54 protein-coding genes and 1 pseudogene (2 of these 55 cut by a window edge) are annotated in these 55,693 nt (G+C 71.4%); 26 read left to right on the top strand and 29 right to left on the bottom strand.

Annotated elements, in window-relative coordinates; genetic code table 11:
• Together msrA and ACZ4Z5_RS22220 are read left to right on the top strand one after the other, a co-directional pair.
• Window positions 1-45: the 3' portion of a peptide-methionine (S)-S-oxide reductase MsrA gene (gene msrA / locus ACZ4Z5_RS22225; protein WP_468265320.1), read on the top strand. It extends 621 nt beyond the left edge of the window; 45 of the gene's 666 nt are visible here — the last part of the coding sequence; its start codon lies off the left edge, out of view; the stop codon is at window positions 43-45.
• A gap of 196 nt (window positions 46-241) precedes the next feature.
• On the top strand, window positions 242-832 hold the full coding sequence (locus ACZ4Z5_RS22220; RefSeq protein WP_468265318.1) for a DUF4291 domain-containing protein: 591 nt from the start codon (window positions 242-244) through the stop codon (window positions 830-832).
• A gap of 173 nt (window positions 833-1,005) precedes the next feature.
• Here ACZ4Z5_RS22220 and ACZ4Z5_RS22215 read toward each other — a convergent pair whose 3' ends face one another.
• Window positions 1,006-2,277 (bottom strand): L,D-transpeptidase, encoded by a 1,272-nt coding sequence (locus ACZ4Z5_RS22215; RefSeq protein WP_468265316.1) that lies wholly within the window; start codon window positions 2,275-2,277, stop codon window positions 1,006-1,008.
• Window positions 2,278-2,521: 244 nt separating this feature from the next.
• The gene (locus ACZ4Z5_RS22210) at window positions 2,522-2,884 is read right to left on the bottom strand and encodes a hypothetical protein (protein ID WP_468265314.1); all 363 of its coding nucleotides are present in this window, start codon (window positions 2,882-2,884) and stop codon (window positions 2,522-2,524) included.
• 108 nt (window positions 2,885-2,992) lie between these two features.
• On the opposite strand from ACZ4Z5_RS22210, the gene ACZ4Z5_RS22205 reads away from it, so the two are divergent.
• The gene (locus tag ACZ4Z5_RS22205) at window positions 2,993-3,340 is read left to right on the top strand and encodes a hypothetical protein (RefSeq protein WP_468265312.1); all 348 of its coding nucleotides are present in this window, start codon (window positions 2,993-2,995) and stop codon (window positions 3,338-3,340) included.
• An 89-nt stretch (window positions 3,341-3,429) separates the two neighbouring features.
• On the opposite strand, the gene hutH is transcribed toward ACZ4Z5_RS22205, so the two are convergent.
• The 5 genes from hutH to ACZ4Z5_RS22180 all read right to left on the bottom strand — a co-directional run bounded on the left by hutH (window position 3,430) and on the right by ACZ4Z5_RS22180 (window position 9,560).
• Window positions 3,430-4,968, bottom strand: a complete 1,539-nt coding sequence (gene hutH / locus ACZ4Z5_RS22200; protein ID WP_468265399.1) for a histidine ammonia-lyase — start codon at window positions 4,966-4,968, stop codon at window positions 3,430-3,432.
• 177 nt (window positions 4,969-5,145) lie between these two features.
• Complete coding sequence (locus ACZ4Z5_RS22195) at window positions 5,146-6,282, bottom strand: GGDEF domain-containing protein (RefSeq protein ID WP_468265397.1); 1,137 nt, start codon at window positions 6,280-6,282, stop codon at window positions 5,146-5,148.
• Between the two features lie 67 nt (window positions 6,283-6,349).
• Window positions 6,350-7,153 (bottom strand): enoyl-CoA hydratase/isomerase family protein, encoded by an 804-nt coding sequence (locus ACZ4Z5_RS22190; protein WP_468265395.1) that lies wholly within the window; start codon window positions 7,151-7,153, stop codon window positions 6,350-6,352.
• A gap of 295 nt (window positions 7,154-7,448) precedes the next feature.
• A complete protein-coding gene (locus tag ACZ4Z5_RS22185) occupies window positions 7,449-8,588 on the bottom strand; it encodes an adenylate/guanylate cyclase domain-containing protein (RefSeq protein ID WP_468265310.1) in 1,140 nt (379 codons plus the stop codon).
• Between the two features lie 102 nt (window positions 8,589-8,690).
• Window positions 8,691-9,560: a biotin--[acetyl-CoA-carboxylase] ligase gene (locus ACZ4Z5_RS22180; protein ID WP_468265308.1), complete on the bottom strand. Its 870-nt coding sequence runs from the start codon at window positions 9,558-9,560 to the stop codon at window positions 8,691-8,693.
• A gap of 109 nt (window positions 9,561-9,669) precedes the next feature.
• On the opposite strand from ACZ4Z5_RS22180, the gene ACZ4Z5_RS22175 reads away from it, so the two are divergent.
• From ACZ4Z5_RS22175 to ACZ4Z5_RS22160, 4 genes are all read left to right on the top strand, one after another.
• A complete protein-coding gene (locus tag ACZ4Z5_RS22175) occupies window positions 9,670-11,259 on the top strand; it encodes an acyl-CoA carboxylase subunit beta (RefSeq protein ID WP_468265306.1) in 1,590 nt (529 codons plus the stop codon).
• An 88-nt stretch (window positions 11,260-11,347) separates the two neighbouring features.
• Window positions 11,348-11,554 carry an acyl-CoA carboxylase epsilon subunit gene (locus ACZ4Z5_RS22170; protein WP_468265304.1) on the top strand — a complete coding sequence of 69 codons (207 nt, stop codon included), beginning with the start codon at window positions 11,348-11,350 and terminating at the stop codon, window positions 11,552-11,554.
• A gap of 209 nt (window positions 11,555-11,763) precedes the next feature.
• On the top strand, window positions 11,764-11,892 hold the full coding sequence (gene mmpB, locus ACZ4Z5_RS22165; protein ID WP_468265302.1) for a morphogenic membrane protein MmpB: 129 nt from the start codon (window positions 11,764-11,766) through the stop codon (window positions 11,890-11,892).
• A 34-nt stretch (window positions 11,893-11,926) separates the two neighbouring features.
• Window positions 11,927-12,532 carry a Maf family protein gene (locus ACZ4Z5_RS22160; protein ID WP_468265300.1) on the top strand — a complete coding sequence of 202 codons (606 nt, stop codon included), beginning with the start codon at window positions 11,927-11,929 and terminating at the stop codon, window positions 12,530-12,532.
• A 337-nt stretch (window positions 12,533-12,869) separates the two neighbouring features.
• On the opposite strand, the gene ACZ4Z5_RS22155 is transcribed toward ACZ4Z5_RS22160, so the two are convergent.
• Window positions 12,870-13,301: a hypothetical protein gene (locus tag ACZ4Z5_RS22155; protein WP_468265298.1), complete on the bottom strand. Its 432-nt coding sequence runs from the start codon at window positions 13,299-13,301 to the stop codon at window positions 12,870-12,872.
• A 361-nt stretch (window positions 13,302-13,662) separates the two neighbouring features.
• On the opposite strand from ACZ4Z5_RS22155, the gene ACZ4Z5_RS22150 reads away from it, so the two are divergent.
• Window positions 13,663-15,426, top strand: coding sequence for an acetyl/propionyl/methylcrotonyl-CoA carboxylase subunit alpha (locus ACZ4Z5_RS22150; RefSeq protein ID WP_468265296.1), 1,764 nt, complete (start codon window positions 13,663-13,665; stop codon window positions 15,424-15,426).
• Between the two features lie 256 nt (window positions 15,427-15,682).
• Here the strand turns inward: ACZ4Z5_RS22150 and ACZ4Z5_RS22145 are convergent, their stop codons facing one another.
• Both ACZ4Z5_RS22145 and ACZ4Z5_RS22140 read right to left on the bottom strand, forming a co-directional pair.
• Window positions 15,683-16,627 (bottom strand): DeoR/GlpR family DNA-binding transcription regulator, encoded by a 945-nt coding sequence (locus ACZ4Z5_RS22145; protein ID WP_468265294.1) that lies wholly within the window; start codon window positions 16,625-16,627, stop codon window positions 15,683-15,685.
• Window positions 16,628-16,951: 324 nt separating this feature from the next.
• On the bottom strand, window positions 16,952-18,391 hold the full coding sequence (locus ACZ4Z5_RS22140; protein WP_468265292.1) for an NAD(P)H-quinone dehydrogenase: 1,440 nt from the start codon (window positions 18,389-18,391) through the stop codon (window positions 16,952-16,954).
• Between the two features lie 188 nt (window positions 18,392-18,579).
• Here ACZ4Z5_RS22140 and ACZ4Z5_RS22135 point away from each other — a divergent pair, with 188 nt between their 5' ends.
• The 3 genes from ACZ4Z5_RS22135 (at window position 18,580) to ACZ4Z5_RS22125 (ending at window position 22,296) form a co-directional block, all read left to right on the top strand.
• Window positions 18,580-19,017 (top strand): gamma-glutamylcyclotransferase family protein, encoded by a 438-nt coding sequence (locus ACZ4Z5_RS22135; protein ID WP_468265290.1) that lies wholly within the window; start codon window positions 18,580-18,582, stop codon window positions 19,015-19,017.
• Between the two features lie 120 nt (window positions 19,018-19,137).
• The gene (locus ACZ4Z5_RS22130; RefSeq protein ID WP_468265288.1) at window positions 19,138-19,962 is read left to right on the top strand and encodes a purine-nucleoside phosphorylase; all 825 of its coding nucleotides are present in this window, start codon (window positions 19,138-19,140) and stop codon (window positions 19,960-19,962) included.
• Window positions 19,963-20,646: 684 nt separating this feature from the next.
• Window positions 20,647-22,296, top strand: a complete 1,650-nt coding sequence (locus ACZ4Z5_RS22125) for a phospho-sugar mutase (protein ID WP_468265286.1) — start codon at window positions 20,647-20,649, stop codon at window positions 22,294-22,296.
• A gap of 305 nt (window positions 22,297-22,601) precedes the next feature.
• Here the strand turns inward: ACZ4Z5_RS22125 and ACZ4Z5_RS22120 are convergent, their stop codons facing one another.
• Entirely contained in the window at window positions 22,602-23,240 is a 639-nt protein-coding gene (locus tag ACZ4Z5_RS22120; RefSeq protein WP_468265284.1) for a PH domain-containing protein, read from the bottom strand.
• A 15-nt stretch (window positions 23,241-23,255) separates the two neighbouring features.
• Window positions 23,256-23,381: pseudogene (locus ACZ4Z5_RS22115) on the bottom strand (class F sortase); the annotation flags it as partial.
• A gap of 419 nt (window positions 23,382-23,800) precedes the next feature.
• Between ACZ4Z5_RS22115 and deoC the strand changes: the two are divergent.
• The 3 genes from deoC to ACZ4Z5_RS22100 are packed head-to-tail and all read left to right on the top strand — an operon-like array spanning window position 23,801 to window position 27,082.
• The gene (gene deoC / locus ACZ4Z5_RS22110; RefSeq protein ID WP_468265282.1) at window positions 23,801-24,763 is read left to right on the top strand and encodes a deoxyribose-phosphate aldolase; all 963 of its coding nucleotides are present in this window, start codon (window positions 23,801-23,803) and stop codon (window positions 24,761-24,763) included.
• The gene (locus ACZ4Z5_RS22105) at window positions 24,763-26,199 is read left to right on the top strand and encodes an aldehyde dehydrogenase family protein (protein ID WP_468265393.1); all 1,437 of its coding nucleotides are present in this window, start codon (window positions 24,763-24,765) and stop codon (window positions 26,197-26,199) included. Before deoC ends, ACZ4Z5_RS22105 begins: the two co-directional genes overlap by 1 nt.
• Window positions 26,192-27,082, top strand: coding sequence for an aldehyde dehydrogenase family protein (locus ACZ4Z5_RS22100; protein WP_468265280.1), 891 nt, complete (start codon window positions 26,192-26,194; stop codon window positions 27,080-27,082). Before ACZ4Z5_RS22105 ends, ACZ4Z5_RS22100 begins: the two co-directional genes overlap by 8 nt.
• A gap of 220 nt (window positions 27,083-27,302) precedes the next feature.
• On the opposite strand, the gene ACZ4Z5_RS22095 is transcribed toward ACZ4Z5_RS22100, so the two are convergent.
• The gene (locus ACZ4Z5_RS22095) at window positions 27,303-27,707 is read right to left on the bottom strand and encodes a hypothetical protein (protein ID WP_468265278.1); all 405 of its coding nucleotides are present in this window, start codon (window positions 27,705-27,707) and stop codon (window positions 27,303-27,305) included.
• A gap of 63 nt (window positions 27,708-27,770) precedes the next feature.
• Between ACZ4Z5_RS22095 and ACZ4Z5_RS22090 the strand changes: the two genes are divergently transcribed.
• Entirely contained in the window at window positions 27,771-28,478 is a 708-nt protein-coding gene (locus ACZ4Z5_RS22090; protein ID WP_468265276.1) for a uridine kinase family protein, read from the top strand.
• A gap of 192 nt (window positions 28,479-28,670) precedes the next feature.
• Here the strand turns inward: ACZ4Z5_RS22090 and ACZ4Z5_RS22085 are convergent, their stop codons facing one another.
• Window positions 28,671-29,405, bottom strand: a complete 735-nt coding sequence (locus ACZ4Z5_RS22085) for a SigE family RNA polymerase sigma factor (RefSeq protein ID WP_468265274.1) — start codon at window positions 29,403-29,405, stop codon at window positions 28,671-28,673.
• A 178-nt stretch (window positions 29,406-29,583) separates the two neighbouring features.
• Between ACZ4Z5_RS22085 and afsQ1 the strand changes: the two genes are divergently transcribed.
• From afsQ1 to ACZ4Z5_RS22060, 5 genes are all read left to right on the top strand, one after another.
• Window positions 29,584-30,261: a two-component system response regulator AfsQ1 gene (afsQ1, locus tag ACZ4Z5_RS22080; RefSeq protein ID WP_468265272.1), complete on the top strand. Its 678-nt coding sequence runs from the start codon at window positions 29,584-29,586 to the stop codon at window positions 30,259-30,261.
• A 20-nt stretch (window positions 30,262-30,281) separates the two neighbouring features.
• Entirely contained in the window at window positions 30,282-31,784 is a 1,503-nt protein-coding gene (locus ACZ4Z5_RS22075) for an ATP-binding protein (RefSeq protein WP_468265270.1), read from the top strand.
• A complete protein-coding gene (locus ACZ4Z5_RS22070) occupies window positions 31,781-32,464 on the top strand; it encodes a hypothetical protein (protein ID WP_468265268.1) in 684 nt (227 codons plus the stop codon). Before ACZ4Z5_RS22075 ends, ACZ4Z5_RS22070 begins: the two co-directional genes overlap by 4 nt.
• A 173-nt stretch (window positions 32,465-32,637) precedes the next feature.
• Window positions 32,638-33,222: a VanZ family protein gene (locus tag ACZ4Z5_RS22065; protein WP_468265391.1), complete on the top strand. Its 585-nt coding sequence runs from the start codon at window positions 32,638-32,640 to the stop codon at window positions 33,220-33,222.
• A gap of 66 nt (window positions 33,223-33,288) precedes the next feature.
• Window positions 33,289-33,489 (top strand): PspC domain-containing protein, encoded by a 201-nt coding sequence (locus ACZ4Z5_RS22060; RefSeq protein ID WP_468265266.1) that lies wholly within the window; start codon window positions 33,289-33,291, stop codon window positions 33,487-33,489.
• Between the two features lie 116 nt (window positions 33,490-33,605).
• Here the strand turns inward: ACZ4Z5_RS22060 and ACZ4Z5_RS22055 are convergent, their stop codons facing one another.
• The 3 genes from ACZ4Z5_RS22055 to ACZ4Z5_RS22045 all read right to left on the bottom strand — a co-directional run bounded on the left by ACZ4Z5_RS22055 (window position 33,606) and on the right by ACZ4Z5_RS22045 (window position 36,180).
• Window positions 33,606-34,295, bottom strand: a complete 690-nt coding sequence (locus tag ACZ4Z5_RS22055) for a hypothetical protein (protein WP_468265264.1) — start codon at window positions 34,293-34,295, stop codon at window positions 33,606-33,608.
• A 275-nt stretch (window positions 34,296-34,570) separates the two neighbouring features.
• Window positions 34,571-34,903: an ATP-binding protein gene (locus ACZ4Z5_RS22050; RefSeq protein ID WP_468265262.1), complete on the bottom strand. Its 333-nt coding sequence runs from the start codon at window positions 34,901-34,903 to the stop codon at window positions 34,571-34,573.
• A gap of 128 nt (window positions 34,904-35,031) precedes the next feature.
• Window positions 35,032-36,180, bottom strand: a complete 1,149-nt coding sequence (locus tag ACZ4Z5_RS22045; RefSeq protein WP_468265260.1) for an adenosine deaminase — start codon at window positions 36,178-36,180, stop codon at window positions 35,032-35,034.
• 279 nt (window positions 36,181-36,459) lie between these two features.
• On the opposite strand from ACZ4Z5_RS22045, the gene ACZ4Z5_RS22040 reads away from it, so the two are divergent.
• On the top strand, window positions 36,460-37,140 hold the full coding sequence (locus ACZ4Z5_RS22040) for an alpha/beta fold hydrolase (protein ID WP_468265258.1): 681 nt from the start codon (window positions 36,460-36,462) through the stop codon (window positions 37,138-37,140).
• Window positions 37,141-37,294: 154 nt separating this feature from the next.
• Here ACZ4Z5_RS22040 and ACZ4Z5_RS22035 read toward each other — a convergent pair whose 3' ends face one another.
• Window positions 37,295-38,260: a LysR family transcriptional regulator gene (locus ACZ4Z5_RS22035; RefSeq protein WP_468265389.1), complete on the bottom strand. Its 966-nt coding sequence runs from the start codon at window positions 38,258-38,260 to the stop codon at window positions 37,295-37,297.
• A 62-nt stretch (window positions 38,261-38,322) separates the two neighbouring features.
• Here ACZ4Z5_RS22035 and ACZ4Z5_RS22030 point away from each other — a divergent pair, with 62 nt between their 5' ends.
• From ACZ4Z5_RS22030 to ACZ4Z5_RS22020, 3 genes are all read left to right on the top strand, one after another.
• Window positions 38,323-39,633 carry an MFS transporter gene (locus ACZ4Z5_RS22030; protein ID WP_468265256.1) on the top strand — a complete coding sequence of 437 codons (1,311 nt, stop codon included), beginning with the start codon at window positions 38,323-38,325 and terminating at the stop codon, window positions 39,631-39,633.
• Between the two features lie 154 nt (window positions 39,634-39,787).
• Window positions 39,788-40,483, top strand: coding sequence for a L,D-transpeptidase family protein (locus tag ACZ4Z5_RS22025; RefSeq protein ID WP_468265254.1), 696 nt, complete (start codon window positions 39,788-39,790; stop codon window positions 40,481-40,483).
• 137 nt (window positions 40,484-40,620) lie between these two features.
• The gene (locus tag ACZ4Z5_RS22020) at window positions 40,621-41,616 is read left to right on the top strand and encodes a sigma-70 family RNA polymerase sigma factor (protein WP_468265252.1); all 996 of its coding nucleotides are present in this window, start codon (window positions 40,621-40,623) and stop codon (window positions 41,614-41,616) included.
• Here the strand turns inward: ACZ4Z5_RS22020 and ACZ4Z5_RS22015 are convergent.
• The 9 genes from ACZ4Z5_RS22015 to ACZ4Z5_RS21975 form a co-directional block, all read right to left on the bottom strand.
• Window positions 41,512-41,856, bottom strand: a complete 345-nt coding sequence (locus ACZ4Z5_RS22015; RefSeq protein WP_468265250.1) for an STAS domain-containing protein — start codon at window positions 41,854-41,856, stop codon at window positions 41,512-41,514. The genes ACZ4Z5_RS22020 and ACZ4Z5_RS22015 overlap by 105 nt on opposite strands.
• Window positions 41,857-42,041: 185 nt before the next feature.
• Window positions 42,042-43,319: a thymidine phosphorylase gene (locus ACZ4Z5_RS22010; RefSeq protein ID WP_468265248.1), complete on the bottom strand. Its 1,278-nt coding sequence runs from the start codon at window positions 43,317-43,319 to the stop codon at window positions 42,042-42,044.
• Between the two features lie 137 nt (window positions 43,320-43,456).
• Window positions 43,457-43,858, bottom strand: coding sequence for a cytidine deaminase (locus ACZ4Z5_RS22005; protein ID WP_468265246.1), 402 nt, complete (start codon window positions 43,856-43,858; stop codon window positions 43,457-43,459).
• Window positions 43,855-45,126 carry an ABC transporter permease gene (locus ACZ4Z5_RS22000; protein ID WP_468265244.1) on the bottom strand — a complete coding sequence of 424 codons (1,272 nt, stop codon included), beginning with the start codon at window positions 45,124-45,126 and terminating at the stop codon, window positions 43,855-43,857. The genes ACZ4Z5_RS22005 and ACZ4Z5_RS22000 overlap by 4 nt, the downstream gene beginning before the upstream one ends.
• Window positions 45,123-46,235, bottom strand: coding sequence for an ABC transporter permease (locus ACZ4Z5_RS21995; RefSeq protein ID WP_468265242.1), 1,113 nt, complete (start codon window positions 46,233-46,235; stop codon window positions 45,123-45,125). Before ACZ4Z5_RS21995 ends, ACZ4Z5_RS22000 begins: the two co-directional genes overlap by 4 nt.
• Window positions 46,232-47,818 (bottom strand): ABC transporter ATP-binding protein, encoded by a 1,587-nt coding sequence (locus ACZ4Z5_RS21990; RefSeq protein ID WP_468265387.1) that lies wholly within the window; start codon window positions 47,816-47,818, stop codon window positions 46,232-46,234. The genes ACZ4Z5_RS21995 and ACZ4Z5_RS21990 overlap by 4 nt, the downstream gene beginning before the upstream one ends.
• A 216-nt stretch (window positions 47,819-48,034) precedes the next feature.
• Complete coding sequence (locus tag ACZ4Z5_RS21985; protein ID WP_468265240.1) at window positions 48,035-49,087, bottom strand: BMP family lipoprotein; 1,053 nt, start codon at window positions 49,085-49,087, stop codon at window positions 48,035-48,037.
• Window positions 49,088-49,227: 140 nt separating this feature from the next.
• Entirely contained in the window at window positions 49,228-50,451 is a 1,224-nt protein-coding gene (locus ACZ4Z5_RS21980; protein WP_468265385.1) for an amidohydrolase, read from the bottom strand.
• 129 nt (window positions 50,452-50,580) lie between these two features.
• Window positions 50,581-51,225 carry a TetR/AcrR family transcriptional regulator C-terminal domain-containing protein gene (locus ACZ4Z5_RS21975; protein WP_468265238.1) on the bottom strand — a complete coding sequence of 215 codons (645 nt, stop codon included), beginning with the start codon at window positions 51,223-51,225 and terminating at the stop codon, window positions 50,581-50,583.
• A gap of 62 nt (window positions 51,226-51,287) precedes the next feature.
• On the opposite strand from ACZ4Z5_RS21975, the gene ACZ4Z5_RS21970 reads away from it, so the two are divergent.
• Window positions 51,288-52,739, top strand: coding sequence for an FAD-dependent oxidoreductase (locus ACZ4Z5_RS21970; protein WP_468265236.1), 1,452 nt, complete (start codon window positions 51,288-51,290; stop codon window positions 52,737-52,739).
• 290 nt (window positions 52,740-53,029) lie between these two features.
• Here ACZ4Z5_RS21970 and leuE read toward each other — a convergent pair whose 3' ends face one another.
• Both leuE and ACZ4Z5_RS21960 read right to left on the bottom strand, forming a co-directional pair.
• Window positions 53,030-53,686, bottom strand: coding sequence for a leucine efflux protein LeuE (gene leuE, locus ACZ4Z5_RS21965; protein WP_468265234.1), 657 nt, complete (start codon window positions 53,684-53,686; stop codon window positions 53,030-53,032).
• A 90-nt stretch (window positions 53,687-53,776) separates the two neighbouring features.
• On the bottom strand, window positions 53,777-55,357 hold the full coding sequence (locus ACZ4Z5_RS21960) for an acyl-CoA mutase large subunit family protein (protein ID WP_468265233.1): 1,581 nt from the start codon (window positions 55,355-55,357) through the stop codon (window positions 53,777-53,779).
• Between the two features lie 202 nt (window positions 55,358-55,559).
• Between ACZ4Z5_RS21960 and ACZ4Z5_RS21955 the strand changes: the two genes are divergently transcribed.
• Window positions 55,560-55,693 carry the start of a L,D-transpeptidase family protein gene (locus tag ACZ4Z5_RS21955; RefSeq protein ID WP_468265383.1) on the top strand. The gene runs 889 nt beyond the window's last position, so only the first 134 of its 1,023 coding nucleotides appear in the window; it begins with the start codon at window positions 55,560-55,562; its stop codon lies beyond the right edge, outside the window.

Raw genomic sequence — 55,693 nt, 5'->3', positions numbered from 1 at the left:
GGCGTAGCCTGCCCGATCGGCATCGCCGAGGCGCCCGGCGAGTGAGCGCCCCGCTCGCCGACCCCGCACATGAGCGGCTGACCCGGCTCTGGCAGGGCCCACGGGCCTGCGGGGCCGGTGCTGCGAGCTCGACGCCGCGGCGGTCGGCCGGCGGCTGAGCCCGTGCCGCCCCCGCACGGCCCGGGGTGCGCCCGCGCAAATCGTTGGCGCGGGGCGCCGTCCGTGACGCAGGCTGGCGTCCATGGACGTACCACGACATCAGATCCGCGCGCAGCAGACCGGCACGACGGTCACCGTGTATCAGGCCTACGCGCCCGAGCTGGGGGTTCCGGCCGCGCGGGACGGGCGGTTCCCCTCGGCGTGGAAGCGGGACCGGATGACGTGGATCAAGCCGTCGTTCCTGTGGATGATGTACCGCTGCGGGTGGGGCACCAAGGAAGGGCAGCAGACGGTCCTCGCCGTGGAGATCAGCCGGGACGGGTTCGAGTGGGCGCTGCGGAACTCCGTGCTCTCGCACCACGTTCCGGAGCTGCACGGTGACCGGGGCGCGTGGCAGCGGGAGTTGCGGCGGGCGCCGGCTCGGGTGCAGTGGGATCCCGAGCGGGATCTGCATCTGCGGGCGCTGCCGCACCGGTCGTTGCAGCTCGGGCTGGCCGGGGAGGCTGCACGCCGGTACGCCGACGAGTGGACGGTCGGGATCACCGATGTGACGGGGACCGCGCGGGAGATCCACGCGCTGGTGCGGGCCGGTGAACCGGAGGCCGCTCGGGCGCTGCTGCCGGTGGAGACGCCGTACGCGGTGGGGGCCGACCTGCCGGCACACGTGCGCTGAGCCGGGGCCCGGGTCGTCGCCCCCGTCCCGCGGGTGCGGCAGCGGGGTGCGCCCGGGGGCTCACTGCACCGGGTTACGCCCGTCCGGGGATCGCGGCACGGTGGGTGCGCCGAAGGCGGCGCACCCCGCAGGTGTGCGCCGCCTTCGGCGGGAGTGGGGGCGTCGCCGGGACGTCAGGAGCCGGCGCCGGCCGTCCACTCCGCCCAGGACATGTTCCATCCGTTGAGACCGTTGTCCGGCGTGATGGTCCTGTCCGGGGAGTTCCTGACCTCGACGACGTCGCCGACGAGGGAGTTGTCGAAGAACCAGGCGGCCGGCTGCTTGGGGTCGCCGGCGCCCTTGACGTCGTTGAGGCCGATGCAGCCGTGGCTGGTGTTGACGCTGCCGAAGATGCTGTCGGAGCCCCAGTAGTTGCCGTGGATGAAGGTGCCCGAGGTGGACAGCCGCATCGCGTGGGGCACGTCCTTGATGTCGTACTCGCCCTTGCCGTCGTCGTCGGTGAAGCCGACCGTTGCGCCGTTCATCCGGGTCTCCTTGAACTTCTCGGAGATCACCATGGTGCCGTTGTAGGTCGGGTTCTCCGGCGAGCCCGCGGAGATCGGGATGGTCTTGACGGTCTTCCCGTCGCGGGTGACGGTCATCGTCTTGGCCTTGGCGTCGACGACGCTGACCTGGTTGCGGCCGATCCGGAACGTGACGGTCTTGTCCTGGACGCCGCTGACGCCGGGGGCGCCCTCGACGCCGTCCAGGGCGAGCTTCATGGTGACGGTCGAGCCGGGCTGCCAGTACTGCTGGGGACGGAAGTCCAGGCGGGTGTTGCCGAACCAGTGGCCGGCGACCTGCTGGCCGCTGCTCGACGTCACGGTGATCGCGGACCGGACGGCGTTCTTGTCGACGATCGCCTTGTCGAAGTTGATGGACACGGGCATGCCGACGCCGACCGTGCTGCCGTCCTCGGGCGTGAAGTTGCCTATGAAGCTGTTCGTGGGCGAGACGGTGCTGAACGTGGCGTTCTCGTGCGCCTCGCGGCCCTGGGCGTCCGTGGCCGCCACCGCGATCTTGTACGTGGTGGACCGCTTGAGCGGGGCGTTCGGCTTCCAGCTCAGCCCGTCGGCTGCGAGGGTGCCGGGGACCGGCGCGCCGGCCTCGGTGGTCATGGCAACCCGGGTGAGCTTTCCGCCACTGACGGTGACCTTGGTGTCGTTGATGCCGGCGTTGGTGGCGCCGTTCTTCGGCTTGATGGCTATTCGGGCGTCCGAGGTGTCCCTTGCGGCCGCCTCGTCGATCTGTGCCTGTGACGTGGGGGTGCTTGCGGCAGCGCCGTCGTCCGTGCCCGTGGCTTCACTGTCGGTGCAGGCCGACATCACCAGAACACCGCCGAACACGGCGGACGCGACCACGAGGGCCCTGCGCCGCTTGCTGTCCGTCATCACTCGTTTCTCCATCGTCGCCGAATCCCCGGAAGCACCGGGCGGAAACCGTCCGTCGCCGTCGTCTTGCCGACGTACTCACAACACCAGCATCCGCTTGCGGAGTTCCGATTCGGGGCGTATGTGGGCAACGCCACTTCGGCAGCGGTTCCGGACGGCGGTTTCGGACGGTGGCTTCGGACGAGGGTTCCCGGATGGTTGCCGGACGGCTTCCGGGGGACTTCCGTGGGACTTCCGGACGACGGTTTCCGTACGTGCGCTAGTCCCTTCCGCCCAGGTCCTCATCGTCTTCTTCGTCCTCGTCGAGGTCCCATTCGTCCGCTTCGGCGTCGTACTCGACCGGCTCGCTACTCCAGGACGCCTGGGCCAGTTCCACCCCGGGGACGTCATTCACCAGGGCGAAGGGGTCGACGAGGTACGCAAGGGCCTCGGCCTCGTCCTCGCGCACCGCCGACGAGGCGTGGGCGCGCTCCTCGTCGGGCATGAACTCGTCCTCGGCGATCCGGCCCAGGGCCGCGCCGGTCAGGGCCTCCGTATCGGCGATCTCCAAGACGAGATCGACACGGAGCCGGACGTAGTGTGACGGCGCGTTCACTGAGGACGAGGTGTCTGAAGTGGTCATGCGTGGGAGCGTAGAGCCCACTGCGCCCTCGACTTTTCTGCGACCCGCACCTTTCACTAGCATCGGCAACACAGCCAATTCGGTGCTTCCCAAGGGGGATTCGATTCCGTGTCCGCTGCCCGCCGACCGCTGCTGACCGCGACCGCCGCGGGAACGCTGCTGTGCGCTCTGTGGTTCGTCCCCTCGGCGAACGCCACGGCTGAGCCGGAGGGTTCCGTCGCCGCGACCACGGCCGGACAGGGGCCCGTGGGCTCCCAGGGCCGGCAGTCGGCCGGGCAGGGGCAGCAGTCGGCCGCCTCCACGGGCGGGCAGGGCGCCGAGGGCGGCGGGCGGGACCTCCAGCTCGCCGACACCGGCAGCTTCGACACCACGCCGTACCTGATAGGCGGCACGGCGTTCCTCGGCATCGGTGCCGGTTTCGTGGCGTACTCGCTGCGGCACCGCAGCGCGTACTGATCCGCCGGGCACCGCGGGTTCGGGAAGGCAACGGGAAGGGGCTGCCCCGAGGGGCAGCCCCTTCCCGCCGTTCAGGACCCCTCCGATGCTCAGGCGAGCGGGCCGGTGAGCGGCTCCACCACGTGGACGAGCGAGCCGTCCCGGACGAACGCCTCCGCGGCGGCCAGGTCCGGTGCCAGGAAGCGGTCCTCGCCAGGGCCCTCGACGCCCGCCGCGCGCACGGCTTCGATGACCTTCTGCGTGGCCGGGGCCGGTGTCAGGTGCTTGCGCAGCTCGATCGCGCGGGTCGCCGCGTACAGCTCCACGGCGATGATCCGGGTGAGGTTGTCGACGACGGTCCGCAGCTTGCGGGCGGCCGACCAGCCCATGGAAACGTGGTCCTCCTGCATGGCGGAGGACGGGATGGAGTCCGCGGAGGCCGGGACCGCGAGCCGCTTCAGCTCGCCGACCAGGGCGGCCTGGGTGTACTGGGCGATCATCAGCCCGGAGTCGACGCCCGCGTCGTCGGCGAGGAACGGCGGCAGGCCGTGGGACCGGTTCTTGTCCAGCAGACGGTCCGTGCGCCGCTCGGCGATCGAGCCGAGGTCCGCCGCGGCGATCGCGAGGAAGTCGAGGACGTAGGCGACCGGGGCGCCGTGGAAGTTGCCGTTCGACTCCACGCGCCCGTCGGGCAGCACGACCGGGTTGTCGACGGCCGCGGCGAGCTCGCGCTCGGCGACCAGCCGGGCGTGCGCGATGGTGTCCCGGCCGGCCCCGGCGACCTGCGGGGCGCAGCGCACCGAGTACGCGTCCTGCACGCGCGGCGCGTCGTCCTGGTGGTGTCCGGTGAGCCCGGACCCGGCGAGCACCCGCAGCATGTTGTCCGCGGAGGCGGCCTGGCCGGGATGCGGGCGGATGGCGTGCAGCTCGGGCGCCAGCACCTTGTCGGTGCCGAGCAGGGCCTCCAGGCTCAGGGCCGCGGTGATGTCGGCGGAGGTGTAGAGCCGCTGGAGGTCCGCGAGGGCCATGATCAGCATGCCGAGCATGCCGTCGGTGCCGTTGAGGAGGGCCAGGCCCTCCTTCTCGCGGAGCTCGACGGGCTTGATGCCGTGCGCGGCGAGCAGCTCGCCGGCGGGCATGACGGTCCCGTCGGGGCCCTCGGCATTCCCCTCGCCCATCAGCGTCAGCGCGCAGTGGCTGAGCGGCGCGAGGTCGCCGGAGCAGCCGAGCGAGCCGTACTCGTGGACGACCGGGGTGATGCCGGCGTTCAGGACGTCCGCCATCGTCTGGGCGACGTGCGGGCGTACGCCGGTGTGTCCGGAGGCCACGGTCTTCAGCCGCAGGAACATGAGGGCGCGCACGACCTCGCGCTCGACGCGCGGGCCCATGCCCGCGGCGTGCGACCGCACGATGTTGCGCTGCAACTGTGCGCGCAGGTCTTGGTTGATGTGCCGGGTGGCCAGCGCGCCGAACCCGGTCGACACCCCGTAGACCGGCTCCGGCCTGGCGGCGAGGGCGTCGACGATCTCTCGGGCGGAGGCCAGCGCGCGCAGCGCCTCCTCGGTGAGCTCGACCTTCGCATTGCCCCGCGCCACGGCGATGACGTCCTCGAAGGTGGTCCCGGACGTGCCCAGCGCGACAGTGTGCATATTCATATTCAGCAGCGTACGGACTGAATCGTGAGCTGTCACGGGGTGACGCTGAACGGTTTCCGCAGCGGATCCACACCGGGAAGTCACGGGGCGGCGCCCCCGTACGGGAACCCCACGCAGCGCCTCGGCCGACGAGGAGCCCCCGCACGAACGGCGTCCCGCGAGGGCAGCGGCCTACGGGCGTCCCCGGAAGCGGCGACGGTCCCGGGACGGGGCCTGGGAGTCCGCCAGGGGCAGCACCGCGTTGTCGCGCCCCGCGACCACCGGCTTGGGCGCCTGCGCCGCCTTCGCGCGGTACTGCGCGGCGTCGGCGAGACGGAACAGCCGACGCGCCGAGCGCAGCACCCCGATGGGGTCACCGGTGGACGCGACCCCGCAGGCGACGCCGTCGCCTAGTTCGAGTTCCTCCGCCCTGCGGCACAACTCGCCCGCGACCTCCACCACGTCGTCCGCGGACGGGCCGACGGCCAGCAGGCAGAACTCGTCACCTCCCAGGCGTGCCGCGAGCGTGCCGGGCAGCATCGCCCCGCACAGGGACAGCACCGAGCCGAACCGCTCCAGCAGCCGGTCGCCGACCGCGTGGCCGAGGGTGTCGTTGACCTGCTTGAGTCCGTTGAGGTCGCAGACGACGAGGCTGACGACGACCCCTTCGGAGCGGTACCGCTCGATCGCGGCGTCGAGGCCCATGTCGACCGCGCGGCGGTTCGCCAGACCTGTCAGCGGATCGGTGAAGGCGAGCCGGCGCACCTCCTCCAGGCGCTCGGTCTGGACCACCCCGGCAGCGACGACCGACGCCAGGACGGTGGCGAAGTCGGCGTCCGCACGGTCGAACACCGGCGCGCCGAGCGGCCGGGCGACGTACAGCTCCCCCCAGGCCCGTCCGTGGAGGACGATCGGCGCGACGACGCAGCAGCCCCGCCCGCGCCGGCGCAGCGCGTCGGCCCTCTGGTGGGAGTAGCCCTGCCGTTCCCGGCCGGCCCGGGCCGGTCCGTCCGCGGTCTCGACCCAGGCGTCCGGCTCGCCGCCGCCCGCCCAGCGTTCGTGCAGGAACTCGGTGATCTCCGGGAACCGGTGCACGGGATACGTCTCGTCCTCGGGGAACTCCTCCTCGCCCGCGGCACGTTCGCCGACGTTGACGAGGACGCGCAGCCGGCCGAGGTCCCGCTCCCAGACCGAGAGCGCGGCGAAACTGCCGCCCAGCGCCTCGCAGGCGCGCAGCGCGGCGATCCGCCAGGACTCGCGCGGATTCTGAGCCGCGGCCATCGACTGCGCCAGTGTCACCACGGCCCGCAGCCGCACGTCCTCACCCATCGCACTCACCCATCGCTCCAGCTTAGGGCGATTTGCCAGGGTTCGATCACTCAGAGCTGCCGGAAGGTCACTCGCCGGGCCACTGGGGCTTCCGCTTCTCGTTGAAGGCGGCGACGCCTTCCGCCCGGTCACCGGAGAAGGCGACGGACCGCCACGCGGCGTCCTCGACCTCCAGCCCGGCGCGCAGGTCGAGGCCGTGCCCGAGCCGCAGTGCGCGCTTGGCGGCCCGCAGACCGACGGGCGAGTTCGCGGCCATCCGGGCTGCGAGCGCCAGTGCCTCGGTGCGGTCCTCGCCCTCCGCGACCAGCTGGTCGACCAGACCCAGCTCGTGTGCCTCGGCCGCCTCCAGCCGCCGCGCGGTGAAGATCAGCTCGGCGGCACGCGCCGCACCGACGCGCCGCGGGAGGAGCTGCGTACCGCCGCCGCCGGGGATGACGCCCACGGAGACCTCGGGCAGCCCGACGACGGCCGTCCGGTCGGCGACGATCACGTCGCAGGAGAGGGCCAGTTCGAAGCCGCCGCCGAGCGCGAAGCCGTGCACGGCCGCGATGGTGGGCATCGGCAGTTCCAGGACCCCGGTGTACGCGGCCCGCGCGGTCGGCCGCTGGCGCACCAGCTCGGCGTCGCTGAAGGAGTTGCGCTCCTTGAGGTCGGCGCCGACGCAGAAGGCCCGCTCGTGGCTGGACGTCACGACCGTGACCCGGGCGTCCCGGTCCGCGGCCAGCGCGTCGCAGGCGGCGGCGATGGACCGGGCCATCTCCGTGGACACGGCGTTCATGGCTTTGGGCCGGTCGAGCACCAGCTCGGCGACGTACCCGCCGTCCCCGTGCCTCCGTACGGCGACGAACTCCCCGAACCGCTCCTCGGTCACAAGCGACACAGGCCCTCCCGGACAGACGTTAACGATGGTTCACCGGGAATCCTAGGGGGTGTCCGGCGGGTCAGGGCCGGAAAGCCCCGGTCGTCCGGTGCCGTGGACGGCAAGGCGGAGGATGAGTGTCCCCCACCGAAGGCAGGGGGAGGGGGACGGTCCAGGCGGAGCATCGGCGACCGACGACAACGCCGCACGCCGCGGTGCCGGGCCGTGCCGGGTCGGGCCGTGCCTGGTCGGGCCGTGCCGGCGGTTCAGGCGGCGACCCCGCCGTGATCCGCCGGACACCCCCTGGCTAGGTGGCCCGCCTGCCGAGCTGCCAGGGCTCGACGATGCCCAGTCCGCGGACCGGCCGCTGCCACATCGGCTGGAGGCCGAAGCGGTACGCAGGCGGTTCCTCGCCCTCCTTCTCCGCGGCGGCGGCCTCCTCCGCGGCCTCGGTCTCGGAGGTGGGGGCCACACCGGTGCGGATCAGGTCCTGGGCGAAGGCGCCGTCGACGAGCGCGGCGTTCCGGGGCGCTATCGAGGTGAGCCTGCTGGCCAGGTTCACCGTCGTGCCGAACACATCGCCCATCCGGGTCGTGACGGTGCCGAACGACATGCCCACCCGCAGCGCGGGCATGGTCTGGTCGACCGACACGGTCTCGATGAGCCGCAGCGCGATCTCCGCCGCGGTGCCGGCGTCGTCCGCGACGAAGAGCACCTCGTCGCCGAGGGTCTTGATGAGGCGCCCGCCGTGCGCGGCGACCAGATCCGCCGCCGTGGTCTCGAAGGACTCGACGAGTTCGCCGAGTTCCTCCTCCTCAAGGCGCCGGGTCAGCCGGGTGAAGCCGACGAGGTCGGCGAAGCCGACGGCGAGCCGGCGGTCCACCATCTCCTCGTCGTCCCCGGCCTGGACGACCCGGCCGGTGGCGGCGGCGAGCTGCCGCCGCCACACGTACACCAGGAACTCCTCCAGCTCCGGGAGCAGCAGCTCGACGAGCGGATAGGTGACTTCGGTACGGGTCATCCCGGGCTCGGGCGGCTCGGTCAGGCCCTCCAGGAAGGAGTCGATCTGCCATTCGGCGAGCCGCGCGGTGGTCTGCCCGGTGGACCGGGCGACCTGCACCGCCATCGGTTCGCTGAGCAGTCCGGCCTCCACCAGACCGGCGAGCCGACGCAGCGCCAGCACATCGGCCTCGGTCAGGGCCTTGGCCTGGCCGATGTCCGCGAAGCCCATCGCGCGCCAGAAGCGGGAGGCCAGTTCCATGGACACGCCCGCGGTACGAGCCGCCTGGAAGGGGGTGTAACGGCGGTCCGCCCCCAGGATCAGCTGTTCGAGCCGGATGGCGAGGGGGTCCTTGGTGGGCTCCGCCGTGTGGTCCACGACGTGGTGCGGAGTGGGGTAAGGGGAATCCTGCGCATCCTCACCCGAGGTGCTGCCGTCGACGGTCACCTACCGCCTCCTGCCCATTCCCGCGCAACGCCGATCGATCGCCTCAACCATACGGCAGGTGTGCCGTAGCTCACGTCCGTAGCGGGATCCGAATCCCGTGCCTCAGCGACCGCCGGGGTCCGCGGGGCGCAGGTGCACGATGTCACCGGCCGAGATCTCGTGCCGTGAGCCGTCTGCGGCGGCGAGGACCAGCCGTCCGTCGGTGTCGACGGCGACGGCCTCGCCGGTGAGCGACCCGCCGCCCGGCAGTTCGGCCCGTACGGTCCGGCCGAGCGTGGAGCAGCCCGCGGCGTACGTCTCCAGGAGTCCGCTGGCGACGACGTCGCCGCCCGCGGTGCGCCAGGCGCCGTACCACTGCTCGAAGGACCGCAGCACGGACCGCAGCAGCGGGTCCCGGTCCGCGGCCGGGGCGCCCGCGAGGGCGAGCGACCCAGCGACGGGTACGGGCAGTTCGTCCGCGCGCAGCGAGACATTGAGGCCGATGCCGACGACCACCGCGTCGTCGCCGGTCCGCTCGGCGAGGATGCCGCCTGCCTTGCGTTCCTCCCCGCCGACGGTGACGAGCAGGTCGTTGGGCCACTTGAGGGCGGTGTCGACGCCGGCCGTGCGGGAGACGGCGGTGGCGACGGCCACTCCGGCGAGCAGGGTCAGCCAGCCCCACCGGGCGACCGGCACGTCCGTCCCGGGCCGGAGGAGCATGGAGAAGAACAGTCCGGACCGGGCGGGCGCGGTCCACTGCCGGTCGAGCCTGCCACGTCCCGCGGTCTGCTCCTCGGCGACCAGCACCGCGCCCTCCGGGAGGGTCGCGGCGCGGCCGGCCAGGTCCGTATTGGTGGAACCGGTCTCGGCGACGACGTCGAGGGAGGTCCACAGGCCGTCCGGCCGCACCAGGGCTCGGCGCAGCGCGAAGGCGTTCAGCGGCGGCCGTTCGAGGTCGGACCAGGGACTGCCGGGGGCGTTCGGAGGCGTCATGCAAGCCAGGTTAGGTGTGGCAAACGCCGCACTGCCGATCCGTATCCGCGCCGATACCCTACGAGTCAGTAGCCAGCCGAACCGTGACCAGGCAGGGAGCCGCATCCCTATGGCCGAGCCAGACGCCATGGAAAACGACATCCACACGACCGCGGGAAAGATCGCGGATCTGCAGCGCCGAATCGACGAGGCCACCCATGCGGGCTCCCAGCGTGCGGTGGAGAAGCAGCATGCGAAGGGCAAGCTGACGGCTCGTGAGCGGATCGCCCTGCTCCTCGACGAGGACTCCTTCGTCGAGCTGGACGAGCTCGCCCGACACCGGTCGACCGCCTTCGGCCTGGAGAAGAACCGGCCCTACGGCGACGGCGTCGTGACCGGCTACGGCACGGTCGACGGCCGCCCGGTCGCGGTGTTCTCCCAGGACTTCACCGTCTTCGGCGGCGCCCTGGGCGAGGTCTTCGGCCAGAAGATCGTGAAGGTGATGGACTTCGCGCTGAAGACCGGCTGCCCGGTCGTCGGCATCAACGACTCGGGCGGCGCCCGGATCCAGGAGGGCGTCATGGCCCTCGGCATGTACGGCGAGATCTTCCGCCGCAACACCCACGCGTCCGGCGTGATCCCGCAGATCTCGCTGATCGTCGGTCCGTGCGCGGGCGGCGCGGTGTACTCCCCCGCGATCACCGACTTCACGGTCATGGTCGACCAGACCTCGCACATGTTCATCACCGGTCCCGACGTCATCAAGACCGTCACTGGTGAGGACGTCGGCTTCGAGGAGCTGGGCGGTGCCCGGACCCACAACTCGACGTCGGGCGTGGCCCACCACATGGCGGGCGACGAGAAGGACGCCATCGAGTACGTGAAGTCTCTCCTCGCGTACCTCCCGTCGAACAACCTCTCCGAGCCGCCGGCCTTCCCGGAGGAGGCGGACCTGGGGCTTTCCGACGAGGACAGCGAGCTGGACACGATCATCCCGGACTCGGCGAACCAGCCGTACGACATGCACACGGTGATCGAGCACGTGCTGGACGACGGCGAGTTCCTGGAGACGCAGTCGCTGTTCGCCCCGAACATCCTCACCGGTTTCGGCCGGGTCGAGGGCTACCCGGTCGGTGTAGTCGCCAACCAGCCGATGCAGTTCGCCGGCTGTCTCGACATCAACGCCTCGGAGAAGGCGGCGCGGTTCGTCCGGACGTGCGACGCGTTCAACATCCCGGTGCTGACGTTCGTCGACGTCCCAGGCTTCCTGCCCGGCATCGACCAGGAGTACAACGGCATCATCCGCCGCGGCGCCAAGCTGATCTACGCCTACGCCGAGGCGACCGTCCCGCTGATCACGGTCATCACCCGCAAGGCGTTCGGCGGCGCGTACGACGTCATGGGGTCGAAGCACCTGGGCGCCGACCTGAACCTGGCGTGGCCGACCTCGCAGATCGCGGTGATGGGTGCGCAGGGAGCGGTCAACATCCTGCACCGCCGCACCATTGCGGCGGCGGACGACGTCGAGGCGACCCGTGCCCAGCTGATCCAGGAGTACGAGGACACCCTGCTGAACCCGTACACGGCGGCCGAGCGCGGCTACATCGACGCGGTGATCATGCCGTCCGAGACACGGGCGCAGATCGTCAAGGGTCTGCGTGCACTGCGCACGAAGCGGGAAAGCCTGCCTCCGAAGAAGCACGGCAACATCCCGCTGTAGTCCCCCGCAGTCCCCTGAAGTTCCCCCTGCAGTCGCCCTTGCAGTTCGCCCTGCAGTTCACCCTGTAGTTCCGCCGCTGGGAGTCGTGATGATCAAGGTTGTCCGGGGCAACCCGACACCGGAGGAGCTTGCCGCCGCCCTGGCGGTCGTCCGGGCGCGCGCCGCGGCGACGGCTTCGCTGTCGTCCGGCGCGCCGCAGCCGCCCGAGGACTGGGCGGATCCCAGCCGGATCGCCCGCCGTCCGGTGCCGCGGCCCGGGCCGCGGGCGTGGGCGCGGACGTTCTGGCCCGCGTAGCACCGCGCGCCACCGCGACCGGCCCGGTGCCGTGGCCGGGGAAGTGCCCTCAGGGGCGGCAGGAACCCCGTTCCCGCCGCCCCTGCGGCATGCTCCGTCAACGCGCCCGCCGAGACGTCCCCCACGGGGGTTTCTGGTCCGTTCGAGCCGGTCGGACTGAGTACGCGTACTCAGGCGCCGGCGGCAGGTCTCACCGCAGTATCGGAAGCATGCTGTGGTCCGACCCCGAGAACGAGCCCCCCGAGGAGCTGCGCGACGCTCAGACGATGATGCGCCGGGCGGGTCTGATCCTGGCGCTCGCCATGTTCGTGGTGATGCTCGTCGTCGGAATGCGCTGACCACGGCCGCCTGCCGCGCCCTACGATGGCCCGCATGACCACTGAGCGCCGCCGTCTCGTCCTCGCGTCCGCCTCCCCCGCCCGCCTCAACCTGCTCCGCAGCGCCGGACTGGCTCCCGAGGCGATCGTCAGCGGGGTCGACGAGGAAGCGGTCTCCGCGCCCGCGCCCGCCGAACTCGCCCTAGCGCTCGCCGAGGCGAAGGCGTCCGTCGTGGCCGCCCGGCCGGACGTGCACGGCGCCCTGGTGATCGGCTGCGACTCCGTCCTCGACCTGGACGGCCAGGCGCTCGGCAAGCCCGCGGACGCGGAGGAGGCCACAGCACGCTGGAAGGCGATGCGCGGCCGTGCGGGCACCCTCCAGACGGGCCACTGCGTCTACGACACGATCAGCGGCCGCTACGCCTCGGGGGTCGCCTCCACGGTCGTCTTCTTCGGCGAGCCGACCGACGAGGAGATCGCCGCGTACGTCGCCTCCGGCGAACCGCTCGACGTGGCGGGCGCCTTCACCCTGGACGGCCGCTCGGCTCCGTTCGTGGACGGGATCGAGGGCGACCACGGCAATGTGATCGGTCTGTCCCTGCCGCTGCTGCGGAAGCTGCTCGGCGAACTGGGGGTCCGGATCACCGATCTGTGGGTGTGAGGGGTTCGAGCAGGGGCGCGCGCCCGGGCCGGGACGTGACCGAGACCGGGACGTGATCAAGGCCGGGGACGTGACCGATGGCCGGAACACCCGAGTCGGCCCGAACGCAGGTCCGGGCCCGACCGCTGGGCCCGACCGGAACGCAGGTCGGGGCACGACCGCAGAGCCTGGTCCTGACCACGAGCCCGACCCGCTGAGCCCGACCGCTGGGCCCGACCAGGGCACACAGGACGGATCACGCAGGACGGCGGGGCACGCAGGACACCCCGGACGCAGGGTCTCGGTTGCGAGCGGGGGGCCGCGGGAGCCCGCCGCTTCCGGCCCGGGACCCGGCGGGTCAGGCGGCTGCCGGGGCCCGGTCCGCGGGCTCGGCGGTGTCCCGCGGCCCGTAGGAGAGCAGCGTCATGACGAGCAGCGCCAGCACCGCCATCATGAAGACGAACGCGGTCCAGCCGACCGGCCCGACCGTCAGCGCGCCGAGCACCCCGTGCACGATCGCGCAGCTGATCAGCAGCACCCGGCCGAACCGGCCAGGCGCCCGGTCCCTCACGGAGACGAGCAGCAGCAGGACCGCACAGCCGGCCAGGAAGAGCCCGAAGACGGCCCCGAGCCCCCAGGTGGCCTTGGACATCACATCGGGGTCCGATCCGGCCATGGACATCGACTGGCTGTCCACCACCCGGCCCAGGATCCAGTGGACGAACGCGATACCGAGCGCCTCCAGGAGCAGCACGATCGCGGACACGGCAGCCACCACCCTGCGCGCCACGGCGCACACCTACCTTCGCCTGTCACCGCACGTACGTCCGACATCGCGGAGGCTACTGCCGGGTAAACAGCTGGACAAGGGGTCCGGCACGACCGGATCCGGCACGCGCCGACATTCGCCCATTCGTAGGGACTCCACAAAGAAACACCGGACGCCGCTGGCCGCCCGGACAGAGACCTTGACCACATGAGAGGACTAACCTGCGCAGGGGGAAGCCTGTCGTCCCTTGGGGCGACTAGGGGTTTCACGACGCGAGCGGGCCTCGAATAACACTCCGTGTGGGCAAGCTCACTATTGGGGACGGGTCGAAACGACGTGTCGGCTGTCCCTAAACTCAGCTTGTTTCAAGGAGGGAGCCATCGTGCGCAAGGTGCTCATCGCCAACCGAGGCGAAATCGCTGTCCGCGTCGCCCGTGCCTGCCGGGATGCCGGAATCGCGAGCGTAGCCGTCTACGCCGATCCGGACCGGGACGCGCTGCACGTCCGCGCCGCCGACGAGGCGTTCGCCCTGGGCGGTGACACCCCGGCAGCCAGTTATCTCGACATCTCCAAGGTGCTCCAGGCCGCGGCCGACTCGGGCGCCGACGCCATCCACCCGGGCTACGGCTTCCTCTCTGAGAACGCCGACTTCGCGCAGGCGGTCATCGACGCCGGCCTGACCTGGATCGGCCCGCCGCCGCAGGCGATCCGCGACCTGGGCGACAAGGTGGCGGCCCGTCACATCGCCCAGCGCGCCGGTGCGCCGCTCGTCGCCGGCACCCCGGACCCGGTCTCCGGTGCCGACGAGGTCGTCACGTTCGCCCAGGAGCACGGTCTGCCCATCGCCATCAAGGCGGCGTTCGGCGGCGGCGGCCGCGGCCTCAAGGTCGCCCGCACCCTCGAAGAGGTCCCCGAGCTGTACGAGTCCGCGGTCCGCGAGGCCGTCGCCGCCTTCGGCCGCGGCGAGTGCTTCGTCGAGCGCTACCTCGACAAGCCGCGCCACGTCGAGACCCAGTGCCTCGCCGACAAGCACGGCAACGTCGTGGTGGTCTCCACCCGTGACTGCTCCCTCCAGCGCCGCCACCAGAAGCTGGTGGAGGAAGCCCCGGCGCCCTTCCTCAGCGAGGCCCAGAACGCCGAGCTGTACAGCGCCTCCAAGGCCATCCTCAAGGAGGCCGGCTATGTCGGCGCGGGCACCGTCGAGTTCCTCGTCGGCAACGACGGCACGATCTCCTTCCTGGAGGTCAACACCCGCCTCCAGGTCGAGCACCCGGTGACCGAGGAGGTCACCGGCATCGACCTGGTCCGTGAGATGTTCCGCATCGCCGACGGCGAGGAGCTCGGCTACGACGACCCGGCGGTCCGCGGCCACTCCTTCGAGTTCCGCATCAACGGCGAGGACCCGGGCCGCAACTTCCTGCCTGCCCCCGGCACGGTCACCACGTTCGCGCCGCCGTCCGGCCCCGGTGTCCGGCTGGACGCAGGCGTCGAGTCCGGCTCGGTCATCGGCCCCGCCTGGGACTCCCTGCTCGCCAAGCTGATCGTCACCGGCGCCACCCGTGAGCAGGCCCTCCAGCGGGCCGCCCGCGCGCTGGAGGAGTTCAAGGTGGAGGGCATGGCCACGGCCATCCCGTTCCACCGCGCGGTCGTCACGGACCCGGCGTTCGCCCCCACCGACGGCACCCCGTTCAAGGTCCACACCCGCTGGATCGAGACCGAGTTCGTCAACGAGATCCCGGTCTTCACCGCCCCCGCCGAGGCCGAGGCCGAGGAGGAGCCGGGCCGGGAGACCGTCGTCGTCGAGGTCGGCGGCAAGCGCCTGGAGGTCTCGCTGCCGTCCTCGCTCGGCATGACCCTGGCCCGTACCGGACTGGCCGCGGGCGCCAAGCCGAAGCGCCGCGCCGCCAAGAAGTCCACCGCGGCCGCCTCCGGTGACTCCCTCACCTCCCCGATGCAGGGCACGATCGTCAAGGTCGCGGTCGAGGAGGGCCAGGAGGTCCAGGAAGGCGACCTGGTCGTCGTCCTGGAGGCCATGAAGATGGAGCAGCCGCTCAACGCGCACCGCGCCGGCACCATCAAGGGCCTCACCGCCGAGGTCGGCGCGGCGGTCACCTCCGGCGCGCTGATCTGCGAGATCAAGGACTGATCCGGCGCCTCGTACGCCCCGAAGGCCTCGTCCCGTTCCGGGCGGGGCCTTCGCGCGTCCCCACAGCCATGCACCGGTGCCCGCGGTGACCCGGCCGCCCGGTCTTCCCGTCGAAGCCGGCCACGTCGCCTGCCCCGCGGACCGGGACCGCCCGCCTTCGCCGAGCACGGCGGGCGGGACGCCCGGCCGACGGTGCGTACGCGTCGGCGGGCGCGCACAGTACGAGCCGGGGCGTCGGTCTCACCGTGGAGCGGCGTCAGCGTCTCCGCAGATCCGCGACCCGGGCCGCCTGGGCGGCGTCGCCCAGGCCGGAGGCGCTGCGCAGGCCCGTACCGGGAACGTGGCCCCTGCGCTGGCCCGGCAGCGGCGGTACGTCCCTTCGGGCCCGGCGGCCCCCGGTGGCGTCCTCCGAGGCCGCACCACCGCCGGCCACGGCGATCTGCACTCCCTGGTCCGCGAGGGCCTGGAGCTCGGTCAGCGCCCGCTCGTCGTGGGCCGGCGGCTCGTCCGTCACCAGTCGGGTGATCACATCGGTGGGCACGGTCTGGAACATCGTGTCGGTACCGAGCTTGGTGTGGTCGGCGAGCACCACGACCTCCGCCGCCGCCTGCACCAGCGCCCGGTCGACGCTCGCGGAGAGCATGTTGGACGTGGAGAGCCCGCGCTCGGCCGTGAGCCCGCTCCCGGAGAGGAACGCGCGGGTCACCCGCAGCCCCTGGAGGGACTGCTCGGCACCGCTGCCCACCAGGGCGTAGTTGGAGCCGCGCAGGGTGCCGCCGGTCATGACGACCTCGACCCGGTTGGCGTGGGCGAGCGCCTGGGCCACCAGCAGGGAATTGGTGACCACGGTGAGGCCGGGCACCCGGGCGAGCCGACGTGCCAGCTCCTGTGTGGTCGTGCCCGCGCCGACCACGATGGCCTCGCCCTCTTCGACGAGTCCCGCGGCGAGGTCGGCGATGGCCGTCTTCTCCGCGGTCGCGAGATGGGACTTCTGCGGAAAGCCGGACTCCCGCGTGAACCCGCCCGGCAGTACCGCACCGCCGTGCCGACGGTCGAGGAGTCCTTCTGCCTCCAGCGCCCGCACGTCCCGCCGTACGGTCACTTCGGAGGTCTGGACGACGCGGGCGAGCTCACGGAGCGAGACGGCTCCGTTCGCGCGCACCATTTCGAGGATCAATTGGCGACGTTCTGCAGCGAACACGAAACTGACAGTAACCTGACCGGCCGACAGTTTTCAGCACAATGCGCCGAATTGAAGAAGTTCTCCCCAGAGGGGACTGCCCGGTGGTATGGACGGCCGGAAGGGGTGTTCCACAGGTCCTCCGGCCCCGCGCCGGGGCCGGGACTCCGGACCGTCCGGGAGGGTCACGGACGGCCCGGGGCGGTCGCAGGCGGCAGGGGAGGTCGTTGCGGACGGCACGGGAGGTCACAGACAGCCCGGGACGGTCACGGGCGGCCTGGGACGTTCCGGGCGGTCCGGGGGACGGTCGCGGACGGTCCCCCGGGTGCACGTCTCCGTGCCGGGTCAGGCCTCGCCGGCCTTCTTCCGGGTGTGCAGCTGCCGCGCGACCTCCGCGATCGAACCCGAGAGCGACGGGTACACGGTGAACGCGTTCGCGATCTGTTCGACCGTCAGGTTGTTGTCCACGGCGATCGAGATGGGGTGGATCAGCTCGCTCGCGCGCGGGGCCACGACCACACCGCCGACCACGATGCCCGTGCCCGGGCGGCAGAAGATCTTCACGAAGCCGTCGCGGATGCCCTGCATCTTGGCGCGCGGGTTGCGCAGCAGGGGCAGCTTGACGGCCCGGGCCTCGATCTTGCCGGCGTCGATGTCCGCCTGCGAGTAGCCGACGGTGGCGATCTCCGGGTCGGTGAAGACGTTCGCGGAGACCGACTTGAGGTTCAGCGGGGCCACCGCGTCGCCGAGGAAGTGGTACATGGCGATACGGCCCTGCATGGCGGCGACGGAGGCGAGCGCGAAGACACCCGTGACGTCGCCGGCCGCGTACACGCCGGGGGCGGACGTACGGGACACCTTGTCGGTCCAGATGTGCCCGGAGTCCTTCAGCCGGACGCCGGCCTCCTCCAGCCCCATGTCAGCCGTGTTCGGGACGGCGCCGACCGCCATCAGGCAGTGCGTGCCGGAGATGACCCGGCCGTCGGAGAGGGTGACCTCCACGCGGTCGCCGACCCGCTTGGCGGACTCGGCGCGGGACCGGGCCATGACGTTCATGCCCCGGCGGCGGAACACGTCCTCCAGCACCGCGGCGGCGTCGGGGTCCTCGCCGGGCAGCACCCGGTCGCGGCTGGAGACGAGGGTCACCCGGGAGCCGAGCGCCTGGTAGGCACCCGCGAACTCGGCACCGGTGACACCGGAACCGACGACGATCAGTTCCTCGGGCAGCTCGTCCAGGTCATAGACCTGCGTCCAGTTCAGGATGCGCTCGCCGTCGGGCAGCGCGTCCGGGATCTCCCGCGGGTGGCCGCCGGTGGCGATGAGCACGGCGTCGGCGGTGAGCCGCTCCTGGGTGCCGTCGACGGCGGTGACGACGACCGTGCGGGAGCCGTCCGCGGCCTGCCGGCCCTCCAGGCTGCCCCGGCCGCGGACCACGCGCCCGCCGGCCCGGGTGACGGCCGCGGTGATGTCGTGGGACTGGGCGAGGGCGAGCCGCTTCACGCGTCGGTTGACCTTGCCGAGGTCCACGCCGTGCACCCGCGCGGACTGCGCGATCGGCGGGGTGTCGTCCGCGACGATGATGCCGAGCTCCTCGTAGGAGGAGTCGAAGTTCGTCATCACCTCGGCCGTCGCGATGAGGGTCTTGGAGGGCACGCAGTCGGTGAGGACGGAAGCGCCGCCCAGTCCGTCGCGGTCCACGACGGTCACCTCTGCCCCCAGCTGGGCGGCCACAAGGGCCGCCTCGTATCCGCCGGGTCCACCACCGATGATCACGATCCGGGTCACGGAAAGTCCGCCTCGCGTTGGTCCGGGATGCCCCGGTGCCTGCAGTACGTACTTCATTGTCCCGCACCCATCAACATGGTTCGCCCCGGGGGCGGGCGCCGCGGAAACCGTCGAGGCGCGAGGCGACCGGTGGGCCGACGGGCGGAGAGAGGGAGAACAGTTCGCGCCACTCCCGTACCCTCGACAGCATGTCGCTCTACGCCGCGTACGCCGGCAACCTCGACGCGCGGCTGATGTCCCGCCGCGCACCGCATTCCCCGCTGCGCGGCACCGGCTGGCTGAACGGCTGGCGGCTGACCTTCGGCGGGGAGCAGCTCGGCTGGGAGGGCGCCCTCGCCACCATCGTGGAGGCGCCGCGCTCGCAGGTCTTCGTCGCGCTGTACGACATCGCACCGATGGACGAGGACTCGATGGACCGCTGGGAGGGTGTCGGCCTCGACATCTACCGGCGTATGCGTGTCCGAGTTCACACCCTCGACGGCGAGGAGCCGGCGTGGGTTTACGTGCTCAACGGCTACGAGGGCGGCCTCCCCTCCGCCCGCTACCTCGGCGAGATCGCCGACGCCGCCGAATCCGCAGGAGCGCCGCACGACTACGTGATGGAGCTCCGCAAGCGCCCCTGCTAGCAGTCGTGCGCGGCCGGGGCGCCGCGCGCGCCTTTCTCGTGGGAAACGACAAAGCAACGATCCGAAGACCGTGAGCCTGGTCATCTACGCGCGTAGGCACTCAGCGGTTACCCTCGTCGGGTGAACGCTTCTGTTACCCCGGACCACATCCAGGACGACCCCCACGCCGCCGCCGGCGCCGCCGCTGCGCGGCTGCGCGAGCTGACGGGCGCCGAGACCCACGACGTCGCCCTCGTGATGGGCTCCGGCTGGGCGCCGGCCGTCGACGCGCTGGGCACCCCCGAGGCCGAGTTCCCGGTCACCGAGCTGCCGGGCTTCCCGCCGCCGGCCGTGGAGGGCCACGGCGGACGCATCCGCTCGTACCGCATCGGCGACAAGCGTGCGCTGGTGTTCCTGGGCCGCACCCACTACTACGAGGGCCGTGGCGTGGCCGCCGTCGCACACGGCGTGCGCACCGCGGTCGCCGCCGGCTGCAAGACCGTCGTCCTCACCAACGGCTGCGGCGGACTGCGCGAGGGCATGCGCCCCGGTCAGCCCGTGCTGATCAGCGACCACATCAACCTCACCGCCGCCTCCCCGATCATCGGCGCCAACTTCGTCGACCTGACCGACCTGTACTCGCCGCGCCTGCGCGCGCTGTGCAAGGAGGTCGACGAGACGCTGGAGGAGGGCGTGTACGTCCAGTTCCCCGGCCCGCACTACGAGACGCCCGCCGAGATCAACATGGTGCGCGTCATCGGGGGCGACCTGGTCGGCATGTCCACCGTGCTGGAGGCCATCGCGGCCCGCGAAGCCGGCGCCGAGGTGCTGGGCATCTCCCTGGTCACCAACCTCGCCGCGGGCCTGAGCGGTGAGCCGCTCAACCACGAGGAGGTCCTCCAGGCCGGCCGCGACTCGGCCGCCCGGATGGGCTCCCTGCTGGCGCGCGTCCTCGACCGCATCTGATCCGCCACCCGATGATGGGGCGTCATGACGGACGGCGTGGACGGAATCGGCGCACGGCCGCCGGTGACGTCCGCGGATCCGTCCCGGCCGGCGCCGGAAGCTGACACCGGGCCCGGAGAGGTCCCGGTGTCGTTCCCGTGCGCCGTCGCGGACGACCCTTGTGGCGTTCCGGACGCCCTTGTGTGGTTCCGGACGGCTGCTTGTGCCGTCCAGGACGCCCACTCCTGCCGTCCCGGAACGCCGTTTCGGCGGCCGCCGGGGCTCCCGACGGTCCGTCGCACGGCGGCCTCGGGTGCCGACGGGGCGCTCACCGCGGCTACGTGGTGGGCGCCGCCGCACGGTGGAGGCCGACGCACGGCGGACGCAGTCTCACGGTGGATGCCGCCGCGCAGCCTGGTCCGCGACGGTTCCGCAGTGGACCGGGGCGGCCGACCGCAGCACACGGCCGGAGGCGGCACCCGGCCGAGGCGGCACCCGGCCGACGGCGCAGCGCACGAGGACGTGCCGCAGCTGCGGATCCGGCGGCCGCCGCGCCGCCGCGCTCCGTGGACACACGCCGACCGCCCGGCGCCCGCCGGACGGACACCCTGGGCCCGGCAGCGGCCGGACGGCCCGGCCCGGCCCGTTCCACCGACACCCCAAGTCTCCCGATCTAGTCTCCCGATCCGAAGGGGCTGACAACACGTGACGCAGGACCTCATCGCGCGGGCCGAGCGCTGGCTCGCCGAGGACCCGGACGCCGAGACCCGCGACGAACTCCGCGGGCTGATCGAAGCCGGGGACGTCGACGAACTCGCCGCCCGGTTCAGCGGCACCCTGCAGTTCGGCACCGCGGGCCTGCGCGGTGAGCTGGGCGCGGGCCCGATGCGCATGAACCGGTCGGTGGTCATCCGCGCCGCCGCCGGACTCGCCGCGTACCTGCGGGCCAAGGGCCAGGAGGGCGGGCTCGTCGTCGTCGGCTACGACGCCCGCTACAAGTCGGCGGACTTCGCACGCGACACCGCCGCCGTGATGACCGGCGCCGGACTGCGCGCCGTCCTCCTGCCGCGCCCGCTGCCGACGCCCGTCCTCGCCTTCGCGATAAGGCACCTCGGAGCCGTCGCCGGTGTCGAGGTCACCGCCAGCCACAACCCGCCGCGCGACAACGGCTACAAGGTCTACCTGGGCGACGGCTCGCAGATCGTGCCGCCCGCCGACGCGGAGATCGCGGCCGAGATCGACGCGGTCGTCTCGCTCGACGACGTACCGCGTCCGGACTCCGGCTGGGACGTCCTCGGCGACGAGGTCCTGGAGGCGTACCTGGCGCGCACGGAGGCCGTGCTCCGGCCCGGGTCCCCGCGGACCGCGCGGGTCGTGTACACGGCCATGCACGGCGTCGGCAAGGACACGCTGGCCGCCGCCTTCGAGCGCGCGGGCTTCCCCGCCCCGGCGCTCGTCGCCGAGCAGGCCGAGCCCGACCCGGCGTTCCCGACCGTGGCGTTCCCGAACCCCGAGGAGCCCGGTGCCATGGACCTGGCGTTCGAGGCGGCCCGCGCGGTGGTTCCCGACATCGTGATCGCGAACGACCCGGACGCCGACCGCTGCGCGGTCGCCGTGCCGGACCCGTCCGTGCAGGGCGGCTGGCGGATGCTGCGCGGCGACGAGGTCGGCGCGCTGCTCGCCGCCCATCTGGTGGCGCGGGGGGCGACCGGTACGTTCGCCGAGTCGATCGTGTCGTCCTCGCTGCTCGGCCGGATCGCCGAGGCGGCCGGAGTGGGCTACGAGGAGACGCTGACCGGCTTCAAGTGGATCGCCCGCGTCGAGGACCTGCGCTACGGCTACGAGGAGGCCCTGGGCTACTGCGTCGACCCCGAGGGCGTGCGCGACAAGGACGGCATCACCGCCGCGCTGCTGGTCACCGAGCTGGCCTCGGAGCTCAAGGAGCAGGGCCGCACCCTGCTCGACATGCTCGACGACCTCGCGGTCCGGCACGGTCTGCACGCCACCGACCAGCTGTCCGTCCGGGTCCAGGACCTGGGTCTCATCGCCGACGCGATGCGCCGCCTCCGCGAGCAGCCGCCGGCCGCGCTCGCGGGCCTCACCGTCACGTCCGCCGAGGACCTGACGAAGGGCACGGACCGGCTGCCGCCGACCGACGGCCTGCGCTACTACCTCGAAGGCGCCTACAAGGCCCGGGTCATCGTGCGCCCCAGCGGCACCGAGCCCAAGCTGAAGTGCTACCTGGAGGTCGTGATCCCGGTCGCGGGCGCGGACGACCTCGCGCCGGCCCGCACCACGGCGTCCGAGATCCTCGTGGCCCTCAAGCGGGACCTCGCGGCGGCCGCAGGCATCTGAGCCCACAGCGACAACGCCCGCGGCGGCGGTACGGAACCTTCCGTACCGCCGCCGCGGGCGTTTCCCGTCCGGCTCGGTGTCCCCGCGCGCACCGCCTCCAGCCGGTCGCACGCCGGGAATGCCTCACCACACGCCAGGGGATGCCTCACGACGGGCCGGCGCGACGACGGTCCTGGACGTAACCGCCCGGCGACGCGCCCCACTGACCGCCCGTGGGCGACCGCCCGTCGGGCCCGCGCAGTGGCGGAACGGTGGGTTCCACACCGTACGACCGGGGCGAGCTCCTCCCGCTCCCCCGCGCCGCGTCAGCCCACGATCAGCAGCGCGGCCAGCAGCACCGCGCCCGCGGCGCTCGGCGCGAGGATCTCGTAGGACCAGCGGACGGACGGCTCGCCCTGGGCGGACTCGCGGCCGGAGTACAGCTCGATCATCTCGCGCAGGTCGGCGACCGTCTGGTCGGCCGGTGCCCTCATCTGCTCGCGGGTCCGCTCCTGCGGCCCCGGCAGCAGGCCGTGCGGGTCGTCGTGCGCCATCCGGGCACGCTGCCGGGCCGCCTTCTTGCGCTGCCGGAGCGACACGGGGATGGACCACAGCTGGTACTTCGTCCCGTCGTTCGTGAGCAGCTCGCTGGTGTACGAGGCACGGACGTCCGCGACCGCGGCCCACGGCACCGTGATGGTCCGGAACGGATTGCGGATGCGGATCCGGTCGGCGTTCACGAAGACGGCCGGCCGGATCGTGAACGCGACGACGAGCGGAATGGTGAGCAGCAGCCCGGCGAGGGCCAGCCACGGTGTGTCGCCGCGTCCGCGGATCAGTGCGTCCCCGCCGAGCCAGCAGATGAGGGCCAGCAGCATCACTCCTCCCGCGATGCCCGCGGGAGAACGGAAGACCTTGTCGGCGTAGGCGGGCTCGTCCTCGTGAGACGGCGAGGGGGTCGTCATGGGGCCGATTCTGCCTCACGCCACCAGATCGGCGTACATGATGATGTTGTCGGGGCGGTGGCCGTCCGTGACCTCGCCGCCGCAGGTGATGAGGCGCAGCTCGGGACGCTCGGTGTCGCCGTAGACCTTCGCGGTCGGGAAGTGCCGTCGAGGTCTGGCCGGCTGGCTGCGAGAACAACGTTATTGATCTTGTAGGACGGAGCTGTCCGTTCCATGCCACGGGCCCGTGACAGGCGGCATCGCCACCGGCCTGCGACAGGCGGCTCACGGCACGCGACAGGCGTCGGAGCCTGACCGGCGAGGCCTCCGGGCCGGCCCGCGGGCCCCGGGCTTCGAGGGCGGAACGAAGGAACTTCGAGGGCTGGATGAAGCGACGCGTACGGTCGGGAGCGGAGCAACGCGTACGGTCAGAGGCGGAGCAACACGTACGGCCAGGAACGGAGGAACGCGTACGACCGCGACCGGAGGGACTCACGCGGTCCGCAAGGTCCGGATGCCCGAGGTCCGGGCCGGGGGGCTTTACGGGAAGCTACGCGCGTAGATATGCTCATCTGGTGACCATGCCCACCATTGCACCTGCATTCGCTGACGTGACGGCGTCCGACAGCGCACTGCGCCGCTTCCTCCACGGGCTGCCCGGCGTCGACCCCGTCGGCCTGGAAGCACGCGCCGCGTCCCTCGGCACCCGCTCGATCAAGACCACGGCCAAGGCGTACGCCATCGACCTGGCCATCTCGATGATCGACCTGACGACGCTGGAAGGCGCGGACACCCCGGGCAAGGTCCGGGCGCTCGCCGCCAAGGCCGTCAACCCCGACCCGACCGACCGCACCACCCCGACGACCGCCGCCTTGTGCGTCTACCCGGACATGGTGGCCACCGCCAAGGCCGCCCTGAACGGGGCCGACGTCAAGGTCGCCTCGGTCGCCACGGCCTTCCCCGCCGGCCGCGCCGCGCTGGACGTCAAGCTCGCGGACACCCGCGACGCCGTCGCCGACGGGGCCGACGAGATCGACATGGTGATCGACCGCGGCGCCTTCCTGGCCGGCAAGTACCTGAAGGTGTTCGAGGAGATCCGCGCCGTGAAGGAGGCCTGCGTCCGCCCGGACGGCAGCGCCGCCCGGCTCAAGGTCATCTTCGAGACCGGCGAGCTGTCGACGTACGACAACATCCGCCGCGCCTCCTGGCTCGGCATGATCGCCGGCGCCGACTTCATCAAGACCTCGACCGGCAAGGTCGCCGTCAACGCCACCCCGGCGAACACCCTCCTGATGCTCGAAGCCGTCCGCGACTTCAAGGCGCAGACCGGGGTACAGATCGGAGTGAAGCCCGCCGGCGGCATTCGCACCAGCAAGGACGCAATCAAGTTCCTGGTGCTGGTCAACGAGACCGCGGGCGAGGACTGGCTCACCAACGAGTGGTTCCGCTTCGGCGCGTCCAGCCTGCTCAACGATCTGCTGATGCAGCGCCAGAAGCTGGCGACCGGCCGCTACTCCGGCCCCGACTACGTGACGGTGGACTGATCACGATGGCTTTTGAATACGCACCCGCTCCCGAGTCGCGGTCGGTCGTCGACATCGCGCCGAGCTACGGCCTCTTCATCGACGGCGAGTTCACCGACGCCGCCGACGGCAAGGTCTTCAAGACGATCTCCCCGTCCACCGAGGAAGTGCTCTCCGAGGTCGCCCAGGCCGGCGAGGCCGACGTCGACCGCGCGGTGAAGGCCGCCCGCAAGGCGTTCGAGAAGTGGTCGGCGCTGCCCGGCTCCGAGCGCGCCAAGTACCTCTTCCGCATTGCGCGGATCATCCAGGAGCGCAGCCGCGAGCTGGCGGTCCTGGAGACCCTCGACAACGGAAAGCCGATCAAGGAGACCCGCGACGCGGACCTCCCGCTGGTCGCCGCGCACTTCTTCTACTACGCGGGCTGGGCCGACAAGCTCGGCCACGCCGGCTACGGGCCGGACCCGCGCCCGCTGGGTGTCGCCGGCCAGGTCATCCCGTGGAACTTCCCGCTGCTGATGCTGGCGTGGAAGATCGCCCCGGCGCTGGCGACCGGCAACACGGTCGTGCTGAAGCCGGCCGAGACCACCCCGCTGAGCGCCCTGTTCTTCGCGGACATCTGCCGCCAGGCCGGGCTGCCCAAGGGCGTCGTGAACATCCTCCCGGGCTACGGCGACACGGGCGCCGCGCTCGTCGCCCACCCGGACGTGAACAAGGTCGCCTTCACCGGCTCCACCGCCGTCGGCAAGGCCATCGCCCGCCAGATCGCCGGCACGGACAAGAAGGTCACCCTGGAGCTGGGCGGCAAGGGCGCCAACATCGTCTTCGACGACGCCCCGATCGACCAGGCCGTCGAGGGCATCGTCGGCGGCATCTTCTTCAACCAGGGCCAGGTCTGCTGCGCTGGCTCCCGCCTCCTCGTACAGGAGTCGATCCACGACGAGCTGCTGGACTCGCTCAAGCGCCGGCTGTCCACGCTGCGCCTCGGCGATCCGCTGGACAAGAACACCGACATCGGCGCGATCAACTCCGCCGAGCAGCTGGCGCGGATCACCGCGCTCGCCGAGACCGGTGAGGCCGAGGGCGCCGAGCGCTGGTCCCCGGCCTGCGAGCTGCCGTCCTCCGGCTACTGGTTCGCACCGACCCTCTTCACGAACGTCACCCAGGCGCACACCGTCGCCCGTGACGAGATCTTCGGCCCGGTGCTGTCCGTGCTGACGTTCCGCACCCCGGACGAAGCCGTCGCCAAGGCCAACAACACCCAGTACGGCCTGTCCGCCGGCATCTGGACGGAGAAGGGCTCGCGCATCCTCGCGGTCGCGAACAAGCTCCGTGCGGGTGTGGTGTGGGCCAACACCTTCAACAAGTTCGACCCGACCTCGCCCTTCGGCGGATACAAGGAGTCGGGCTTCGGCCGCGAGGGCGGCCGCCACGGTCTGGAGGCCTACCTCGATGTCTGATGTTTCGCGCCTCAGTGTCTTCAAGACCTACAAGCTGTTCGTCGGGGGCAAGTTCCCCCGCAGCGAGAGCGGGCGGGTGTACGAGGTGACCGACTCCAAGGGCAACTGGCTGGCCAACGCGCCGCTGTCGTCCCGCAAGGACGCCCGTGACGCGGTCGTCGCGGCCCGCAAGGCCTTCGGCGCCTGGTCGGGCGCGACGGCGTACAACCGCGGCCAGGTCCTCTACCGCATCGCCGAGATGCTGGAGGGCCGGCGCGACCAGTTCGTCGCCGAGGTCGCCGCCGCCGAGGGGCTGTCGAAGTCCAAGGCCGCTGCCCCGGTCGACGCTGCAATCGACCGCTGGGTCTGGTACGCGGGCTGGACCGACAAGATCGGTCAGATCGTCGGCGGAGCGAACCCCGTCGCGGGCCCGTTCTTCAACCTCTCCACCCCGGAACCGACCGGTGTGGTGACGGTACTGGCCCCGCAGGAGTCGTCCTTCCTCGGCCTGGTGTCGGTGATCGCCCCGGTGATCGCCGGCGGCAACACCGCGGTCGTGATCGCCTCCGAGAAGGCTCCGCTGCCCGCGCTGTCGCTCGGTGAGGTGCTGGCCACGTCCGACCTTCCCGGCGGCGTCGTCAACGTCCTGTCCGGCCGTACGGCGGAGATCGCCGCGCCGCTCGCCGCGCACCAGGACGTCAACGCCATCGACCTGACCGGCGCCGACGCCGACCTGGCCCGCGAGCTGGAGGTCGCGGCCGCGGACAACCTCAAGCGCGTCCTCCGTCCCCAGGCCGTGGACTGGTCCGCCGCCCCCGGCACGCACCGTCTGACCGCGTTCCTGGAGACCAAGACCGTCTGGCACCCCACGGGCTCGCTGGGCGCCTCCGGCTCCTCGTACTGAGGACCTCCGGTCCCGCACGGAAGCCCCCGCCCGCACACTGGAACCCAGGACTGCGCGGCGGGGGCTTCGCCGTGTCCGGGTCCGTCCGGATCAGGTCCCGAATCGACGTCCCCGAATCGACGTCCCCGAATCCGTGCCCGGAATCGGCGTCCCGGAACCGGCGTCCCGATCAGGGTCCGGATCAGCCCAGCCGGGTCAGGGTCCGGATCACCGTCCCGGATCAGAGCGGCATGGCCCGGGCGGCAGGTCCCGCCACCGGGAGGTCCTGCAGAGCGGCGCCGTCGGACAGCGGACCGGTCGCGTCCGTGCTGGACACCGGCCGGAAGTCGGCGATCCGGGTGCCGACGCCGTTGGCCAGCGGATCCACCCCGGTCTTCGCAAGCGGGTTGATCTGCATCTTCTTGAGCTGCCCTGCCCCCGACACCGAGTTGGTCACCACACCGGTGAGTGCCTGGGCCCGCTCGGGCGCGAGCGGCGAGGCCGCCCCGACCGGCAGACCGGTGTCCGGCAGTGGCGCCGCCTGGGCGGCACCGCCCGCACCGGCGGCCGCGGCCGCCGCAGCGACCGTGAGACCGGCGCGCAACAGCGCCTTCCGCGGGGACTTGGGAGCCGAATGACGTGCCATGGAATTCCGCCTGTCCAATGGGTTGCCAGTAATCGCGTGCACACGAAGCGTAGTTGAGGTGTGATGCTCGATACCAACCGCTGCCTCGGGGGGTCCCCTGCACGGGTCAATGCGTCACACTGGTGTCCCGTGAGTTCCCAACCCTTCCCGGCCCGCGTCGTGCTGCTCGCAGGGCCCTCCGGCTCCGGAAAGTCGTCCCTCGCCGCCCGTTCGGGCCTTCCCGTACTGCGCCTCGACGACTTCTACAAGGAAGGCGGCGACCCGTCCCTTCCCCTCGTCAGCGGCAGTACGGACATCGACTGGGACTCCCCCGGGTCGTGGGACGCGGACGCAGCCGTCGCCGCCATCGAGGAGCTGTGCCGCTCCGGCCGTACCCGCGTTCCGGTGTACGACATCGCCACGAGCGCGCGGACCGGCCGCGACGACCTCGACATCGGGCGCACACCACTCTTCGTGGCCGAGGGCATCTTCGCCGCGGACATCGTGGAACGCTGCCGGGACATGGGGCTGCTGGCGGACGCGCTGTGCCTGCGCGGACGTCCGTCGACCACCTTCCGGCGACGGCTGCTGCGCGACCTGCGCGAGGGCCGCAAGTCGGTGCCGTTCCTGGTGCGTCGCGGCTGGCGGCTGATGCGGGCCGAGCGCGGCATCGTGGCCCGCCAGACGGCGCTCGGCGCCCACCCCTGCGGCAGGGAGGAGGCGCTGGGCCGACTCGCCTCGGCGGCCGCCGGCCGGTCGCTCGCGGCGCGGCCCACCGCCGACGCCCGCTGATCGCCCGGTACGCCGCCCTTCCGCTCCTGGAGCGGGCGGACACGTGGAAGCGGGGCCGAACCCCCCGGTCGGCCCCGCTTCTGCTTCCCCCGTGAGCCATTCGCCTCCCCCGAGACGAACGGCCCCGCTTACCCCCCGTGTTCCCCCGTGCTCTCCCCCCGTTCCCCGTGTCCCCCGTGCTCCCCCTGATCCTCAGGCGACGAGCTCGCCGAAGGACTCCTCCTGGTCACGGCCGAAACTGAGGACCTCGTCCTCGCGCAGCCGGCGGAGCGACCGCCAGATGCTCGACTTCACCGTGCCGACACTGATGTCGAGGATCTCCGCGATCTCCGGGTCCGTGCGGCCCTCGTAGTAGCGGAGGACCAGCATGGTGCGCTGGAGTTCCGGCAGCCGGGCGAGCGCCTGCCACAGGACCGCGCGCAGCTCCGTGCCGCGCATCGCGTCCGTGTCGCCGGCCGTCTCCGGCAGCTCCTCGGTCGGGTACTCGTTGAGCTTGCGCCGCCGCCAGGCGCTGATGTGCAGGTTCGTCATCGTGCGGCGCAGATAGCCGCCGACCGCGGCCTTGTCGCTGATCCGGTCCCACGCCCGGTACGTGGAGAACAGCGCGCTCTGAAGCAGGTCCTCCGCCTCGTACCGGTCGCCGGTCAGGTGGTACGCGGTCGCGTAGAGGGACGCGCGGCGCTCCCGGACGTAGGCGGTGAACTCCGCCTCGCTCAGGGACGCCCGCTGCCCCTCTGCCTCCTTGTACGCGGCTCCCCCCGCGTTCGTGGCGACCGGGCTCGTGCCGACCGGGTTCGCGTCGATCACCGTCATGTAGGGCGCTCGCCGCGCCGCCGGGATCCGGCCGGTGCAACCGCCCTTGGTGCGATTCACGTCGTGAAGACGCGTGACAACTGCGCTTGAGGTGGTGCTGTGCAGTGCGTTCATCTCGCGCCCCCCGTCGATGGCGTGCGTTCCTCGGTCTGTGCCAAGAAGCTTGCCCCCGCAGTTTCATGGCGCTGTCCGCCGACTGTCACAGGCCTGTCACAGGGGTCGCTGGACCTTGTGGACGCGCCCTCCGGCCTCCGCGGTCGACCTCTTTCAACCCATGGGCCAGAATGTGGCCGTGCCTTTCCTGTTGCTGATCGAGGACGACGACGCCATCCGCACGGCCCTTGAGCTGTCCCTGTCCCGCCAGGGCCACCGCGTGGCCACCGCGGCGACGGGCGAGGACGGCCTGAAGCTGCTGCGCGAGCAGCGGCCCGACCTGGTCGTCCTGGACGTGATGCTGCCCGGCATCGACGGCTTCGAGGTGTGCCGTCGCATCAGGCGCACCGACCAGCTGCCGATCATCCTGCTGACCGCCCGCAGCGACGACATCGACGTCGTGGTCGGCCTTGAGTCCGGCGCCGACGACTACGTCGTCAAGCCGGTCCAGGGGCGGGTGCTGGACGCGCGGATCCGCGCCGTGCTGCGCCGCGGGGAGCGGGAGGCCACGGACTCGGCCACGTTCGGCAACCTGGTCATCGACCGGTCCGCGATGACGGTCACCAAGAACGGCGAGGACCTCCAGCTGACCCCGACCGAGCTGCGGCTGCTGCTGGAGCTCAGCCGTCGGCCGGGCCAGGCGCTGTCCCGCCAGCAGCTGCTGCGGCTGGTGTGGGAGCACGACTACCTCGGCGACTCGCGTCTGGTCGACGCGTGCGTGCAGCGGCTGCGGGCCAAGGTCGAGGACGTACCGTCCTCGCCGACCCTGATCCGTACCGTCCGTGGTGTCGGCTACCGGCTGGACACCCCTCAGTAGATCCCACAGAAGAAGGCCCCGTGAAGAAGGCGATATTCGCCGGTCTGCGCTTCACCAGTCTGCGGCTCCGACTCGTCCTCGTCTTCGGGCTCGTCGCGCTGACCGCCGCTGTCTCCGCGTCCGGAATCGCGTACTGGCTGAACCGCGAAGCCGTGCTGACCCGTGTCCAGGAGGCCGCCCTCGGGGACTTCCGGCAGGAGATGCAGAACCGCGCCGCGGTGCTGCCGATGCAGCCGCGTCCGGAGGAACTCCAGGAGGCGGCAGAGCGGATGGCGCACAGCAGCAATCCCGGCTACGCCGTGCTGCTCGTCGACCGGGGCGCCAACGGGCATTCGATCGTCGGCGCGTCCGACACCGACGCGTTCACGCTGGAGGACGTGCCCGGCTCCCTGCGGGAGGCCGTCGACGAGCAGCAGAAGGTCGGCGACAACAACGCGTACCCATACCACCTCTTCTGGCAGCGGATCACGCTGCGCGGCAATCCGTACCTGGTGGCCGGCACGAGGATCATCGGCGGCGGGCCGACCGGCTACATGCTGACCTCGCTCGCGCAGGAGCGCGACGACCTCAACTCCCTGGCCTGGTCGCTGGGCATCGCCACCGGTCTGGCGCTGGTCGGTTCGGCACTCCTCGCCCAGGCCGCCGCGACGACGGTGCTCAAGCCGGTACAGCGGCTCGGCGAGGCCGCACGGCGGCTCGGCGAGGGCCAGCTCGACACCCGGCTCCAGGTGTCGGGCACCGACGAACTCGCGGATCTCTCCCGCACGTTCAACCTGGCGGCTGCCGCGCTGGAGAAGAAGGTCGCCGACATGAGCGCCCGCGAGGAGGCGAGCCGGCGTTTCGTCGCCGACATGTCGCACGAGCTGCGCACCCCGCTGACCGCGATCACCGCGGTGACGGAGGTGCTGGAAGAGGAGCAGGACAGCCTCGATCCGATGATCGCGCCCGCGGTGCAGCTGGTGGTGAGCGAGACGCGCAGGCTGAACACCCTCGTGGAGAACCTGATGGAGGTGACCCGCTTCGACGCGGGCACCGCCCGGCTGGTCCTCGACGACGTGGACATCGCCGACCAGATCACCGCGTGCATCGACGCCCGGGCCTGGCTGGACGCCGTGGAACTCGACGCGGAGCGCGGGATCATGGCGCGGCTCGACCCGCGCCGGCTGGACGTGGTCCTGGCCAACCTGATCGGCAATGCCCTCAAGCACGGCGGGTCCCCCGTACAGGTCTCCGTTCGGCCGGAGGGCGACGAGCTGGTGATCTCCGTACGGGATCACGGCCCGGGCATTCCGGAGGACGTGCTGCCGCACGTCTTCGACCGGTTCTACAAGGCGAGCGCGTCCCGGCCCCGGTCCGAGGGCAGCGGCCTGGGACTGTCCATCGCCATGGAGAACGCACTCATCCACGGAGGCGACATCTCGGCCGCCAACTCGCCCGAGGGCGGTGCGGTCTTCGTGCTCCGGCTGCCGCGCGACGCCTCCCGGCTGGCCCAGAACAACCAGGAAGGCGGGGGCGCGAAGTGAGGACGCAGAGTCGGGTCGCAGGTGCCGTGACGGCCGCGGTGCTGCTCGGGGCGGCCGTGGCGGGCTGCGGCATCCGGGCCACCACCGTGCCGGTCGATGCGGGTGCGGCACCGTCCCGGGTCTCCTGCGAGCAGCCCTCCGGCCGGACGGCCGGGGCGGGCGGTACGACGGTCAGGATCCGGCTGGTGTGCGGCTCACAGCTGTTCACCGTGGAGCGTTCGGTGACCGGTGCGGACGGCGACGGCGCCGAGAGGGTGCGGTTCGCGCGGAAACTGCTCGACGAGCTGCGGAAGGTGCCGTCGGACGGCGAGAAGTCGGCCGGGTTCTCCACCGCTGTGCCGGCCAAGCTCCGGGTCTCCGCCGGCCGGTTCGGCGACCCGGCAGGCACCCTGCGGCTCAGCCAGGAGCCCGGTGACCTGCCGCCGTTCGGCCTGGCGCAGATCATCTGCACGTACGCGGAGAACAGCCGGACGGCCGCGAAGGGCAGCACGGTGGTCCTGGGCGGCCCGGGCGACGAACCGGCCCGCGGCTATGCCTGCACGCAGGCATTGCTCGCCCGGCCGGGCGAGATGGAGACACCGGGTGCGGTCCCGAGCGCCGCGGCCTCCGCGACGAGGGGCACCTCCGCGGCACCCGGCCGGCCCGGCTCTCCGAAGTCGGTGTCCCCGTCCGTGGCATGAGGCCTGGGTACGGCGGACGTGGCGGGAGGAACTCATACGGTGGTCCGATGCGCGATTCGTCCCGTCGTCCGGCGCCCGGCTCGTACGGTCGTCCGGTGAGTGAGCCTTTCGGCCGTCCCACCGGTGACCCGAACGGCGGAACCGATCCCGCCGGTCCCCGCGTCTTGTCAGGCGTGCAGCGTCAAGGTACGGGCGGCCAGGCCGCCATCCGCTTCCGCCTGGCCGGGCTGGTGCTCCTGCTCGCCCATCTGCTCCTGGTGGGGTGGCTGACGCTGCGCCCGCTCGACGTCACCTGGGTGACCGCTCCGAACTGGGAGCCGTTCGCCGGGATCAGGGCCGATCTGATGCTCGCGCCGGTCGACGCGGCCCAGCGGATCGCCGAACGGCTGGTGCTGCTCGCCCCGCTGGGGGTGCTGCTGCCGCTGACGAGCGGCCGTCTCCGGGTCTCGCCCTTCGGGTCACTGGTGCGCACGGCGGCGGCCGGCGCGCTGATCTCCCTGAGCATCGAACTGCTCCAGACCGCGGTCCCTGGCCAGGTCGTCGACGTGGACTCGCTGCTGCTGAACACCACCGGAGTGGTGCTCGCCCATCTCGCGGTCGTCCCCGCGGGCCGGGCCGTGCTCCGCCGCAGGTGCGACGGTGCCGCGCGGTCCGCCCCTCTCACGGAGGAGCGTTCTCAGGGTCGTACCCCGACCCTTCCCAGGGTCGGGATCGCCCCGTGGAGTGACGCTTTGCCCGCTTCGCACACCCAGAATTGAGGCATCGGGGAGCGCACAAGGGCGCTCCGGCCGAGTCGCAGTTCGACGTTCGCGAAGGAGACCGCCATGACAGCTCTTGCCCGCCCCCGTGACGGACGGATGATCGGCGGAGTGTGCGCCGCGCTGGCCCGGCGCTTCGGCACCTCCGCGACCACGATGCGGGTGATATTCGTGGCCTCGTGCCTGCTCCCGGGCCCGCAGTTCCTGGTCTACCTCGCCCTGTGGCTGCTGCTGCCGAACGAGAAGACCGCGGGGACCGCCTGGTAGCGGCCGCGTGCCCGGCTCCGGCAGTTGTCACCCGGTCCGGCAGCCGTCACCCGCCAACCGCTATTCCGTACCTGCTGTCCGGCAGCCGCTGTCCCGCACCCGCTGTCCGGCAGCCGTCATTCGGCGTTCCTCTCGGCGAGCTTGTCCAGCTGCTTGTCGACGACCTCCTGGGGGACCTGTACCGACGTGCCCCTCTTCTTGGTGCCGGTGACGTCCAGCGCCATGAGCCTCACCACGGTGGCGCCGCGCCGTACGACGACCATGTGCACGGGTGCGGAAGCTCCCTTGCCGGTCGCGGTGAGGGTCCAGCTCACCGACTCGTCACCGCCGGTCCGGTACTCCGTGGCCGTCACGTCCTCGTACGTGCCGCTCTTGCCTTCGAGGGTCACGCCGAAGCCGGTGCGGCACGCTGCGACGGCTGACCGCAGGTCCCTGATCACCTGCCGGGCGTCGGCGTCGGCGTAGGCGCTGAGGGAGGAGGAGACGGCGAGCCCGGGGAGCCGCTGGGATCCGATGCCGCGGGTCACGGTGGCCCGGGCCACCGGCCAGGGCTTGTCGCCCATGACGTCGGCGAGGGGTTGGCAGTCCTCGCGGTCCACGGCAGGGCGTGCACCGGCCTTCGGGTTCAGCGCGGTGGCCGACACCTGGAAGCCCGGAAGATCGGCGGGCTGCAGTGCCGCACGTTCCAGGCTCCTGGCCTCGGGTCCGCTGGTGCTGGTTGCGACCTGCGGGCCGTCGTCACGGCCGCCGCACGCGGTCGCCAGGAGAAGTACGAGTGCCGCCGCGACGGTGGCCTTCACACGCATGTCGATGGTTCCTGTCGGTATTCGTTACCTGGTGTTCGTTGTCCGCTGTTCGTTGTCCGGTGGCGCTGTCCGTGATGGCCCGTGGTGGTGTCCGGTGGGCGTTCCCGTGGAGTCGCGCGCCTTCCGGGACGGCCGTCCCGGTGCGCGGCCGGCAGATGGTCCGGCGCGCGGACGGTGCGGAGGGCGGGTGCGGGGAGGGCCGGCTCACCGGCGCGTACGGCCGAGGGCGCACACCGGTGTGCGGTGCGCGCCCCGTGATGGTGCGTCGCGGCCGGTCAGGCGCCGAGTCCGGTGCCGGCGGGCAGACCGCCGAGTCCGGCGCCGCCGGGCAGGGCGCCGACGGGCACTCCGCCGAGCAGGGCGCCGGTCTTCTGGGCGGCGGGCAGCGCGTGCGGGAGGGCGGTGTCGGTGGCGACGTCGCCCAGCGTGTTGCGGGCGGCCCGGCCGCTCGTGGCGCCCTCCAGCGGCAGGGATTCGGTGACCTGGTCCAGGGCACCCGGGGCAACCTGGGGGACGATCGGGGCCGCGGTCGCGGAACTTGCGGCCACGGCGGCGAATGCGGCACCTAGGGCGGCGGCACCGAGGGTCTTGGCGGCGGACTGCTTCATCGGATTCGGTCCTTGCGGAAGGGGACTTGAGCGGCTCGTCAAGCTAATCAGCGTGTGCCATTGCCGCAAACACCGAAGAGGCGGCCGGAATTCGTGTCCGCGGCCGCCTCCTCACCCTTCGCAGGTCGTCAGCCCTCGGAAGAACCGCTGGTCGCGGCGGTCTGACGGAACAGCCATTCGGACTTCAGTTCTGCGTATCCAGGCTTGATCACGTCATTGATCATCGCGAGGCGTTCGTCGAAAGGAATGAACGCTGATTTCATCGCATTGACTGTGAACCACTGCATGTCGTCGAGCGTGTATCCGAAAGTGTCGACGAGGTGCTCGAATTCGCGGCTCATGCTGGTGCCGCTCATCAAACGGTTGTCGGTGTTCACGGTGGTGCGGAAGTGGAGGCGGCGCAGGAGCCCGATGGGGTGTTCCGCGTAGGAGGGCGCGGCGCCCGTCTGGAGGTTGGAGGTGGGGCACATCTCCAACGGGATGCGCTTGTCCCGCACATAGGCCGCGAGCCGGCCCAGCTTCACCGTGCCGTCCTCGGCGACCTCGATGTCGTCGATGATGCGCACGCCGTGGCCGAGCCGGTCGGCGCCGCACCACTGCAGGGCCTGCCAGATGGACGGCAGCCCGAAGGCCTCGCCGGCGTGGATGGTGAAGTGGTTGTTCTCCCGCTTGAGGTACTCGAACGCGTCGAGGTGGCGGGTGGGCGGGAAGCCCGCCTCGGCACCGGCGATGTCGAAGCCGACGACGCCCGTGTCCCGGTAGCGGTTGGCGAGTTCGGCGATCTCCAGGGCCCGCGCGGCGTGCCGCATGGCGGTGAGGAGTGCTCCCACGCGGATGCGGTGGCCGCTCGCGCGGGCGCGACGCTCACCCTCGCGGAAGCCTTCGTTGACCGCCTCGACGACCTGTTCGAGGGTCAGGCCCTTCTCGAGGTGCTGCTCGGGCGCGTACCGGACCTCGGCGTAGACGACGCCGTCCTCGGCGAGGTCCTCCGCGCATTCGGCGGCGACCCTGACCAGGGCCTCCCGGGTCTGCATGACCGCGCAGGTGTGGTCGAAGGTCTCCAGATAGCGTTCCAGGGAACCGGAGTCGGCCGCCTCGCGGAACCAGATGCCGAGCTTGTCGGCCTCCGGCTCGGGCAGCGCGGTGTAGCCCGCCTGACGGGCGAGATCGATGACAGTGCCGGGGCGCAGCCCGCCGTCGAGGTGGTCGTGGAGCAGGACCTTCGGCGCGCGGCGGATCTGGTCCGCGGTCGGCAGGGAGGGGGTCGGGCTCGTCATTTCCGCACTGTAGCCCCTACGCGCGTAGAGCACCGGGCCCCGACCCGACGTCGATATGTAACAGTGACCGGCAGGACGGGTGGAGTACATCTCCGCTTCTGAGAGTGTTCTGCCATGGGACAGAACGCACTGCCCCGGTGGTGGGGGCGGCCCTCCGGCCGCGGCGGTCCGGCGACCGCACTGTGGGAACGAACGGAAGTCCGAACGAACGGTAATCCGCAGCGTGCGCGGCTCGGCCGGGCCGTTCGCGCGAGCGGGGCGGACTCGGCCGTCGGCGCCGTGGTGCTGACCCTGCCGGACGGCGACCCGGTCTCGGGACGAGGACCCTCCGTCCTCGCGTACGCCTCGGTGTGGCCACTGGCCCGTGCGTTGGTCCGGGCCGGTGGCGAGGACGGACTCGTCGCCCATGTGGTGCGGTACCGCTCGCGCGGCTGGAACGGCACCGACGCCCGGTTGGCGGCGGACGCGGCCTGGGCCGTGGAGGAGCTCGTCCGGCGCTACGGGGACGTTCCGGTCTGCCTGGCCGGGCACGGCATGGGCGGACGGGCCGCACTCCGGGCCGCCGCACACCCCGCCGTCACCTCGGTCCTGGCGATGGCGCCCTGGCTGCCCGAGGACGACATGGCCGCCGAGCCGGAGCCGGTGCGGCAGCTGGCCGGCAAGCGGGTGCTGATCGTGCACGGCACCGATGACGCCCGCACGGATCCGGAGTTGTCGTTCCGGCTGGCGGAGCGCATCAAGAAGGCGAACCGGAACGTGTGCCGGTTCGAGGTGCACACCGACGGGAACGCGCTGCGCCAGCACCGCCGGGAAGTCCTGGCGCTGGCCGCCGACTTCGTGACGGGTTCGCTGCTGTCCCGGCCGTTCACCCGCCCGGTCGCGGACGCGCTGGCCGCTCCCCCGCCGCTGGGCCTGCGGATGCCACTGGCGGCGGGTTTCGGGAAGTCGCTGCGGTACTGACGCCTTACGGCGTCGGCCTGCCGGACGGCACGGCGCGACCGGACGGCACCGCCGCCGGACGGCACCGCCGAGCCGGACAGCACCATCGCCGGACAGCACCGCCGAGCCGGACAGCACCGTCAGTCGGACAGCACCGCCGAGCCGGACGGCACCGTCAGTCGGACAGCAGGCGTCCCCGCCGGGAGAGCAGGAACCGCTTGAACGCTGCGACCGGCGGGGTGTCGGGGTGTCCGTCGAGCCAGGCCACGCCGATCTCGCGGACGGCGCGGGGTGCGGTGACGGTGAGTTCGACGACGCCGGGGCGGGCCACTCCCGGGGGCGGCAGCAGGGCCACCCCGAGCCCCGCCGCCACCAGACCGCGGAGGGTCTCTGCCTCCTCGCCCTCGAAAGCGATCCGCGGTGCGAACCCGGCCTGCCGACAGAGGTCGTCGGTGATGCGGCGCAGCCCGTAGCCCGGTTCGAGGGTCACGAACATCTCGTCGGCGGCCTCGGCGAGCCGGATGCGCTTGCGGGAGGCGAGCCGGTGGTCCTCGGGAACGACGAGCCGCAGCCGCTGTTCGTCGAGCCGGCGGGAGACGAGGCCGGGGGCGTCCGGCACGGGCGAGGTCAGGCACAGGTCGAGGTCGCCGGTCCGCAGCCGTTCGATCATCGCCTCGCCGTAGTTCTGCACGAGCTGGAAGCGGACGCGGGGATGGTCGACGCGGAAGGCGCGCAGGAGTTCGGGTACGGTCTCCCAGCCCATGGTGTGGAGGAAGCCGAACGCGACCTTGCCCGCCGCGGGGTCGGCGTCGGCGCGCACGGACTCGGCGGCCTTCCCCACCTCGGTGAGGGCACGCTCGACGGAGCCGAGGAAGGTGCGGCCGGCGGGGGTGAGCGAGACGGTGCGGCCCCTGCGGGCGAACAGCGTGACGCCGAGGTCCTCTTCGAGGCGGACGATGGCCCGGGAGAGGGTCGACTGGGGCACGCCGAGGTCCTGTGCGGCGCGGGTGACATGCTCGTGGCGGGCCACGGCGGCGAAGTAGGCGAGCCGCGGGGCGAGCATCAGCCTGGTGCCCGCCTGGATGTCTTCTTCGTAACTGTTCAGTGACACGCGCGCTCCTGACCATCGCTCATGCATCAGTGGAATGATTATCGCCATTCCACGCATTGGACGCATCAGGCGGGGGTGCCTACGGTCGTCGTATGTCTCCCGCCAGTACCGGGGCGTCCACCACCGTGGGCGCCTCCCCCTCGTCGTCCCGTCAGTCGTCTCCCTCCCCGTCCGGCGCTTCCGCCCGGCAGACCGCTCCGGGACACACCGGCTACCGCCGGATGAGCTTCGCGCTCTTCGCCGCGGGCATGGCGGCCTTCGTCCTCCTCTACTCCACGCAGGCCCTGCTCCCCGCCGTCTCCGACGAGTTCGGCGTGACCGCGGGGCAGGCCAGCTGGACGGTCTCCGCGGCGACGGGTGCGCTTGCGCTGTGCGTGCTGCCGCTGAGCGCGCTGTCGGAACGGTTCGGACGGTCCAGGATGATGACGGTGTCGCTGGCGGTCGCCGTCGTGACCGGACTGCTGGTGCCCTTCGCGCCGACCCTGGGGTGGCTGGTGGCGCTGCGCGCCGTGCAGGGCGCCGCACTGGCCGGGCTGCCGGCGTCGGCGATGGCGTACCTCGCCGAGGAGGTCCGGCCCAAGGCGCTGGTCGGCGCGATCGGCCTGTTCGTGGCGGGCAACAGCATCGGCGGGATGAGCGGCCGGATCGTCACCGGCTGGGTGGCCCAACTGGCCGGCTGGCGCACGGCGCTGGGTGCGGCCGGTGTGCTGGCGCTGGTATGCGCGGTGGTCTTCCGGCTGCTGCTCCCCCGGGCGCGGAACTTCGCCCCCGCCTCGCTCCAGCCGCGGTCGCTCGCCCGCACCGTCCGCGGACACCTGTCGGACCCGCTCCTGATGCGGCTGTACGGGATCGGCGCGCTGTTCATGACCGTGTTCGGTGCGGTGTACACGGTCATCGGCTACCGACTGGTGGCGGCACCGTTCGGGCTGGCGCAGGGCGTGGTCGGCTCGATCTTCCTGGTGTACCTGGTGGGCACCGTGTCCTCGGCCGCGGCCGGGAGACTGGTGGGCCGGCTGGGCCGCCGCGGCGCGCTGTACCTGGCGGTCGGGACGACCGCCACGGGTCTGCTGGTCTCGCTCGCGGACACGATCGCCGCGGTGCTCGCCGGTCTCGTGCTGATCACGGCGGGTTTCTTCGCCGGACACGCCGTCGCCTCGGCGGCGGTGAGCCGGACCGCGAAGACCGGCCGGGCCCAGGCCTCGGCGCTGTACCAGTCGGCGTACTACCTGGGCAGCAGTGCGGGCGGCACCCTCGGCGCGATCGCGTTCCACGCGGGCGGCTGGCCGGCCACGGTGCTGCTGGGGCTGCTGGCCGTCCTGGGTGTGGTGTCGATCACCCTGTACGGGACACACCGTGCGCGTGCCGAGCGTCGCGTCGTGACCATGTCCGCCGCCCGCGGCTGACCCTCGGCGGCCCACCCCGACACCACGTGGCACCCCGCGACAAGATCACGATCTGTTACAGAAACGTCCCCCTCCGGGGGCAACTCCGGACCCCCCTCCGGCTGTCTACCAGGCGACAAATGCACCACGCGCCCGTATGGAGGAGTCGACAGCCGTGGGGGACATACGCAGACGAGGACTCGTCACTCTGGGTGTCACCGCTCTGGTGGCCCCGCTGACCCTCGCCATGGGGACCGGTTCGGCGCAGGCGGCGTCGTGTACGACGTCGGCCGGCCCGTACCAGAAGCAGGTCGAGAAGTTCCTCGGCCGCCCGGTGGACGGCCGGCAGTCGGCCGCCGACTGCCAGGCGATCAAGGCCTTCCAGACCAAGCACCAGATCTACCCGAACGCCGGGTACGCAGGACCGCTGACCTGGTCGGTCATGGACCTGATGAACAAGCAGAAGGCCGTCGGGACCAACCCGAACAAGGACGGCAAGTGCCCGACCGACAAGGGCCGCATCGCCTGTGTGAACCTGAGCCTCCAGCTCAGCTGGATCCAGGACGGTTCCAAGCTGGTGTACGGGCCGGTACCAGTGCGGTCCGGCCGTGACGGCTACGAGACCCGGACCGGGCTGAAGAAGATCTACTGGCGGGACATCGACCACGTCTCGTCGATCTACAAGGTGCCGATGCCGTACAGCCAGTTCTTCGACGGCGGCCAGGCGTTCCACTCCGTGGGCATCAGCGTCTGGGCGCCGCCCGGCTCGCACGGCTGCGTCAACATGCGGACGGCGGACGCGAAGAAGTACTGGAGCCTGCTCCGGAACGGCGACGACGTCTTCGTGTACGGCCGGAAGCCCGGCACCTGAGCGTCCGCGGTACGTGTGGTTCCGGGCGGGCGGCGCCCGGAACCACACGCCCGGGCGCGATTGTCAGTCCCCTCCTGTAGTTTCCGAAGCGCCGGTACCGAAGGGTGTCGGGGCTTCGGGCTACAGGGGTGGACCCCATGACTGAACTCGCAACGAGCACTGAACCGGAATCCCGGCTGGAGCAGTACCGCGTCGAGCTGACCGGCTACTGCTACCGGATGCTGGGTTCCTCCTTCGAGGCGGAGGACGCCGTCCAGGACACGCTGGTCCGGGCATGGCGCAGCCTCGACCGCTTCGAAGGGCGCTCCTCGCTGCGCTCCTGGCTCTACCGCATCGCGACGAACGTCTGTCTGGACATGCTGAACGCCGGGAACCGGCGGGCCCGCCCCATGGACCTGTCCTCTCCGCAGCCGCAGGCGTCCGCGGTGCTGAGCACCCGGCCGGAGGCCACCTGGCTGGAGCCGGTCCCCGACGCCCGGGTGATGCCCGCCGTCGCCGACCCGGCGGACACCGCCGTCGCCCGCGAGTCGGTCCGGCTGGCCTTCGTCGCCGCGCTCCAGCACCTGCCGCCCAAGCAGCGCGCCGTGCTGATCCTGCGCGAGGTGCTGGCCTGGAGGGCGAGTGAGGTCGCCGAGCTACTGGACACCACCGTCGCGTCGGTGAACAGCGCCCTCCAGCGGGCCAGGGCGACCCTGGCCGACGCCCCACCCCGCGAGACGGACCCGGCCGACCCCCTCGACGACGACCAGCGCCGACTCCTCGACCGGTATGTGACGGCCTTCGAGGGGTACGACATCGAGGCTCTGACCGCACTGCTCCACGAGGACGCCACACTGTCCATGCCGCCCTACGACCTGTGGCTGCGCGGCCGGGCGGACATCGCCGCCTGGCACCTGGGCCAGGGCATCGGCTGCAAGGGCTCCCGCCTCATACCGACGGTGGCCAACGGCACGCCCGCGTTCGGCCAGTACCGCCCCCGTGAGGACGGCCCCGGCCACCGGCCGTGGGCACTCCAGGTCATCGAGATCTCAGACGGCACGATCGTCGGGCTCAACGCCTTCCTGGACACCGACCGCTGGTTCCCGCTGTTCGGCCTCCCCGAGCACCTCGAAGAGCCCGGTCAGGACGAGTAGCGCGCACAGTGCGGGCGTCGGGTACCGGACCGTGAACCGGCACCCGTGCCGCCTCGCGACCAGCCTCATCCGGGTCAGTGCCTCGACCGCCGTCAGGTCGGCCTGTGTGACGGCGGTGGCATCGCACACGATCGCGGAGGCACCGGCCCCGTGGAGGGCGGCGACGCGTGCGCACAGGAGAGGCACGTCGGCGGGGGCGACGGCGGGGCCCGTGAGGACCAGGGTGCTCGGTTCGGTCATGTCCACACCGAAGGTGACCGCCGAGGAGGACGGAACTCATCGCGATGGGTCCATCGGCGGGCTCACACGGGGAAGCGCGCCCGTCCCGAGGCAGACGCCTTCACCGGTCCCAGCATGCCGAACGGGACCGGCGGGGGTCCGCCGGTCCCGTTCGCCCGAAAGGGTCGTCGCAGGTCAGAGGGGCATCAGGCGATGCGGTCCAGAACGATCGGGTTCGGGGTGAAGTCCGTGCCCGCGGGGGCGATGTCGTACGCCGCACCGAGGGACTGGAGCGCGTAACCGAACTTCTCCGGGGTGTCCGTGTGCAGCGTCAGCAGGGGCTGGCCCGCGGTGACCGTGTCACCGGGCTTGGCGTGGATCTCGACGCCCGCGCCGGCCTGCACCGGGTCCTCCTTGCGGGCGCGGCCCGCGCCGAGGCGCCAGGCGGCGACGCCGACGTCGTAGGCGTCGAGGCGGGTGAGGACACCCGAGGCCGGCGCGGTGATCACGTGCTGCTCGCGGGCGACGGGCAGTTCCGCCTCCGGGTCGCCGCCCTGCGCGGCGATCATGCGGCGCCAGACGTCCATGGCGGAGCCGTCGGCGAGGGCCTTCGCCGGGTCGGCGTCCTTGACGCCTGCCGCGTCGAGCATCTCGCGGGCCAGGGCGATGGTCAGCTCGACGACGTCCGCGGGGCCGCCGCCGGCCAGGACCTCGACCGACTCACGGACCTCGAGGGCATTGCCGGCGGTGAGGCCGAGCGGGGTCGACATGTCGGTGAGCAGGGCAACGGTCTTGACGCCGTGGTCGGTGCCCAGGCCGACCATGGTGGAGGCCAGCTCACGGGCGTCCTCGATGTTCTTCATGAACGCGCCGGTGCCGACCTTCACGTCGAGGACCAGCGAACCGGTGCCCTCGGCGATCTTCTTGGACATGATCGACGAGGCGATCAGCGGGATCGCCTCGACGGTGCCGGTGACGTCGCGGAGCGCGTAGAGCTTCTTGTCGGCGGGGGCCAGGCCGTCGCCCGCCGCGCAGATCACCGCGCCGGTGGTGTCGAGGACGTGCAGCATCTCCTCGTTGGAGAGCAGGGCACGCCAGCCGGGGATGGACTCCAGCTTGTCGAGGGTTCCGCCGGTGTGGCCGAGACCGCGGCCGGAGAGCTGCGGCACCGCGGCGCCGCAGGCGGCGACGAGCGGGGCGAGCGGCAGCGTGATCTTGTCCCCGACACCGCCGGTGGAGTGCTTGTCCGCGGTGGGACGGGACAGCGAGGAGAAGTCCATGCGCTCGCCCGACGCGATCATCGCCGCGGTCCAGCGGGCGATCTCCTCGCGGTTCATGCCGTTGAGCAGGATCGCCATCGCCAGCGCCGACATCTGCTCGTCGGCGACCTCGCCGCGGGTGTACGCGTCGATGACCCAGTCGATCTGTTCGGGGCTCAGTTCGCCCCGGTCCCGCTTGGTGCGGATGACGGAGATGGCGTCCATGGGATTCCTTCCGGCGGGTGGTACGTGCGCTACGCGCGACTCTACGCGCATAGAGGAGAAAAGGGGCGGCCCCTCCACCGGAGCGGAAGGGCCGCGGGGGCCGGGAGCGGACGGGCGCCCGGCCCTGTCGAGGGGTCCTAGGGCAGCCGCTCCGGGCCGAAGGCCTGCGGAAGCATCTCCGAGAGGGGCAGCACCCCGTTCTCCGGTGTCTCCAGCAGCATCTCCGGACCGCCGAACTCGTAGAGCAGCTGACGGCACCGGCCGCACGGCATCAGGATCTCGCCCTTGCCGTCGACGCACGTGAAGTGCGTCAGCCGACCGCCGCCGGTCAGCCGCAGCGCGGAGACCAGACCGCACTCGGCACACAGGCCGAGGCCGTACGAGGCGTTCTCGACATTGCAGCCGGTGACGATCCGGCCGTCGTCGACGCGCGCGGCCGCACCGACCGGGTATCCCGAGTAGGGGGCGTACGCACGGGACATCGCCTCGCGGGCCTCCGCGCGCAGCGCCTCCCAGTCGAACCCGGCGGCCTGGCTCACTTGCCCTGGCCCTTCTTGTACGGCAGACCGTCCGCCTTCGGCGGCCGGAGCCGCTGCGCGGAGAGCGCCAGGACCAGCAGGGTGGTGACGTAAGGCGCGGCGTCCACGAACTGGCTGGGCAGCGCGTCCGTCAGGGCGTACCAGGCGAAGAGCAGCCCGGAGACGCCGAAGCAGACGCCGGCCTGCCAGTGCTTCTTCTTGTAGAGCTGCCAGGCGACGGCGAGCAGCAGCAGGATCGCCAGCAGCAGGAGCATGGCGTGGACGTTCTCGGCACCGCCGCGCAGCTTGAGGCTGTCGGTGAAGCCGAAGAGGCCGGCGCCGAGCGCGAGACCGCCGGGCATCCAGTTACCGAAGATCATCGCGGCGAGACCGATGTAGCCGCGGCCGCCGGTCTGGCCCTCCTGGTAGATGCCGGTCGACACGATGGCGAGGAAGGCACCCGCGAGTCCGGCGAGACCGCCGGAGACGATCACCGCGATGTACTTGTACTTGTAGACGTTCACACCGAGGGTCTCGGCGGCCACCGGGTTCTCACCGCAGGAGCGCAGGCGCAGGCCGAAGCCGGTGCGCCACAGGATCCACCAGGTGGCGGGGAACAGCAGGATGGCGACGACCGTCAGCAGCGACAGGTTGGTCACCAGACCGCCGAGCACGCCGGCCAGGTCGGAGACGAAGAACCAGTGCTTGGCCTGGAGGTCCGCCAGCGCGTCCGACAGCCCGGGAACGGTGATCTCGGTGATCTGGTCGATGCGCGGCGACTGCTTGGAGGAGCCGCCCTCGGCCTGGGCGAAGGTGAAGTTCGACAGGTAGCGGGTGGCGCCGACGGCCAGGATGTTGACGGCGACACCGGACACGATGTGGTTGACGTTGAACGTCACGGTGATGATCGCGTGCAGCAGGCCGCCGAGGCAGCCGCCGACGATGCCCATCACGACACCGGTCCAGGGGCCCCACTGGAAGCCGGCCCAGGCACCGAACCAGGTGCCGAGGATCATCATGCCCTCGAGGCCGATGTTGACGACGCCCGCACGCTCGGCCCAGAGGCCGCCGAGGCCGGCGAGGCCGATCGGGACGGCGAGCTTGAGCGCGCCGGAGACCTGGCCGACGGAGGTGAGGTCGTTCGCCCCGCTGATCATGCGGGTCAGCGAGAACAGGAGCAGTCCGCCCGCGATGATCAGCATGATGACGGGCAGGGTCAGCTTGCGGCTGCCGCCGCCCTTCTTGGGCGCGGCAGACGCAGCCGTAACGGTGCTGGTGGACTCGGTCATGCCGCCACCTCCTCACGGTTCTTCCGGGCGGCGGCGGCGAGTTCCTCGCCGACCTTCTGCTGCTGACGGCGCAGCCCGTACTGGCGGACGAGTTCGTAGGACACGACGACCGAGATCACGATCAGGCCCTGCATGATCGTGGCGATCTCCTTCTCGTAGCCGTGCTGGTCGAGGGAGGCCGATGCCTTGTCCAGGAAGGACATGAGCAGCGCGGCGAAGAAGATGCCGATCGGGTTGTTGCGGCCGAGCAGCGCGATGGTGATGCCCGTGAAGCCGACACCCGTGGGGAAGCTGAGGCTGTAGGTGTGGGTGTCGCCCAGCAGGGTCGGCAGACCGGCCAGGCCGGCCACGGCACCCGAGATCAGCATGGCGGTGAGGACCATCTTCTTGGCGTCGACACCGGAGGCCTGCGCCGCGGTCTCGCTGGCGCCGGTGGCGCGCAGGTCGAAGCCGAAGCGGGTGCGGTTGAGGACGAACCAGTAGACGATGCCCAGGGCGAACGCCACGAAGGTGAAGCCGTAGATCACGCCGCCGTCGCCGGTGTCCAGGCCGGGGAACCAGCCCGACTCGGCGATCTCACCACTGGTGAGGTCGTTCGAGCCCTCGGGCTGCACGCCGAGGTTGGCGGGCAGGATCAGCCAGGCGATCAGGCTGGTGGCGATCGCGTTCAGCATGATCGTGGAGACGACCTCGCTGACGCCGCGGGTGGTCTTGAGGATGCCGGCGATTCCGGCCCAGAACGCGCCGACCAGCATCGCGGTGACGACGATGAGCAGGATGTGCAGCGGGCCGGGCAGCGTCACGGACGCGCCCACCACGGCCGAGAGCATCGCGGCGAGCCGGTACTGGCCGTCGACACCGATGTTGAACAGGTTCATCCGGAAACCGATGGCCACCGCGAGGGCCGCCAGGTAGTACGTGCCGGTCTGGTTGAGGATGAGCACCTGGATGTCGACGTAGCTCGCCGACTCGAACATCAGGGTGAACGGCTCGATCGGGTTGCGGTCGGACGCCAGCAGCACGATGGCGGTCAGCACGAAGGCCACGGCCAGCGCGAGCACCGGACCGGCGATGCCCAGGAGCAGCTTGTCCTTGTCGAATTTCTTCATCGGGCATCACCGTGTTCGGGGCCCTCGGTGGAGCCGTGGTCGTGGGCTTCGAGGTGACCGGTGGCGGCACCGGTCATGGCGGTGCCGAGCTCCTCCGGAGTGATCGTCGCGGGGTCCGCGTCCGCGACCAGGCGGCCGCGGTACATGACGCGCAGGGAGTCGGACAGACCGATCAGCTCGTCGAGGTCGGCGGAGATCAGCAGCACGGCGAGACCCTCGCGGCGGGCCTCCCGGATCTGGTCCCAGATCTGTGCCTGCGCACCGACGTCGACGCCCCGGGTGGGGTGCGCGGCGATGAGGAACTTGGGGTTGTGGCTCATCTCGCGGCCGACGATCAGCTTCTGCTGGTTGCCGCCGGAGAGGGAGGCCGCGGTGACGTCGATGCCGGGGGTGCGGACGTCGTACTCGCGGACGATCCGCTCGGTGTCCTTGCGGGCCGCCTTCGGGTCGAGGATGCCGCGCTTGCTGTTGGGCGCCTCGGTGACGTGGCCGAGGATGCGGTTCTCCCAGAGCGGGGACTCCAGCAGCAGACCGTGCCGGTGGCGGTCCTCCGGGATGTAGCCGATGCCGTCCTCGCGGCGCCTGCGGGTGGGCGCGTGGGAGATGTCGGCACCGTCGAGCGTGATGACACCGGCGTCCGGGTCGCGCATGCCCATCAGGGCCTCGATGAGCTCGGTCTGGCCGTTGCCCTCGACGCCGGCGATGCCCATGACCTCGCCCTTGTGGATGGTGAAGCCGATGCCGCCCAGCACCTCGCGCACCACGCCGTCGGGGTCGGTGGCCGACAGCCGCAGGTCCCGCACCTGGATCATCGGAACGGCCGTGACCGTCGACTCGCGCGTCTCCGGGGACGGCAGCTCGCTGCCGACCATCAGCTCGGCGAGCTGCTTGGGCGTGGTGTTCGCCGGATCGGCGGTGCCCACGGTGGTGCCGCGGCGGATGACGGTGATGTCGTCGGCCACCGACAGGACCTCGCCCAGCTTGTGCGAGATGAAGATGACGGTCAGGCCCTCGGACTTGAGCTCGCGCAGGTTGTCGAAGAGCGCGTCGACCTCCTGCGGGACGAGCACCGCGGTCGGCTCGTCGAGGATCAGGGTCCGGGCACCCCGGTAGAGGACCTTGAGGATCTCCACACGCTGGCGGTCGGCCACGCCCAGCTCCTCGACGAGGGCGTCGGGGCGGATGTTCAGACCGTACGCGTCGGAGATCTCCAGGATCTTCTTACGAGCCTTGGCGCCGATGCCGTGGAGCTTCTCGCCGCCCAGAACGACGTTCTCCAGCACCGTGAGGTTGTCGGCCAGCATGAAGTGCTGGTGGACCATGCCGATGCCACGGGCGATGGCGTCGGCAGGGCTGTGGAAGCTGACCTGTTCACCGTCGATGGTGATGGTGCCCTCGTCCGGCTTCTGCATGCCGTAGAGGATCTTCATCAGGGTGGACTTGCCGGCACCGTTCTCACCGATCAGGGCGTGCACGGTGCCCTTGCGGACGGTGATGTCGATGTCGTGGTTGGCGACGACGCCGGGGAAGCGCTTGGTGATGCCGCGCAGTTCTACTGCGGCAGGAGGGCTGGACGCGTTGATGACGCACTCTCCTTGGCGGGAAGGAGCAGGGGGGCTGGGGAGCGCAGTGCCGGAAGCACTGACGGCAGGGCGGGGCGAAACTATCGCGCCAAGTGGCGGTCTACGCGCGTAGCGCTGCCGAATCGTAAAAGTGTACTGCAGAACGCCTTCCGGGGTCCGGGAGGGTGGCTGCTGCCACGCCCCCGGACCCGCGGACTTCCGTACCGACCTGGCGTGTTACGGCGCGGTCTTGACGGTGATCTTGCCGGAGATGATGTCCTGCTTCGCCTTCTCGACGGCGGCGGTCAGAGCGGCGTTCTTGGTGTACTCGGGGTTCGAGTCGGCCAGGCCGACGCCGTCCTTGTCCAGGCCGTAACGGACCTCACCGGACTGCGGCTTGCCGTCCTTGACCGACTTGATCAGGTTGTAGACCGCGTCGGAGACGTCCTTGGTGACCGAGGTCAGGATCTTGTCCTTGTAGGCGGCCAGACCCTTCTGGCTGTACTGGTCGGAGTCCACACCGATGGCCCACTTGCCGGCCTTCGCGGCGGCCTCGATCGCACCGGAGCCGGCCAGGCCCGCAGCGTGGTAGACCACGTCGGCGCCCTTGTCGAGCTGGCCCTGGGCGGCGGCCTTGCCGAGGTCCGGCTTGGCGAAACCGTCGAAGTTCGGCGGCTGGGTCAGGTACTGGGTGAGCACCTCGGCCTTGGGGTTGGTGTCCTTGACGCCCTGGACGAAGCCCGCCTCGAACTTCTTGATCAGCGGCACCTCGACACCGCCGATGAAGCCGACCTTGTTGGTCTTGGTGGCCTTGGCGGCGGCGACGCCGGCGAGGTAGGAGCCCTGCTCCTCGTTGAACACCATGTTGGCGATGTTCTTACCCTGCACCGAGGTGTCGTCGATGATGCCGAAGGTGGTCTTCGGGAACTTCTCGGCGACCTTCTTGATGGCCGGCGCGTAGGCGAAGCCCACGCCGATCACCGGGTTGTTGCCGGCACGGGCCAGCTCGGTGAGACGCTGGACCTTGTCGGCGTCCGACTCGCCCTCGGACGGCTCGGCTTCGCTGCCCTTGATGCCGAGGTCCTTCTCGGCCTTCTCGAGACCCGCGAAGGCGGCGTCGTTGAACGACTGGTCACCGCGGCCACCGATGTCGTAGGCGATGGCGGCGCTGGCGCCACTGGTCTTCTCCGAGGCACCCTCGGAGGACGTCTTGCCGCCACAAGCGGTGGCGGACAGTGCGAGAGCCGCGGACGCGATGCCCACGGTGGCGATCCTGGTGATCCGGCGCACTGGAAGGCTCCTTTTAAACCTGACCGAAAGCGCCACTTCCGGCGCTGGCTTCGCGGCGATCGTAACGCGCGTAGATGTCAGGTAAAGGCCCCTTCGACAGCTGTTATCGGATCGACGCGAACGAAGGTTTAACTGTCCGATTACTTACGGTGTCCATCGAGGAGAGCGGCCGCCGTGAAGAGCTCGACGCCGACTCGGATGGCCTCTTCGTCGACGTCGAAGTCGCCCCGGTGGAGGTCGAGTTTGACGGCGCTGCCCGGGACCCGGACGCCCAGCCTGGCCATCGCACCGGGCACGTGCTCGAGGTACCAGGAGAAGTCCTCGCCGCCGAGGCTCTGCTCGGTGTCCTCGACCGACGGCTGGCCCCGGCGCGCGACCATGGCCTCGCGGAGCAGTTCGGTGACGGCGGAGTCGTTGACCACCGGAGGGACGCCGCGGACGTAGTTGATCTCCGACTTGGCCCGGTGCAGTGTCGCGATCTCGTCGACGGCCGCGTGGACCAGGTCGGGGGCCTCGCGCCAGGCGACGAGGTCGAGGCAGCGCACGGTGCCGGACAGCTCGGCGTGCTGCGGGATCACGTTGCATGCGTGACCGGACTCGATGCGGCCCCAGGTGACGGCCAGGCCGGCACGGGAGTCGATCCGGCGGGCGAGCAGGGCCGGGACCTCGGTGACCACCTTGGCGGCTGCCGTGACCAGATCGGTCGTCAGGTGCGGCCGCGCGGTGTGGCCGCCGGGCCCGTCGAGGACGATCTCCAGCCGGTCGCAGGCGGAGGTGATGGGACCCGTGCGCAGCCCGATCCGGCCCGAGTCCACGCGGGGGTCGCAGTGCACCGCGATGATCTTGCCGACTCCGTCCAGCACCCCGCACTCGATGGCGTCGGCCGCACCGCCGGGGAGCACCTCCTCGGCGGGCTGGAAGATCAACCGGACCGCGTTGGGCAGCCGGCCATCGCGGTCGAGCGCGGCGAGCACCAGTCCGGCGCCGAGGACGACGGTGGTGTGCACGTCGTGGCCGCAGGCGTGGGCGCGGTCGGGGACCGTCGAGCGGTAGGCGACCCCGGTCTTGGTGTCGGGGATGGGCAGGGCGTCGATGTCCGCGCGCAGCGCCAGCATGGGGCGCTCGCCGTCCCAGGTGCCGACGTCGCAGATGAGGCCGGTCCCGCCGTCCAGCACCCGTGGCTCCAGGCCCGCCGCCGCCAGCCGCGCCTTGATCGCGGCGGTGGTGCGGAACTCCTGGTTGCCCAGTTCCGGGTGCATGTGGAGGTCCCGGCGGAAGGCGATCAGCTCGGTACGCAGCGACTCGGGAAGCGTGCCGTGCAGGGGTTCTTCCCCGGGGAGGTGGGTTTCGGACTCGCGGGACATCAACTGGTTCACCTGTTGAAGGTTAAGCCCCCGGACGGGTCAATTGGCCGCCGATCAACAAAAGTTCAGCCCGATAGGGGAAAGAAAATTGGCCACCCTGCGCATGCGGTCCGTATCCGGTGGGTAAACTCACCCGCTTTGCGCGCCACCCTTCGGGAGCAGTGTGGCGGCCAGACCTGCGACAACGGCGGCGAGACCCGCCTCGAAGCCCGCCTCGTGGTTGCGGAACATCTCCTCGCCGACCGCCGCCGCGGTGGGGTGCTCTTTCAGCCGCTCGGCGCGGGCGGCCAGATCGACCGGACGCTCACCGCCCCACGACTGCTCCTCGGTGACGTACCCGATCGTGTAGCAGTACGCGGTCATCCAGGCCCGCGCGGCGCCGGAGGGGCCGAGGCCGGCGTCGGCGAGCATGCCCAGGTACGCCTCCATGGGGGCTCCGTGGCTGTCATCGGTGAAGTGCGTCCCGCTGTAGACCTTGGCGCCGTCCCGGTAGCGCAGCAGATGCTCGCGCAGGCCGCGCATGGCGGCGGTGAGGGCCTCCCGCCAGTCCTCGGGAGCCGGCTGCAGCATGTCGGCCGTCATCCGGCGCAGCATCTCGGTGGCCATCTCGTCGAGCAGCGCCTGCTTGTCCTCGAAGTGCCAGTAGAGGGCCGGCGCCTTCACGTCCAGCTCCCTGGCGATGGCCCGCAGGGTCAGGCCTTCCAGGCCGACCTCGTTGAGCAGGCGCAGTGCGGTGTCCGCGACCCGGGCGCGGTCGATCTTCGTAGGTGCCACCCGAGAAGTTTAACGCCGTTAAGGGATTGACGGCTTAACGGCGTTAAGGGCATGGTCGAGACATGGCACTTAACAGCGTTAAGCAAAGCCCCGCGCCGGTCGACGTCCTGGTGGTGGGCGCCGGGCCGACCGGTCTCGCTCTCGCCTGCGACCTCGCCCGCCGCGGCGTCACCGCCCTGGCCGTCGAGAAGGCGACCGGGCTCTTCCCCGGCTCCCGGGGCAAGGGCCTCCAACCGCGCACCATGGAGGTCCTCGACGACCTGGGCGTCATCGAGGCGGTACGGGCGGCCGGCGGACCCGCCCCGGTCGGCATGCTCTGGCAGGACGGCGAGCGCCAAGGCGAGCACGACATGTTCGAACGGGCCGCGCCGACCCCCGCCGAGCCGTACGGCGAGCCCTGGATGCTCCCCCAGTGGCGCACCCAGGACATCCTGTTCGCCCGGCTCCGCGAGCTCGGCGGGGACGTCTCCTTCGGCTGCGAGCTGCTGGAGCTCACCCAGGACGCGGAAACGGTGACGGCCCGGCTCGCGGATACGGACGGAGCGGTGCGCGAGGTGCGCGCGCGGTACGCGATAGCGGCGGACGGTGGGCGGAGCACGGTCCGTACGGGTCTGGGGCTCGGCATGACCGGGGAGACGGTCGACCCCTCGCCCATACTGGTCGCCGACGTCCGCGTGTCCGGACTCGACCGGGACAACTGGCACTTCTTCACCGGGCGGGACGGTTACACCGCCCTGTGCCCGCTGCCCGGCACGGACGACTTCCAGCTGATCGCGCAGTTCGTGCACGGCACCCCGGACGTCTCGACCGACGGGGTGCGGCGGCTGGTCGCCGACCGCAGCCATCTCACCGCCGGCCAGGTCGCCGAGGTGCGATGGGCCTCGGACTTCCGGCCGCGCGCGGCCATGGCGGACCGGTTCCGGGACGGCCGGGTGTTCCTCGCCGGCGATGCCGCCCATGTGCACTCACCGGCGGGCGGGCAGGGCCTGAACACCAGCGTCCAGGACGCGTACAACCTCGGCTGGAAGCTCGGCCAGGTGCTGCGCGGCGGCGCTCCCGAGTCCCTGCTCGACTCGTACGAGGAGGAGCGGATGCCGGTCGCCGCGGCGATGCTCGGCCTGTCGACCGCCATCCACCGCGGCGAGGCCCGGCGGGGCCGGCAGACCCGGCAGCTCGGCCTCGGCTACCGGGGCGGTCCGCTCTCCGCGGAGACGCGGCCCGATCTGCCGGAGGGCGCGCTCCGGGCGGGCGACCGTGCACCGGACGGGCCGGACGGGCCCGGCCGGCGGCTGTTCGACGTCTTCCGCGGACCGCACTTCACCCTGCTCGCGGTCGGGACGGACGCGCCCGCCCTCGACGAGGAGAGGGTGCGGGTCCGGGTGCACCGGATCGATGCGTACGAAGCGTACGGGCGGGGGCTTTTCCTGATCCGCCCGGACGGCTACGTCGGCTGGGCGGGCGACGACACCGCGTCCGGTCTGCGGGAGTACCTGGCGGGTGTCATGGGGGCGTGAGACGCATCGGGGGCGCGCGCGTGGGTGCGGGTGCAGAGTGCGTGCGGGGCGTCGGGCACACAGGCCCCGGGACGGAGCCGTGTGAAGTCTGCCGGACACAAGGCCGTCGGATGCAAGCCATCGGACGCAAGGCCGTCGGACCCGAGGAGGGAGGTCGTACCACGCGAGGAGGCACGCGGTGGGAGGTCACGCCGCCGGGACGAGGAGGGGGCGTCACGCGCCCGGATGGGCGTCACCTGGGCCTGCGCACCACCTGACGACGTACTGCGGGCGTCACGCGCGGACGTGCGTCACGCGCTGGCGAGCGACAGCTTCAGCGCGAAGCCGAGGAACAGCGCACCGGCCGCCGAGGTGGCCGCCGCGGAGAGCGTCCTGCGGCGGCGGAACGCGGCAGCCAGGCGGGTCCCGCCGAAGATCAGCACGGACAGGTAGAGGAAGCTGCCCAGCTGCAGCAGCGTGCCCAGGACCAGGAACGAGAGCGCGGGGTAGGCGTAGCCGGGGTCGACGAACTGCACGAAGAACGAGACCAGGAACAGGATCGCCTTCGGGTTGAACAGGCTGATCACGAACGCCCGGCGGAACGGCCGCTCGGCCTCGTCGGACCCTGCGGTGTCCGCCACCACCTCCGCGGCCCTCTCCCGGCGGTTCCGCCACAGGGACCACGCGGCACGGAGCATGCCGACGGCCAGCCAGGTGAGGTAGCCCGCGCCCGCGATCCTGACGATGCCGAAGAGCAGCGCGTTGGTCTGGAGCAAGGAGGCGGCGCCGGCCGCCGACAGCACCATGAGGACGGTGTCACCGCACCACACTCCGGCCGCGGCGGTGTATCCCGCCCGCACCCCGCGCCGGGCGGCGACCGACAGGACGTAGAGCGAGTTCGGCCCGGGCAGCAGGATGATCAGGACGAGGCCCGCGAGATAGGTCGGAAGGTCGGTGACACCCAGCATGCAGCGGAGTGTCGCACAGAGGTACGACACTGCGCCCCGGGCGTCCACCATGCGGTGCCGGGTGCGGGCTGCCGGGTGCCGGCTGCCGGGTCAGAACACGTCTGACGGCTCGTATGTCCCCCACACCTCGCGGAGCGCGTTGCAGACCTCGCCGACGGTGGCCCGGGCCCTGAGCGCGTCCTTCATCGGGTGGAGGACGTTGTCGTCGCCCGCGGCCGCCTTCTTCAGGGCGGCCAGCGCGGCGTCGACGGCCGGCCGGTCGCGCTCGGCGCGCAGCCGGGCCAGGCGTTCGGCCTGCTGGGCCTCGATCGCCGGGTCGACGCGCAGCGGCTCGTAGGGCTCCTCCTCGTCGAGCCGGAAACGGTTGACGCCGACCACGACGCGCTCGCCGCTGTCGGTCTCCTTGGCGATGCGGTAGGCACTGTGCTCGATCTCGCTCTTCTGGAAGCCGCGCTCGATGGCGTTCACGGCGCCGCCCAGGTCCTCGACCCGCGCCATCAGGCCCAGGGCCGCGGCCTCCACCTCGTCGGTCATCCGCTCGACGGCATAGGAACCGGCGAACGGGTCCACAGTGGCCGTGACGTCGGTCTCGTGGGCGAGGACCTGCTGGGTGCGCAGGGCCAGCCGGGCGGACTTGTCGGTGGGCAGCGCGATCGCCTCGTCGAAGGAGTTGGTGTGGAGCGACTGCGTGCCGCCGAGTACCGCCGCGAGGGCCTGGACGGCGACGCGGACCAGATTGACCTCCGGCTGCTGCGCCGTGAGCTGCACCCCCGCGGTCTGGGTGTGGAAGCGCAGCATCATCGACTTGGGGTCCTCCGCGCCGAATTCCTCACGCATGACACGGGCCCAGATCCGGCGCGCGGCACGGAACTTGGCGACCTCCTCCAGGATCGTCGTACGCGCGACGAAGAAGAACGACAGCCGTGGCGCGAACTCGTCGACGTCCATGCCGGCCGCGACGGCGGTACGCACGTACTCGATACCGTCGGCGAGGGTGAACGCGACCTCCTGCGCGGGCGAGGCACCAGCCTCGGCCATGTGGTAGCCGGAGATCGAGATGGTGTTCCACCGGGGGATCTCGGTCCGGCAGTACTTGAAGATGTCCGCGATCAGGCGCAGCGACGGTTTCGGCGGGAAGATGTACGTCCCCCGGGCGATGTACTCCTTGAGGACGTCGTTCTGGATGGTCCCGGTCAGCCGGCCGGCGCCGACTCCCTGCTCCTCCGCGACCAGCTGGTAGAGCAGCAGCAAGACCGCGGCGGGGGCGTTGATGGTCATCGAGGTGGAGACCCTGTCCAGCGGGATCCCGTCGAACAGCACCCTCATGTCGTCGATCGAGTCGATGGCGACGCCGACCTTGCCCACCTCGCCGTGCGCGATCGGCGCGTCGGAGTCATGGCCCATCTGGGTGGGCAGGTCGAAGGCGACGGAGAGCCCCATGGTGCCGTTGGCGATCAGCTGCTTGTAGCGGGCGTTCGACTCGACGGCCGTGCCGAAACCGGCGTATTGGCGCATCGTCCACGGCCGGCCGGTGTACATGGAGGGGTAGACGCCGCGGGTGAAGGGATAGGCCCCCGGCTCACCCAGCTTCTCGGCCGGGTCCCACCCGTCCAGCGCGGGCGGTCCGTAGACCCGCTCGATGGGCAGTCCCGACTCCGATTCGCGCGCCATGTGGTGTGCCTCCCGGTAGAACACCGACTCTTTCCACTGACCGGTACCGACAGACCCACTGACCGTACCGACCGGCTCGACGGCGGACCGCCCAGCGCCGCGCCACGGGCCTCTTCCCCATCATGCGCGGGATTCCGCAACCGGGCGGCCCGGGAATCTGTCCTATCGGACACAGGGGTCGATGGGGGTGGCGATGCACCGGATGTCTGCCGCGAACGGATATGCCGCGCGGGTACCGGCCGTACGGGTACCCGCCGTACAGGGATCAACCGGTCACGGACCGGCCGCACACGCACCGGCCGACCATGCACCGGCCGGGCGCAGACGGACCGTCCG

This window comes from Streptomyces sp. NPDC030222 (genome assembly GCF_055573115.1).
This window is presented reverse-complemented; position numbering and strand designations above follow the sequence as displayed.

What these genes read in the sequence shown, in the direction of transcription:
- ACZ4Z5_RS22175 (WP_468265306.1), top strand. Translation starts at nt 9,670, where the DNA reads ATGGCCGAGCCAGACGCCATGGAAAACGACATCCACACGACCGCGGGA.
- ACZ4Z5_RS22085 (WP_468265274.1), bottom strand. Translation starts at nt 29,405, where the DNA reads ATGAACGCACTGCACAGCACCACCTCAAGCGCAGTTGTCACGCGTCTT.
- ACZ4Z5_RS22100 (WP_468265280.1), top strand. Translation starts at nt 26,192, where the DNA reads ATGTCTGATGTTTCGCGCCTCAGTGTCTTCAAGACCTACAAGCTGTTC.
- ACZ4Z5_RS22090 (WP_468265276.1), top strand. Translation starts at nt 27,771, where the DNA reads ATGCTCGATACCAACCGCTGCCTCGGGGGGTCCCCTGCACGGGTCAAT.
- ACZ4Z5_RS21970 (WP_468265236.1), top strand. Translation starts at nt 51,288, where the DNA reads ATGGCACTTAACAGCGTTAAGCAAAGCCCCGCGCCGGTCGACGTCCTG.
- ACZ4Z5_RS22170 (WP_468265304.1), top strand. Translation starts at nt 11,348, where the DNA reads ATGATCAAGGTTGTCCGGGGCAACCCGACACCGGAGGAGCTTGCCGCC.
- ACZ4Z5_RS22210 (WP_468265314.1), bottom strand. Translation starts at nt 2,884, where the DNA reads ATGACCACTTCAGACACCTCGTCCTCAGTGAACGCGCCGTCACACTAC.
- leuE (WP_468265234.1), bottom strand. Translation starts at nt 53,686, where the DNA reads ATGCTGGGTGTCACCGACCTTCCGACCTATCTCGCGGGCCTCGTCCTG.
- ACZ4Z5_RS22060 (WP_468265266.1), top strand. Translation starts at nt 33,289, where the DNA reads ATGACAGCTCTTGCCCGCCCCCGTGACGGACGGATGATCGGCGGAGTG.
- ACZ4Z5_RS22030 (WP_468265256.1), top strand. Translation starts at nt 38,323, where the DNA reads ATGTCTCCCGCCAGTACCGGGGCGTCCACCACCGTGGGCGCCTCCCCC.
- ACZ4Z5_RS22045 (WP_468265260.1), bottom strand. Translation starts at nt 36,180, where the DNA reads ATGACGAGCCCGACCCCCTCCCTGCCGACCGCGGACCAGATCCGCCGC.
- ACZ4Z5_RS22160 (WP_468265300.1), top strand. Translation starts at nt 11,927, where the DNA reads ATGACCACTGAGCGCCGCCGTCTCGTCCTCGCGTCCGCCTCCCCCGCC.
- ACZ4Z5_RS22135 (WP_468265290.1), top strand. Translation starts at nt 18,580, where the DNA reads ATGTCGCTCTACGCCGCGTACGCCGGCAACCTCGACGCGCGGCTGATG.
- hutH (WP_468265399.1), bottom strand. Translation starts at nt 4,968, where the DNA reads ATGCACACTGTCGCGCTGGGCACGTCCGGGACCACCTTCGAGGACGTC.
- ACZ4Z5_RS22010 (WP_468265248.1), bottom strand. Translation starts at nt 43,319, where the DNA reads ATGGACGCCATCTCCGTCATCCGCACCAAGCGGGACCGGGGCGAACTG.
- ACZ4Z5_RS22050 (WP_468265262.1), bottom strand. Translation starts at nt 34,903, where the DNA reads ATGAAGCAGTCCGCCGCCAAGACCCTCGGTGCCGCCGCCCTAGGTGCC.
- ACZ4Z5_RS22195 (WP_468265397.1), bottom strand. Translation starts at nt 6,282, where the DNA reads ATGGGTGAGGACGTGCGGCTGCGGGCCGTGGTGACACTGGCGCAGTCG.
- deoC (WP_468265282.1), top strand. Translation starts at nt 23,801, where the DNA reads ATGCCCACCATTGCACCTGCATTCGCTGACGTGACGGCGTCCGACAGC.
- mmpB (WP_468265302.1), top strand. Translation starts at nt 11,764, where the DNA reads ATGCTGTGGTCCGACCCCGAGAACGAGCCCCCCGAGGAGCTGCGCGAC.
- ACZ4Z5_RS22055 (WP_468265264.1), bottom strand. Translation starts at nt 34,295, where the DNA reads ATGCGTGTGAAGGCCACCGTCGCGGCGGCACTCGTACTTCTCCTGGCG.
- ACZ4Z5_RS22015 (WP_468265250.1), bottom strand. Translation starts at nt 41,856, where the DNA reads ATGACCGAACCGAGCACCCTGGTCCTCACGGGCCCCGCCGTCGCCCCC.
- ACZ4Z5_RS22095 (WP_468265278.1), bottom strand. Translation starts at nt 27,707, where the DNA reads ATGGCACGTCATTCGGCTCCCAAGTCCCCGCGGAAGGCGCTGTTGCGC.
- ACZ4Z5_RS22220 (WP_468265318.1), top strand. Translation starts at nt 242, where the DNA reads ATGGACGTACCACGACATCAGATCCGCGCGCAGCAGACCGGCACGACG.
- ACZ4Z5_RS22120 (WP_468265284.1), bottom strand. Translation starts at nt 23,240, where the DNA reads ATGACGACCCCCTCGCCGTCTCACGAGGACGAGCCCGCCTACGCCGAC.
- ACZ4Z5_RS22020 (WP_468265252.1), top strand. Translation starts at nt 40,621, where the DNA reads ATGACTGAACTCGCAACGAGCACTGAACCGGAATCCCGGCTGGAGCAG.
- ACZ4Z5_RS22000 (WP_468265244.1), bottom strand. Translation starts at nt 45,126, where the DNA reads ATGACCGAGTCCACCAGCACCGTTACGGCTGCGTCTGCCGCGCCCAAG.
- ACZ4Z5_RS21960 (WP_468265233.1), bottom strand. Translation starts at nt 55,357, where the DNA reads ATGGCGCGCGAATCGGAGTCGGGACTGCCCATCGAGCGGGTCTACGGA.
- ACZ4Z5_RS22215 (WP_468265316.1), bottom strand. Translation starts at nt 2,277, where the DNA reads ATGGAGAAACGAGTGATGACGGACAGCAAGCGGCGCAGGGCCCTCGTG.
- ACZ4Z5_RS21995 (WP_468265242.1), bottom strand. Translation starts at nt 46,235, where the DNA reads ATGAAGAAATTCGACAAGGACAAGCTGCTCCTGGGCATCGCCGGTCCG.
- ACZ4Z5_RS21980 (WP_468265385.1), bottom strand. Translation starts at nt 50,451, where the DNA reads ATGTCCCGCGAGTCCGAAACCCACCTCCCCGGGGAAGAACCCCTGCAC.
- ACZ4Z5_RS22180 (WP_468265308.1), bottom strand. Translation starts at nt 9,560, where the DNA reads ATGACGCCTCCGAACGCCCCCGGCAGTCCCTGGTCCGACCTCGAACGG.